The sequence below is a fragment of the Streptomyces amakusaensis genome (genome assembly GCF_039532665.1).
Taxonomy (GTDB): Bacteria; Actinomycetota; Actinomycetes; order Streptomycetales; family Streptomycetaceae; genus Streptomyces; species Streptomyces amakusaensis.
This window is the reverse complement of sequence record NZ_BAAASB010000032.1, coordinates 1-55,995: the sequence shown is the minus strand read 5'-3', so window position 1 is coordinate 55,995 and position 55,995 is coordinate 1. Positions and strand designations below refer to the sequence as shown.

Genomic DNA, 55,995 nt, shown 5'->3' with positions numbered 1-55,995 from the left:
CCGGAGAGCAGGCCGGTGACGTCGTGGGTGGTGAGGGTGTGGCCGGTGCGGGTGGTGAGGGTGTCGGGGGTGAGGTGGCCGGCGGCGAGGTTCATTCCGCGCAGTGCGGCGTGGAGGGTGCCGGGCTGGGGGACGCGGTAGCCGCGGGCGGCGTTCCACAGGGGGCGGAGGTCCTCGGGGTCGGCGTCGCAGGCGGCGGCGAAGCGGCGGGCGGTCTTCCAGGACGGGAGCCGCTGGCCGGATACCAGCCGGGAGATGTAGGAGCGGTGGACTCCGACGGCTCTGCCCAGGGCGGAGAAGGAGAGGCCGCTCTCGCGGTGGAGGCGGGACAGCGCTCGGGCTAAGACCGTGGCGGCGGTACCGGTGGTGGGCGGGCCCTCCGTTGGAGGGCCCGCCGGGTCACTGAGGTTCGGGGCGGGCTCGGGGTGGCGGGGGCTGGGAACCCGGGCCTCGGCGCGCGGCTTGCTGATGCCCGCGGGCAGTGACGTGCGCTTGCCACGGCGGCGGGCGTAGACCTCCTTCCAGCGGCGCAGAGTGTCGGGACTGACGTGGAGCACCGTGCCCAGCTCGGAGGACTTGATCTTGCGGTCGTGCGCCTGCTGCACCATGGCGCCGCGCAGGGTGAGGAAGGCATTGGTCGCCTGCCGAATTTCCCTCAGCGCGTCGACGGGCTGTCCGGACTCGACCAGGGAGACGAGGACGCGTACCCGCTCCTCCAGTTCCTTCGCGGTCTGCAGGGCGTAGGCGTCGTTGATGGTCTTCGGGAGGTCCTGCTGGTACTTGCGGTACCGCGTGCCGCAGTTGTCCGAGCAGTAGAGACGGCGGCGTCCGGTCGGCTTCTGCTCGAGAGGATTCGTGCAGCCGGCTGCCGGGCACTGCACGTCGTCCTGACCTTGCGTGGTCATGGGAATCTGGCCCCTTTCGGGGAGTTGCTGAAGGGAACACGGAGGTTCCCGGCGGAAACGGCATCTTTTCGTCACGGAGCACATGCTCCGGGTCTGCCAGGAGGGAACAGGTCTGCCGTCGGGGCGGGTCCGAGGGGGCACCAGGCGAGTGCGTGGTGCCCCCTCGGCCGGATCCGTCACCCGGCGGGGCCGCAGTGGCAGTACGGACGTGAAGAGGGAGATGCGGTTTCCACGAAACCGAGCGCCGGACGGGTCCGAGCGGGACCCGGCAGCGGCACGAGAGGCCGGTGGTGCCGGATTTCCGGGTAACAGGCCCGGAGAACAGCGTTGTTGACCCGAAAGACACACCCATGACGGGTTCTGACGCCTGTCCGGCACACGGTGGTACGGTCGGTAACCATCCGCAGCGTGCCGACAGGCGGCGGAGTTGGGAAAGGGTCAGGAGGCATACGCCCTCCTTGATCGGACTGGTGAACGTCGGTGAGTCAGCTCGGAGCTACGGCTGCTACCTGTGTGTCCGAGCTGACTCGCCGGACGCTACCCGCTCACCTATACGAAAACCATCGCTACTGTCCGTTAATAGGTCGATCTGCGGTTGACGCTCTCCAGCACTCATTGACCCGGTCGGATTCCATCACTCAAACGATCGAATACCGAACGCAATCGCAAATACTCGGTCACTCGGCAGTCGCCACGCCCCGGCACCGCACCACGCGCACGCCCGCGCACATCACGACACCGCCATCCGCCGCCAGAACCGCAGGACCCCAGCGAGTCGGGTGAGGCGTTCGCCGGTTATCGCCGACTACTGGTCGAGGTGCCGGCGGCTGTGGGGGCGTGCTGCGAGGGATGCGGGTTGGAGTGTGTTGCTGCCGAAGCGGTGGTTGGCGCGGTCGATGACGGGTTCCAGGCGGCGGGCGTGTTCCGTCTTGCGGTCGAGTGTGAGCTGGACCGTGCTGGCGGAGGCGTTGGTCAGGCCGGCGGCCCGGGCGGTGAGGGCCCGGATTCGTGCGCGTTGCAGGCCGAGCGTGGAGAACAGCCGGTACAGCGCCTCTTGGAGACGGGGGCTGTGGTTCGTGGCTTCGGCGAGGGTGTGTGAGCGGATCAGGGAGGTCCGGTCGGCGAAGGTGACCGTGAGCTCGATGCGGGAGGCGCAGCGCTGGGAGTGGCGGAGGCGGGTGCCGAGTTGGATGGCGAGGTTGAGGAGGGTGCGGCGTGCTTCGGCGGGGTCGAGGACGTCGTGGTCGAAGCGGTGGCGGGCGGTGATGGAGGGGGGTGGGCCTGTGGGGGTGATGCGGCGGGGGTCGTTGCCGGACGCGCGGTCGAAGAGAAGGCGGGCGGTGGAGGGGCCGGTGATGCGCTGGAGGGTGGTGGGGGGCAGGGCGGCGAGGTCGCCGACGGTGGTCAGTCCGTATGGGCGGAGGGTGCGTTCGAGGGCGGGGCCGATGCCGGGCAGGGCGCGGAGCGGCTGCTGGTGGAGGAAGGCGAGCGTGGTTGCGGGATCGGGGTCGAGGATTCGTACGGTTCCGGGTGGGGTGGTGTCGGCGGTCATGGTGGCGTGCATGCGGGTGGGGCCGCCGCCGATGGCGGTGGTCAGTCCGTAGCGGGCCATGATCCTTGTCTGGATGAGGTCGGCGAGCTGGGCGGGGGTGCGCTGCCAGTAGCGCAGGGCGCCGGTGATGTCGAGGAGGGCGCTGTCGGGCGGGAGGGCCTGGACGGCGGGGGTGATGTCGCCGAGCACGGTGAAGAGCTCGCGGTAGGTCTCGAAGGAGGGGTGGGTGAAGCGTGCGTGGAGGATCGCGGTGGTGGTCATCCGGCGCTCCCTGGGCTGGCGTGCCACAGGCGTCCGGCTCCGCCGGGCCGGGTTTCGGGCGTCGGGTTGTCCGTGGTCCGGGGTGATGCCGTGGGCGGCTGGGTGGTGGCGAGGAGGCGGCGGATGGCTGTGTGGCCGCCGTCCTGGTGGGCCTGTGCGAGGTCGGTGAGGTTCCAGGCGCGCCGGCCGACGACGGTGACGCTCTTGCCCCGTCGCTGGACCTGGCCGCGCACGAGCAGCAGCCAGTGGTGGAAGACGGTGTGCGCGACGTCGGCGTGGGTGTTGTCGAAGAAGGCGAGGTCGATCACCCCGGCGGCCGAGCCGTCGTCGAGGGAGACGAAGATCGTTCGCCTGCCGGACCGGACGGGCGGGGTCTGGATGGCGACCTTGGCACCGGCCACGAGCACGGTCTCCCCGGTCGGGACTTCGTGGAGCAGGCGGGCGGGGGTGACGCCCAGCTCGGAGAGCAGCGTGCGGTGGGAGGTCATCAGGTGCCGGGAGGTGTCCATGCCGGTGATGTCCAGCTCGGCGTCGAGTTGTTCCTGTTCGCTCATCACGGGCAGCCCGGTGGGCCCGGGGGGTGCTCCCGGGTCGGTGGTGAGGGTGAGCTGGGCGGGCGGCGCTGCCCGGGTGTGGCGGTGGAGTTCGTCGAGCTGGAGGAGGAGTTCGCGGCGGTGGGCGCCGTGGGCGATGGAGTCCAGGGCGCCGATGCGGGCCAGGCGCTGTGCGAGGGGGCGGGAGGGGCGGGCGCGGGTGTGGAAGTCGGGCAGGTCGGTGTAGGGCTTGCCGTCGGCGATGCGCCGGGCCTCGGTGTCGGTGATGCCGTGGACGTCGGCGAGGGAGATCCGCAGGCCGAGCGTGCCGTCGGGCAGCTGCTCGGTGCGGTAGCGGGCGTCGGAGTGCTGGACGTCGGTGTTCAGGATCGGCACGCCGCGGCGCCGGGCGTCGGCCAGGACCAGGCGCTTGGGGTACATGCCGGGGTCGTGCTCCAGCAGTCCGCAGTAGAACGCGGCCGGGTGGTGGGCTTTGAGGAACGCGGACTGGAGCGTGGGCAGCGCGAACGCGACGGCGTGGCTTCTGGCGAAGCCGTAGGCACCCATCGCCTTCAGGGTCTGCCAGACCTGGTCCACCGTCCGCGGCGGGTAGCCGGCCGCGTCCGCCCGCCGGCGGAACCAGGCTTCCAGCGCGGGCAGGCGGCCGGGGTCGGACAGGGCGCGCCGGGCTTCCTCGCCCATGGCGAGGTCGGTGCGCGTCAGGACCGAGAAGACGGCGGTGACCTGTTCGTTGAAGACCACGACGCCGTACGTCGCGCGCAGCGCGGGTTCGAGGTCGGGGTGGGGGCAGGCGGGGCGGCTGTGGCCGTGGCGGGCGAGGAGAAAGGGGCGGATCATGTCGGCCTTGACCGGGCCGGGCCGGAAGAGGCTGATCTGGGTGACGAGGTCCTGGAACGTCTCGGGCTGCAGGCGGCCGATCAGATCGCGCTGTCCTGGGCTTTCGAGCTGGAAGACGCCCAGGCTCTCGCCGGTGCGCAGCAGTTCGAAGGCGCCGGGGTCGTCCAGCGGCACCTGCTCGCGGTCGTCGAGGTCCAGGGTGCGGCCGGTGGTCCGCCGGATCTCCGTCACGGCGTATCCCATCGCGGACTGCAGCCTGACGCCCAGAACGTCGAGTTTGAGGAGGCCCATGCGTTCCACGTCGTCCTTGTCGAACACGCTCATCGGCAGGCCCTCGCCGGCGGTGGGCAGGACGGGGGTGCGGTCCAGCAGGGAGTCGTCGGACAGCAGGAGACCGCAGGGGTGCATGGCGATGCCGCGGGGCAGCGCGTCCAGGCCCTCGACGAGGTCCCACAGCAGGCCGTAGCGCTCCGCGCGCCCGGCCAGGGACCGCAGTTCGGGCAGTTCGCGCATCGCGGAGCGGGCGTCACGGGCCCGGATGTGGGGGAAGGACTTGGCCAGGACTCCGACCTCCGCGGGGTCCAGGCCCAGCGCGAGCCCTGCGTCGCGGATCGCGTGCCTGACCCGGTAGGTCTCCGCCATGGAGACGGCGGCGACCCGCTCGGGGCCGAAACGGTCCAGAACCGCGCGATAGACCTCGAGCCGGCGGGCGCTCTCGACGTCGATGTCGATGTCCGGCAGAGACCGGCGCCTCAGGCTGAGAAACCGTTCCATGATCAGTTCGTGCTCCAGCGGGTTCGCCACGCTGATGCCGAGCAGGTGCACCACCAGGCTGCCCGCCGCGGAGCCCCGGGCCTGAACCCGGATCCCGAGCGCCCGGGTGTCGTCCACGACCTGGGCCACGGTCAGGAAATACGACGGCCACCCGAGCGTGTTGATCACGCGCAGCTCCTCGGCCAGCCGCTCGCCCATGGCGGGCGAGCGGTCGTAGCCACGGGCGGCCAGCACCGCCTCGCAGCGCTCGCGCAGCACCCGCGCCGAGGTCCCCGGCGCTGCTCCCACCAGGCGTTCCTCGGGGAAGAACACCCGCCCCAGCCCCAGGTCGGAGGCCGGGTCCAGGCGGCAGTCCTCGGCGGTGCGGGCCGTGGTGGCCAGCAGATGCGCGGCACCGCCGTGGTCCTGGCCCGCGGCCCGGGCGACTTCCTCGGCCAGGGCGGCCATCGCCGGGGCGTCCTTGAGCCAGCGCTCGCCGTTGTCGGTGCGCCCGGGGCGGATCGGCATCAGCAGCCGGGCGGAGTCCAGGACGTCGGCGACCGGAGCCCGGTCCGCGTCCGCGTAGCGCACGGCGTTCGTCAGCACGCACAGCAGGTCCAGGTCGCGGGCCAGGCCAGCGGTGCGGGCGGCCAGGCGCAAAGAGCCCGGGCCGGTGCCGGTCCGCCGGTGGTGGACGGCCTCCAGCCGCAGGTGGGGGCCGAACAGCTCCCGCCACGGCCGCAGGAGGGCGACGGCCTGGTCGACGCGTCCGGCGGCGAGGGCGCGGAGCGGCTCGGACGCCGGACCCAGGAGGGCGGTGATCCCTTCCGGGTGGGCCCGCAGGGCCTCGAAAGGGACGACGGGCTGTCCGCCGCCCGCCTGTGCCCGGGCAGTGTGGCCGGCGCTGATGATCCGGCTGAGGTTCGCCCAGCCGGTGCGGTCACGGGCGAGCAGGACGATCCGGGGAGCGGACTCGTCGACGAACGCACCACCGAGGGCCGGGACCCTGACACCCCTGGCGGGCGGTGCCGGAGCTGTTCGGGAGACGGCGAGATCGGCCCCGAACAGTGGCCGGACCCCGGCCTTGACACAGGCGTCTGCGTGCCGGACCGCGCCACTGACGGTGTCCCGGTCGGTCAGCGCCATCGCACGGAGACCGCGTTCCGCGGCGCGCTCGGCCAGAGCAGCAGGCATCGAGGCCCCGTACCGGACGCTGTGCCCGGACGCCACATGCAGATGCGTGAACACCGTGCCGCCTCCTCGTTCAAACCCCCTTCAGTCCGGTCCCGGTCCCCTGCTCCGTTCTCCCACCATAACCACATTTCGAACTCTTGTGCGAATATGCGTGACAGCGGAAGGCCGCCCTGGCCCGTGACCTCCCGAAGGCAACCGGCCCCGCACCGGCCAACCGCTCAACGGCCCGGCCGAGTTGCCCCATCAGCGGTCCCCCGCAGGCGCGAGCAAAGCCCGCCCGCCGCTCCCACCTCTGTCGGCGGCACAGGTCGGCGGACCCCGGCGGCACGGGTGCGCCTCCATGAGCCCCTGCCAGTCGCGCAGGGACACCGACGGCCGGGAGCCCGCACTCCCATGCCCGCTATGGCTGGCATCGCTGGAGCGGCATCCGCCTACAGAAGAACCGGCTGAAAATGCCGACGCCTCAGGGAGGGTGTTCTTAGGACACCCCTGAAAGGTTTCTCGCCATAAGGAGTGGCAGCCCTTTTCCCTTTCAAGGGCTGGGATTATTTTGCCATCACAGACAAACTGCGACGAGGGAGTGACCTCATGATGATCTCAGTGGCACGATGGTTGGCGTTTTCGGCCATGATCGCCGTAAGCGTTATCCCCGCAGGGGGCGCAGCTGCGGCGGTGCCCGTTCAGATTACGGATTCATGCGGAACCGTACGAGCGACGACCGATAACTCCCAGGGGCTGCGCGGTGGAACTGTCCAGGCAACCGTTTGCCGAAGGGCTGACGGAAGCGCCTATTTTCACATTGCGTACAACAACTACGTGGAAGATCACCAAGCGGATGGCGTAGCTGCCCGTGCCTGGGTTAACACGCCCGGCGGCATCTACGGTCCGATTGGGGTTGACAGCACATCCACTCCCGGCGGGACTTCCATTTCATGGAATTCCTCCAACAACTTCAACAGCTACGTCAACGTCTGGGTCTGCCTTGGAACGCAATCACCAACCAACGCAAGTCCAACGTGCGCCTACGGCACCTTCTGACGCAGTGATGTCATTCGTGTAACTAGCTGTCAGATCTACTGGAAGGAGTGTGTGAAGCATCATCGACTAAGGCCCTGCGAGCCGTCGTCACCGCTTTAAAGCTTTTACATGATCACTGACGTGGAAAGTACGGCATCCCCTATGAGATCACAACTGGTGGGCAGCAGCTGATTCCCGATCCTCATCGATCAGGTCGGCCGAGCACTTCCGCGGAGAGTGGGTGTCGGCGTCCAGGCCGAGTGCCCTGACACGACTTTTCCCCGCCAGCGGACCCACCGGCCGTTCCCTCCACACCGCAGCCCAGGATCCCGCCTCGTACAGAGCGAACCGACCGCGCAGTCCCTCAGCGCCGAGCACCGCTTCGACCGCGACACCCTCACCCCCGGCGACCACCGCCGCGCCCTCCTCGAACTCGCCGCAGACCTCGGCGGCCGGCTGCGCGACGCCGGCCAGGCCGCCGACGGCCTCACCCTCACCGTCCGCTACGCCGACCGGACCACCACCACCAGGACCCGCACCCTGCCCGAACCCACCCACCACACCCGCCCCCTGGCCGCCACGGCCTACGCCCTCCACGAGAAACTCGGACTCCAGCGCGCCCGCGTCCGGGCCATCACCCTCCGGGCCGAGTCACTGATCCCCGCCGCGGACACGGCCCGGCAACTCACCCTCGACCCCGACGACGACCGGTCCATCACCCTCGAAGCCGTCACCGACCGGGCCAGGGCCCGCTACGGACCCGGCACCATCAAACCCGCCACCCTCTCCACCCCCCGTCCGAACGCCTCCCCCGCCCGGCCGGCCCCACCGACCTCCCCTCGGGGCCCCGCGACACCGGGCCTACCCTTTTGTCGGTGAAGCGGGTTAATGTGCCGGATCGGACGATCACGAACGGAGTCCGGCATGGAGACCGCCGCCCCACCACGCCGCCCCGGCCGCCCGCCGGGCACCCTGACCGGACACAACGGACTGACCGCACGCCAGGAAGCGATCCTCGACGCGATCACGGACTCACTCGAGCGACGGGGGTATCCCCCGTCCATGCGGGAGATCGGGACCCTCACCGGACTCTCCAGCACCTCCTCCGTGGCGCACCAGATATCCATGCTGATGCGCAAGGGCTTCCTCCGCCAGGACCCTCACCGGCCGCGCGCCTACGTCCCGACCCGCCCCCACGGCACCACGGACACCGGGCACCCGGCAGCGGACTTGGGCGTCGAGGTACCGGTCGTCGGCCGGATCGCGGCCGGAACGCCGATCACCGCGGAGCAGTGCGTGGACGACACCTTCACCCTCCCCCGCCAAATCGTCGGGAACGGTGATCTTTTCATCCTGGCCGTCGTGGGCGAGTCCATGATCGGAGCGCACATCGCCGACGGAGACCACGTAGTCGTCCGCGCCCAGCCATCGGCCGAGAACGGCGACATCGTCGCCGCCCTCCTGGACGGCGAAGCCACCGTCAAACGACTGCGCCGCGAGGACGGCCGGATATGGCTGATGCCCCACAACCCCGCCTTCGAGCCGATCCCCGGCGACCACGCCACCATCCTCGGCAAAGTCGTCGCCGTACTGCGCCGCACCACCTGACAGCCTGCCACCAAGCACCGCCGCCGTCGGATACAGGGCAGACGCCCTCCTGCGCCTTCAGGGCCGGCTGCCGGGTCAGCGGTCCTCCAGAGCGCGCCAGGCCCGGTATTCCTGGCGGACGTAGGCTCGGAGTCCGCCGGCTGTCCCCCACTCCGGGGATCCGGGCCCGTGCAGCCCCTCCACATGGAGGCTGCCCGTCTCCAGATCGAGCTGGAGGAGCGCGGCCGCCGTCTCGTCGGCCGTCCCGCCCGCCTGGGCGGCCTCCTCCGCCGGCATCTCCTCGGTGTAGACGGCGAGTTCCCACTCCCGCGCGGCCCGGTCGGCGAAGGCGGCCTGCCGCAGGAGATACAGCCTCAGCCCGCCCCGGTCGACCGGAGCACCGTCACCGGCGCTCGCCGCCTCGGCGCGCGCGATGATCCCCTCCCGCCACATCCCCACGGTGACCTCCTCCTCACCCAGAGGCGGCGCACCGCCGTACGCGTCCCGGTAGTCCGGCCCGGCCGGCACCGGCGTCTCGTACGACATCCAGCGGGCACCGCACAGGACACAGGTGAACGACTCGACCACCCGCTCCCCGCCGGCCGTCTCCACCAGGCGCGGTCGCACCTCCTCGCTCGGGCACTCGGAACAACGGATCGGTGAAACCGGGCGCTTCAGCACCGTGACCTCCTTCCCCGCCGGACGGTGCCTCCACATGGCGCGCCGACGCGTCTTCATACGGGCCTTCGTCTTCCGGGTCACGCCCTCCAGGGGGAACGGACCAGAGAATCGGCGTGGTGTCAGAAGGTTTGACGGCCCTCGGAGCCGGCGGCGTAGGCGCGCAGTGCGTCATATAGCGCCCATCCCTCCTCGCTGGTATTGAGCCAGTGCGGGTGGGCGCGGACCAGGTCGGCGGCGATGCCCCGGGCCTTGGTGCGGATGCGGTCGGCTTCGTCGGTGTCGCCGTATCCGCGGGCGGTGCGCAGGTCGTTGAACACGCCCGCCTCGCCGGGGCTGAGGACGGCGTCCTCCGGGTCGAGGGCCAGGAACGGGGCGAGGACGGTGAGCACCCTGGTTTCCGCTTCCAGCATGTCGAAGCTCGCGCCCGGATGCGGGTGCTTGCCCGGGTCGCTCATCGCCTCCCAGGGCACGCCGGTGCTGGGGATCTGCCGCAGGGCCTGGGCGCGGGCCCGGTCCCGGGCGATCCACTCGGGCGTCTCGCGGGTGGCACCGCCTTCGCGGGTGAGGCGCTCCAGCAGGTCGGCGTGCCGGTCGGCGGCGTCGGCCTGGCGGTGGGGATTGGGCACCAGCTGGTCCCTGAGCAGCCGGGCGGTGTACTTGCCGGTGATCATCAGTGCCGACGTGGTGCTGTGCCGGTTCAGGTGGCGGCTGACGGGCTGGGCGCTGCCGTACCAGGAGTCGGTCTCTGAGGTGTGGTCGAGGAGCCAGTGGTCGAGGTGGGCGGCGCCCTTGTCGGGGTCGCCGGCGGGATACGGGATGCGCTCGTCGTCGGCGGTGCCGTCCAGCCGTACGGTCTCCGGGTCGTCCAGAGGTTCCCGCCACTCCTCGACCTGTTCGGCGAACCGGCGGTGCGCGGACTGCCGGGTGATGGGCCCCAGGGCCTCGCCGATCTCGTCCCAGGACGACCCGCGCTCGCGCTCGTAGACCACGGCCCAGCGCAGGGCGTCCTCGGCGCAGCGGACCAGACGGCGCGCGTTCTCGACGAACTCGCCCGGCTCGGCGTGCTCGTCGGCGCGGGGCGAGATGCCGCCCAGCGCATGCTCGGCGACCTCCTGATGGGCATGAGAGAGCATCAGGCGCGCCAGCCCGAGCTCGGTGAAGGGATGCGGGGTCTCGTGCTGTGAGGTTGCCGGCGTCTGCGGAGGCTTGCTCGTCATGCTGTCAGCGTAGAGCTGACGAATGAAGTTTGTCAGTTCTATGCTGACAGTGTTTGGGTTGGTGGAAGGGCCGCACGGACTACTCGCCGGAACTGGCGCATCCCCACCGAATGCGACCCCTCCGCCCAGGAGGAGTGCGGCCGCCGTCTCGCCCACGCCGACGGCCCCCGTTGGTGCTGGGTGGGCGATGCCCCGTCACTGCGGATCGAAGTTGTCGTCGTTCCATCCCCAGGGCGAGCGTGGCGAGGAGGTTCCGGCGGTGGAACCGGTCCTGATCCGTCTGGGGTGACCGGTCGGTGTGCCCGTACGTCTTCCTCAGGCAAGTGATCCTTGCCGTGCGCGCAGTTCCGCCGCTGGATGGGTGCCGCAGCCGGGACAGAATCGGTTACGGCCGATGGCTGGGTTGTCAGTCTGGTTTTCTGGCGGGTTCCTTGGTGATGACGGGGTCGATCCACCCGGATCTGCCGGAGGAGCCGACGTTGATACCGAGGGTGACGCGGAAGGCGCCACGGAGGTCCACTCGCATGGTTCCGATCCCGTCACCCGGTCCTCTCGTCAGCTCCGCCTTCTGGATGCCGTCCACCTTGATGTAGAAGCTGCCACCGCCGCCGGACTCCGTACTGTCGTCCACACCTACGCGGGCGACCAGTGACGTGTACTTGCGGTCCAGCTGCCAGGTGCTTTCTGTGTACTGATGGGTCAGCGTGTTGCGGTAGATACGGGTGTTCACTCGAAGTGGCTCCGTCAGGTATCCACCGTCCTCGAGCGGGGCGAAGTCCCGCACGAGAGACATGCGTGCCCCGGTGTCTTTCGGGGGCGCGGAAGGCGATGGTGAGCTGTCCGGCGGTGCGGGGCTCGGCGAGGGCGAGCCGGAAGAAGAGCTGACGCTCGGCGTCGGGCTGGACGGTGGGGGCGTTGGGGTTGGGCTGGACGTCACCCCGCCTGCTGCGCTCGTCGGAGGTTCGGGGTTGTTCCGTTGTGTTGCCCAGACGCCCAGAGCGGCCCCCGTTGCCAGGGTGAGAGAGGCGGCGAGCACCGTGATGAGGATCCAGCGGGTGCGTCTGCTTCGGGAGCCCGAAGCCGCGGGGAGCGAGGGCGGCGTACTGGGGATGGGCGGCACCGGCCGGGGATGGACGGAACTGCCCACCGCCGGCACCTGGTCCTGCCTGTCCCCAACGGCCTCCAGCAGGAGCAGATGTGCTCTGCTCCGGTCCAGATCGCCGATCAGGTCGGCCCGGCGCTGGACGAGGCCGGCCCGGTGCCGGACCAGTTCCTCGGCCTCCTTCTCCAGGCGGCTTCTCAGCTCGGAGGCCGCCGGTGGGCCGACGGCCTCCGATTCACGCAGCTCCTCCAGCCGGGCCCGCAGCTGCTCCTCCCGTTCACGGACCTCGGCGAGTTCCTGCCCCACCCGGTGCAGCGCCGTCTCCCCGTCGTACAGGCGCAGCAGCAGGGAGTTCTGGTCGCTGCCCCTGATATGGGCGCCTGTGCGCACCAGCACCAGGCGGTAGGCGTCGAACACACCGGCTGCCCGCTGCTCCCCGGCCGGGTCCTCGGTGCGCCGGGAGACCTCGGTGAGCAGGTCCCGCAGGAAGTCCCAGGGCGGCAGGTTCGCGCCGAGGGTGTACTTGCGGATCGTGGAGTCCTTGTAAGCGGGATACCGCTGGGCGAACTCCCGTGAACTCAGCCCCGTGAGGTCCAGCAGGGCCCGCAGCCGGCGGCCGAACTCTGCCTTGAGCCGGTCCTTCTCCTCTCGCGAGAGATCACCCTCCTCCTCTCGCGCCGGCAGACCATCACCCTCCTGGCCGTGTTGCGCCACCTGTGCTCCCCCTCACCACGATCCGGTGTCCGACAGGCCCAGAATCTGTCACACCGGCGCAGTCGCCCACCACCCGTCAGGCCGTCCAGAGTGAAGCCAACTCACCGCCTCTGCAAGGCGGTTGCAACCCTCACACGTCGGTTGCGGCCCCGGGACCTCAGCGCAACACGGGGATCTGACGGCGGTCAACCATCACCCTTCGGGAGCCTCACCATGTCCAGCCACACCCTCATTGTTCTGGCCCTTCTCACCGTTGCCGGCCTGGGCATCGGACACGCCGCCTACAAGAACCCCGCGGCAGGCACCGCCATGGTCACCGCCACCACCGTCCTCGCCCTCCTCTACACCATCCTGCAGAGTTGACCTCCGGCCAGCCCTTCAACGGGGAGCGGTGAGCCGACCGGGGGCTCTACCCCGCGTGGGGCTGCTGTCGCTCGACAGCTTCCCGGAGCAGGGCGACGGTGGCGTCCACGGTGGCTTTCGATATCGGGTCGTCGGTGGTCTGGCTCTTCTCCTCAAGGAGATGGATCGCGGCCTGGAGGACGCCGACGTGGACCGGGACGGTGCGGATCGCCGCGAGCGCGGCCGCCGCATGTTCCGCCGGCGAGAGAACGGCGGACTGCGGGATCAGAGTGGAGACGCCCCGCCCGAGAGCGGAGCGGTCACGGGGAGGCTGGGCCGAAGTTGTGGTCACCCCGGGATTCTCCCTCCACACTGCGGCGAGGTAGCTGGACACAGCGCCAACGCACGGAGGCCTTGTGTCGGGTGCGGCGCTCCGGCGCGAGCGGTTCACCGCCAGGGCCCCATCCCGCCAAGCCGTCAAACTCCTCACCACTCCCAATTGAGTACTCCTGAGTACTCTTTGCTAGAGTTATTTGGAGTGGTGATGCCGTACTGCCGGGAGGACCTGCCGATGCCCACCGTGAGCCTGCACTTCGACAACTCCGTGATCGCGAGGCTGGTCGCAGCCGGCCCGGGCGAGACCGTTCATCTCACGCTGTCCGTGGACGTCTCCTCCGGTGCTGCGCCTTCGGCCGACGCCCGGCCCGCGGGCGTGGTCGCCCCGCAGGGGCCGCTGGCCGGTCTGCTGCTGGAGGGGCTCCTTGCGGCCGGGGACGTGTTGTCGTTCCGGCAGCAGCGCGCGGGCAGGGAGGCGGTGGCGACGGTGTCGTCCGACGGGCGTCTCGTCGTCGAGGGTCATGCCGTGCCGTACGCGTCGCCGTCGAAGGCGGCCTCCGCCGTCACGGGGAGCCCGGCGAACGGGTGGCTCATGTGGCGTACCGCGGACGGCCGTGCCCTGGACGATCTGCGGAATCAGCTCCGGCAGGACTGACCGGTCCCGGCTTCCCGTGCTCGACCGGCCCGGCTTCGCCGGGCCGCACCGTGAACCGTTTCCTGGAGGAGTACGTGAGCTCGCCGCCCCCGCCCCCGCCCGCGCACCCGTCGGCTCCGGCCGCGCCGGTTCTCGCGGGCGCCCTGTTACGCGCCGTGCCGCAGCCCTGCCCGGTGGTGGTGTTCGTCCTGGGCCAGCCCGGGAGCGGCAAGACCGCCGTGATGGATCTGGCGCACGCGGCACTGGACCGGCGCGGCGGCGCGGTGCGGGTGGACCGCGACATGTACAAGGACCACCACCCGGGCTACGCCGATTTCCTGGCGGAGGACGTGCGGACGGCCGGCGTGCGCGTGCGGGAGGAGACGTACCGGTGGCGGGCCGAGGTCGAGGCCCGCGCCCGCGCCGGCCGGTTCGACGTGGTGGTGGAGGAGGCGCTGGCCGACCCGGCCGGCTGGACAGCGTCGCCGGCCCGGTGGCGGCGGGCGGGGTACCGGGTCGAGGTGGTGGCCCTGGCGGTGCCGGAAGCCGTTTCCCAGCTCGGTGTCCTGGACCGGTACCTGCGTCTGGCCGAGGAGGGCCGGGCCCGGTACGTGGGATGGGGCAACCACGACGCGTGCGCGGCCGCGCTGCCCGCCGTCCTCGCGGACATCGAGGCCGGGCACCTGGCCGACCTGGTCACCGTGGTCCGGCGCACCGGCGACGTCCTCTACACCAACAGCCTTGCCCGAGCGGGCCGGTGGAGCCGCACGCCGGGTGCCCGCGAGGCGCTGCTCGCCGAACGCTCACGGCCGTGGAGCCCGGCGGAGACCGGAGTCTTCCGCCGGGCTCTCGCGGATGCCGACCGGCGTGCGCACGACCCGCGGCTGCCCGGGGACTGGGCGCTGGCCGTGCGGCGCGACGCCGAGCGGGCCGCCGCGCTCGCCGAGCCCGTACGCCGTACCGCCCAGCCGAGGCTCGATGCGCCCGGTTCCGACTACCACCGGCTCTCCGCCGAGGAACACCGGTGGACGTTCGACAACCTGATCGTTCCGGATCTGCTGGAGGACATCACGCCCCAGGAGAAGCCGATCGCCGTGTTCGTCATGGGGCAGCCCGGTGCGGGCAAGACCGCGATGACCCACATGATCCGGCGGACGCTGAGGGGGCGGCCGGTGCTGATCCGCGGCGGCGATTTCAAAACCGCCCACCCCGACTACCTCCAACTGCTGAGAGAGGAGCCGCGTACGGCCGGGGAGCGGATCCGTGCCGACTACCGGGCCTGGCAGGCGATGGCCGAGGAGCTGGTACGCGAGCGGCACGCGGATGCAGTCGTGGAGATCGCCCCGTCGAGCGCGGCTTCCTTCGTGAACACGGCGATGCTCTACCGGGAGGCGGGCTACCGGGTGGAGCTGGTGGTCCTGGCCGTACGCGCGGCCGACTCGCTTCAGGGCACCGCCGATCGCTGTGCCCGGATGATCCGGCTGGGTGTTCCCGCCCGGTTCACCACGGTGCACGGGCATGATGCCCACTTCGCGGTGCTGGCCGAGGCGGTGGCGGCCGCCGAGCAGGTGCCGGTGACCGACTCGGTGATGGTGCTGCGGCGGGACGGTACGGTCCTCTATCGCAACGAACACGTCTCCGAAGGCGGCTGGAGCAGCCCGCTGGGGGCTGCGCGGGCTCTGCTCACCGAGCAGAATCGCCCCTACGCCGATCAGGAAGCGGCCCGGTTCTGGGCACTTCACCGCTGTCTGCGGGCCGACCTGCCGCAGTACCGCGCCGATCTGACACGCATCGCCCGGCTGGCGCGGCCGCTGATGCCGTTGCGTCTGCAGCCGCACGGGCTGTGCGGCCCGGCGGCCGTGGCCGGCCTGCCTCTGCCATGCCCCCGGCTACCGCACGCTTACGACAGCTGCCCCGATTCATCGAGTTCCCTCAGACGGGCCGCGTAGAGGGTGCCCAGCCGTGCCAGTTCCTCGGGGCCGGCCTCCCCGAGCCGCTTCTTGTCCTCCACACAGGCCCGCCGCTGAGCCATCAGATCCTCAAGGCGCTCAGGATCGGGGGTGGCCGAGCGCTGCTCGGCCTGGATACGCGAGTTGTAGTAGGTGATCACCAGGTCCATCGTTCCAAGGACCGGCCCAAAGCCGGGAGCGCCGGGGCCGACCAGCTCGGAGGAGCCGGATGAGGGTGCCGGATCATCCACGAGGAACCTCCTTCATCAAGGGGAAACAACGGCAAAAGGCCCATTCTCGATGGTGACCGGATCCCGGTCCACCACCAGCGGACCGGCCGCGCCTCGCAGGATGCTGCCGCCGGACCCCGTACGGCATAGGTTGGTCCCCCGAGGCGATCACCTGTGGGGGGACCATGGCCGACCTTCGTGCGCTGTTCAGCTCCAACAACCCGCCGGTCGCCGACGAGGCGTTCACCAACCGGGAGCGCCAGTGGGACGTGGTGGCCGCCGCGCTGGAGCAGCACCTGCGGCACATTGGCGGGCCAGGCTTCGACGTGGAGGACCTCGAAGCGCCCCGCACCAACGTTCTCGTCTTCCACGGGGTCGGAGGGATCGGCAAGACGACCCTGTCGCGCAAGATCGAGGCCGCGCTCACGCCGTCCGGGGACCGGCCCGCTCAGTGGGGTGCACCGTCGTGGACGGAGCGGCTGCTGCCGATCCGGATCGACCTGGCCCGCTCCGCGTCGGCCGGCTCCGACTTCGAGCGCGTCATCCTCACGATCCGGCTCGCACTCGCCGGAACCCCCGGCCGTCCGCTGCCCGCCTTCGACGTCGCGCTGCGCCAGTACTGGGAGCACACCCACCCCGGCGAACCCCTCGATGAGTACATGCGGCGCACCGGGCTGATGGGCCGGTTCGCGACCGCACTGCCGCAGCAGCTGCAGACTGCGGTGGGCGAAGCCGCCGCTCTCTTGCAGCTGCCCGGCGGGGCGGCGGCCGGTCAGGTCGCCGGGGCCCTGGTGCAGGGACTGCGGGAGCGCCGCGAACGCGCGCGGGCACTTGCGGGGTGTTCCCACGCGGCCGGCCTGCTGGAGGCCACCCCGGATCTGGAGGCCCTGTCCTACTACCCGCACCTGCTGGCGTGGGAGCTGAGCCGGCTGCCCGCGAAGCACCAGGTGACTCCGGTGGTGCTGCTGGACACCTTCGAGGACACCGCCGACCGCCACCGCGACGCCGAGCGCCTGCTGCAGCGCCTGGTCTACCTCATGCCCAACGTGCTGTTCGTGATCAGCGGGCGCAGCCGTCTCGGGTGGGCGGACCCGGCGTTGCACGGTCAGCTCGACTGGACCGGCCCGGCCGCCTGGCCCGGCCTCTCCCCGGCTGCCGCGTCGGGTGGCCGTCAGCATCTGATCGGTGACCTCTCCCCCGAGGACTGCGACGACCACCTCGCCCGCCGCCTGGTCCAGGACGGCGAGCCACTCATCGGCCCGGGCATCCGCGCCCAGATCACCGCCCGCTCCCACGGTCTCCCCCTCCACCTCGACCTCGCGGTCGCCCGGTTCCTGGAAATCCGCCGCACCCGAACCCCCGAGCTCGCGGACTTCGACTGCTCCTTCCCCGCCCTCGTCGCCCGCACCCTGTCCGACCTCACCCCGCAGGAGCGGCATGTCCTGCGCTCGGTGAGCCTGCTCGACGCCTTCGACCTCAACCTGGCCACCCGCGCCGCCGGGCTCGACCAGCAGGCCCCTGCCCGCCGGCTCACAGAGCGACCGCTGGTGACCGAGAACCCGTACGCCCTGTGGCCGTACCACCTGCACGGCGCGATCCGTACGGCCCTCCGCGACGACCGGACCGAGGACCACTGGACCCCGGGCGACTGGCACCGGGCCGCCGGACGCGCCCTGGCCGCCCTCGGCGAACAGTGGACCGCCGCCACCGGCTCCGCGCCGAGCCGGATGCTCCTGGTGGCGTGCCTGCGCCAGGGCCTGCGCCTGGCCCGCGACCACCGCCTCACCGATCTCGGCTGGCTCACCGACGCCGCCCACGCCTACACCGACGACTCCGTCTGGGAGCCCCTCGCCCCGGCCGCCGGCGGCCCGGGTACTGGCGGCGGAGGCCAGGACGCCACCGTCGGCGCGGGCGGCGACGGAACCGGGCTGCAGACGGCCGCCGACGCCCTGGCCGAGCTGCTCACCGCGATCGCCCGCCGCCAGCACGAAAACCGGGCGCGCACCGCCGAACGCCTCACCGCAGTCCTGGACACCGGCCTCCTCGACGCCGAGCTCACCACCCTGGCCCTCTACTACCGGGCCAAGGCCCACAAAGACCTCGGCCGCACCCCCGAGTCCCGCACCGGGATGCAGCAGGTCGCCGACGCGGGCGGCCGGCTCGCCCCCAAGGCCCACCGGGGGCTCGCGAACCTGGACCGGATCTCCGGAGACTTCCCCGCCGCCCTCGCCGCCGTCCCCACCCTCGGCTGGAAAGGCCGCCACCACCGCGTCGCCGGCGACATCCACTGGCCACACGCCGACCTCGACCGGGCCATCACCTCCTTCGAGGCCGCGCGCGCCGAAGCCGAACACCACGACGCCCCCGGCGAACGGGCCATCGCCCAGGTCCGCCTCGCCCTCGTCGTCTCATTCGCCGACCCCGCCCGCGCCAGCGACGAGCTCGACCTCGCCCACCAGTACCTTGCCCCCCTCGACCAGCGCGCTACCCTCCTCCTCGCCCACATCGCCGCCCTCGCCAAAGACGCCGGACACCCCGACGTCCCCGGCCGCGCCCACACGCTGCGCCGGGAGATCACCGATGCGGGGCTGCCGTGGCTGATCCGGGTCCTGGAGATCGGCCTCGCGTTCCACCACGCCGTCCGCGACGAGCACCAGGATCTCAACGAGACCGTCGACCGGCTCCACAGCCTCACGGGCAACGGTGACTTCGCGTACTTCACCGACATCGCCGCCGCCATGGGCGGCCTCCCCCACCTGCCCCGGCCCACCGTCCGCTGGCTCGACGGCCACGAACGCGTACGGGAGCGCTGGCACGCGCTCGTCACCACCCGCCGCGCCCGCTTGGACGCTTGGTCCTGACTGCCGGAACACCTCTCGCGCGGCCGCGGCCGCGCGAGGAGGGGGTCGCTCGTGCCGGGCCCGGCCGGGTGGCCCGGCCGGGTGGCCCGGCCGGGGCATCGCGTAGTACCCGTACGGCTCCCCGGGCCATACTGGGGGCATGACCGTGCAGCCCTTCCCGTTTCCCGTGCCGGATGCGTTCGACCTGTTGTGTACGCAGTACGCACAGCGGATGCCGGCGCGTCTGGAGGATCTGGCCGGTCCCACCCGTGGGTCGGTCGACCTGCCGCTGCACGTGGTCTGGTCGGGCCGCCGCTCCTACGGACTGGAACAGCCGCGCTCCCGGATGGGCCTCTACCGCACCGTCCTGGCCGAAGGACAGCGCCAGGACCTGATCGAGTTCCTGAACCGGGACCTGCTCATCGCGCAGTGGCCGGTGCTGCGGACGCTGATCAGCCGCCCGATCAGGGACGTGTGGGAAGCCGCTTTCCCCGAGCTCACCACCGCGACGGCCACGACCGCCGCGTGAACCTCACACACCTGCACCGCCGGCTCCTGGCCGACGTCCTCGCCATCGGAACGCCCTACCCGCTCGTGATCACCGGCGGGTACGCCGTACAGGCCCACGGCCTGGTCGACCGGCTCTCGCAGGACCTCGATGTCGCCACCGAGAACCCGGCCCCTCTCGACGAGATCATCCGCACGGTCGGCGACGGTCTCGCCGAGCGCGGCTGGGGCGTCCGGCACATCGAGTCCGGCCCGCTGTCGGGCCGGCTCATCGCCACCGACCGCGCCACCGGCGAGGAGTGCGAGGTCGACGTTCTCAAGGAAGCCTTCTGGGCCCCGCCGACGATCACCGAATACGGTCCCGTCCTCGCTCTGGACGACGTGATCGGCACCAAGGTCCGCGCCCTCGCCGACCGCGGCGCGGTCCGCGACCTCATCGACGTCCACGCCGCGATGCGGCACCGCTCCACCGCGGAGCTGGAGAACCTCGGCCGCCGCCACGCCCGCTTCGAGTTCAGCCTCCACGACCTGCGCGACCGGCTCCAGGGAGCCGAGTGGTGGGACGACCAGGACTTCGCCGACTACGGCCTGAACCCCGGGCACGTGGCGGACCTCCGCGCATGGGCACTGGACTGGGCCACCGACCTCGACAACCGCCTCCACCACAACGACCACAGCGACGACGGGTAACCATCTCCCCGACGCCGACGCCGACGCCGACGCCGACGCCGACGCCGACGCCGAGCCGGAGACCGGGCGGGCAGCGGAGCGCCGGATTTCGGTGCCAGTCCGGTAAAGGCGGGCGGCCTTCCCCCGCACCCCGAAAACATGATCCCCTGCACCAGTCCGATCAAAGGGGGTGGGAAGCGGTGGACAAGGCACGCCTGTTCCAGAACGGCACGGCCGAGCTGATGGTCTTCGCGCGCGAGATCGGCGACGAGCCCTGGTGGCGCAGCCAGAAGACCCCGCTGGTCTGCGCGTTCTGCCCGACCCCGGTGGTTGTCGGTGCGCGCCTCGGTGGGCCGTGGCGCTTCCAGGGGCGCGCTGTTCCGGCTGGTGCTGTGACCGGGATGGTTCACCGTGGGCGGGAGGCGGCGCACGAGACGAGCGCGGTCCGCGAGGCGAGTGGTATTACTGGTGGATGCAGGAAGAGACCGCGCGGTCCGCGATCGACACGTTCATCTCCGCGTTCAATGCCTCGGACGACGGCTATGTGACTGCGCTGCTCTCTCAGGCCCTGACCTCGGACGTGGTCTTCTGGGGACCGTTGGGCCGCAGCGAGGGAATCGAGGCGGTCGAGCGGTTCGTGCTGGACATCCGGCGCCACCCCGCGGGGACCGGCACGATGGTGCGCTGTTCGGCGGTGGACATGCCGGACGAGTGGGCCCGGTACCAGTGGGTCTTCACGACGCCGGATGGAGGCCCCCGCCTGGCGGGAACGGACGTCGTCCACCTGCGGCGGAGCCTCATCGACCAGGTCATCGTCTTCGCGGGGGAGATCGAGCCGTCCGCCTCCTGAGTCATTCTCCTCTGGCGCCGTCCTTCTCCTGAACCGGCCCCGTTCGGGGCTCCGGGTCTGCTCAGCCGGGATCATCTTCAGCCCCGGTATGAGGCGTCGTGGACGGTCGGCGCATGATGGCCGTCATGGAGAACGCGGTCGAGAGGGTCAAGATCTGGTTCCGGTTCACCCCTCGCGAGGGGTGGTTCCCGCAGGACACCGAGGGCCTGTGGGCGGCGAAGGTCGGCGATGACACGGCCTGCGTGCGGAACGTCGCGTTCCTTCAGAACGGGGTCGCCGAGGGTGATGTCGTGCGGTACCGGACCGATTCCGACGGGCTCCACTGGGCCGTCGGGCGGGTCAGTTCCGCCGGTAACTGCACGATCCGTGTGGTGCCCGTTCCCACCGGGCCCCTGGGACGCAGCCCGCAGGCGGTGCATCAGCGCCTTTCGGCGTTCGGGCTCGGGGGCGAGGTCTTCAGCGACGACTTCCCCATGGTGGCCTTCAACGTCCCGGCAGGCGCGGACTTCACCGGGATCAAGACCCTCCTGAACCGAGGCCAGGACGAAGAATGGTGGCACTACGAGGTCGGCTGCGGCACAGACGCATGGTGGAACGCCTGACCTCTGCCGGACACTTCACAGCCGGCCATGTGCCACGCCGCCTCGAACCAGGTTGCTCGCCCGAGTGTTCGCCGGACGCGGTGGCGCGCTCGACGCCGACGCGGTGATCGGTCGGCCGCGCCTCGAGACCGCGCCCCACCGGCCGTGATCGGCATGGACGGCCTCCGCCTGCTGACGTTGGCCGCAACCGCATGGCAGTCCACTGGAGGGCACTTATTGCGAGTCCTCAGCCGTACCGGCTGAAGAGTGCTTGGAGGTAGTCCTCCAGGCACTGGGCCAGCGCCGACGATGTCAGGTCTTTCCTGCCGAGTTCGCGCCAGGGCTCGGCGACCTTCTCCGCGTCCGGTGCGAAGGCCAGCGCATCCAGCACGCGCCAGTACAGGTGGTCACCCGGGTCGTCGCTGAGCGTTCCACCGGCTGCGACGTAGTGATCCGCCAACTGCATGCCGGCGGGCGCTCCGTGCAGCAGGGCTAGTGCGGTGGAGCAGTGGGCCACGTCCAGGTCGGCGGGCCCCCAGGATGTCTCCACCCAGTCCACGACACCGGTGATCGTCAGACCGGATCCTTCTCCGGTGAAGAGCACGTTCCCGGGGTGGAAGTCACGGTGGAGGAAGCATGGCCGGTAAGCCGGGGGCGGACGGCGGATCACGTCCACGGCGCGCTGCCACACCTTGGGTCGTTTCGAGGCCTCGGGAAGCCGCACCCGCTCTGGACTGGTCCAGGCCTGATAGGTGCGCGGCCGGGATTCTTCCGGAACGAGCAGCTTGTGAATCATCACGAGTTGCCGGGCAAGAAGCTCGGTCTTTCGCTCGATGTCCTCTCCGTCCAGCCTGAGGTTCCCTGGCAGCAACGACATCAGCAGAGACGGATGATCGCAGTGCTCAGCTGCCGCATCGACACTGTGCAGACGAGCGGCCGGCACGGCCGTGTCCGCGAGCAGCCGGAGGACGTCCGCTTCCCGCGTGAGCAGCCCCGGCGAGTGCTTTACGAAGAACGGTTTTACGAACGATCGGAGCACGAGGGAGTACTGCTTGCCCTCCCCCTCGACATCGAGGCGGCGCATCTGTGACGTCCATCCCCCACGCAGCTTTTCCACAGCACGAATCCGGTCCCCGGGGCGGAAGCTCTGCTCCACCCATGCACGAGTGTTGGACCAGCCCAGGTCATCGGCATCAGTTTCAACAACCGCCGCGCTCTCGCCCTCAGCCATGACAACAGCCTAGTGATCGCGAAGGAGCGTTCCGAGGCGAACCTTCAGAAACGGGCAGCGGCACTCCACCGAGGCGGCCCGGTAGCAGTCGCCTGCTGGGGCGGCGCTCGCTGGCGGGTCGTCTGGCGAGCGTGTTGCGAGCGGGTGTGTGCAGTGCCTGAGGGCGGGTGTCCTTCCACGGGGGCTATTCCCAGTCGACGAGGATTCCCCGGTGTCGTACGCATCCGCCGTCGGCGAGGAGCGTCGGTTTCCCCGAGTAGGAGCTGGGGCGCAGTGACAGTTCGATGCCGTGGTCGTCGGTGGTGCGGATCCCGGGGAGTCCTGCTCCCGGTTCGTCCGGTTCGGGAGCGGGCAGGTCTTGCGCGGTCAGGCCTTGTTGGGTCCATGCTTCGCGCAGTGCGGCGATCGCTGCGTTGTAGGCGGCGGGGGTCGCGAGCTGTGGGGCCCAGGTGACGGTGGGCTGGTCGCGTGTGGTCCCGTCGGGATCGGTGCCGAAGTCGTCCTTGCAGGAGGCGTTCGCCATCTCCCGCCCGGCGATTACCGACGAGGGGGTCTCTCCCAGCGAGCGCACCGCGTCCTCGCCCGCCTTCTGCGTGAGCGTCAGGTGTTCGCGGAACTCCGCTTCGGACATCACTCGACGGTTCTCCGTCCAGTCGCAGCCCCCGGTGAGTGCTGCGAGAAGCAGCGCCGTCGCCGCACCGGTGGTGCGGCGCAGTCTGCGTCGTCGCTGCGGTCCCGGGATCGTGGTGTGCCGGGCGGGAAGGGAGGCCGTCGTCATCGGCCCATCCCAGCAGGCGCGCGCACCCGGCGGAACCCGCTCTCGTACTCAGACGCTCCATGAGCCCTTCGGCCCGCCCCGGGAACCGCCCGTGTCTGTAGCGGGACCGCCTTGCCTGTCACGGTGACGTTTCCGCCGGGCGGCCAGGCCGTGCTCGGTCATCATCCGGCTGATCGCGCTGCCGGGTCGCAACGACTTGTGGCCGTCGTGCTGCCGCTGGGCCGGGTGGCGCAGGCGAGCAGCACCCGGGTCTGGGCCGACATGTTCTCGCCGCACTCCAGGTAGTCCGCCAGGGCCCGTTCCCAGCGGCCCCGGCCCGCGTGGGTGCGGGCTCGGGCCACAGGACCTCGTCCAGCCCGAGAGGCCGTCCGGGGCCCGAGGGCGTCCAGCGGATTCCGGGCCCTGCCGCCGTCGGCGCGCTCGTAGTGGGCGAGGGCGAGCAGGGCGTGGGTAGGTGAGCCGGATGCCGTGTTCCCCGGCGGATCGCACCAGAGGGGTGGCCCGCTCGACGGTGATCTCCTGCCGGGTCCCAGGCCCAGCGCCCGGAGGCCGCCATCACCCTGATGACCGGGCACCTCACCCACAAGAGCCCTCGCACCACTTGGGCGAAGACCCCCCAACCCCCGGATGAACACCCCGGCTCCCCAGAACAGAATTGAACGGCCAGAGACGCTGAGGAAACCCATGTGGTCGACATCGCAGTCATCTATGGCCTGGCCTGCGGCATCAGTCCAGTGTCTGGATCAACTCGCTTCGAGTTGAGGTGTGTACGACCCGGCCGCGCGCTCCGTTGACGATGGGTAGGTACGGCGGGACGTGCCCGCATTCAACATCAGCGATGATCGGAACGTTCAAGGGGCCGAGTGCGTCGAGCACTGCTTGGTGCTGGGTGAGCGAGTCGGTGCCGGGTGCCGACGTCCGGGCGACGAGGACCGCGTTCGCCGTGTCGAAGAAGCCGGCCAGCCTCATCCCGTGCAAGTTCCTGCAGATGGCGAAGGCGTCGTCGCCTCCTGCTTCGACATACACGAGGAGACCTTCCGGAGACTCGGCCTGTGCAAAGGCTGACACATCGAGGTAGGCCGTTCCCGTGAGGTTGCACAGCATCTCAATGCAGCCCCCGATCAGACGCCCCTCGACTTCGACATCCCTCTCGCTGTCCAACCGGGTCCACCTGCCGGGCGTGTCGAGCGTGTACTCGCGCACCTCCGGGTGGGCACGGTAATCGTCCCAGCCGGTGGCTCGATAGCGGTTCGGCGAGGCCTGCGTGAACCGATGCCCCCGCGGGGCAGCGGCAATATCGAGCCATGACAACAGTCCTTCCGGCACCCGGTAAGGCGTGTCCATCAGGTTGTTGCCGTGCACGGTCGCCGTCCCGGCGAGAAGGGTCAGTGGCGTGATAATGGTCGACATGTCAGAGAACCCGACAAGCCAAGTCGGCTCGGCATCACGCAGCCGGTCCCAGTCCAGCAGTGGCAGCAGGTCGATCGCTGTCTCCCCACCCCACGGCGGCACCACGGCTCTGATGTCGGGATCCGTCAGCATCGACATCAGCTCTCTCGCGCGATCGGCCGCAGGGGCGCTGACATGGCCGGAACCGTCCATGCAACGACCAACAACTACCTCGTATCCCCGGTCCTCTACATCGTGAATCGCCACGTCAAGGCGCTTGCGGAGCTCGTTCGGGACCCCGCTCGAAGGGGAGGTGACGCCGATGCGGTCACCAGGACGCAGGGGGCGCGGATATCGAACTGACATGCGTGGGAGTCTGACACGACACCACGGCAGCGCGATATCGACTTCGCAGGCCACGAAGAGCAGATCCGGGAGGTCAGAGTTCGGAAACACGTAACTGAGCTTGTTCTTTGACCTCTGGTCTCGAAACCTCTAGCCGCAGCGCACCCTGCCCCGACGGGTGCGAGTCGGTCTGTGCGGTCCCAAGCTGATCTGGCTGAGCGGGCTTTGGTTCTAGGCCAAACATTGGCCTAGATGACCTCTAGGTTGCTGGCAGCAGACGCCTTCGAAGGGACCGCTATGCCTGAGCCGACCACCACCAACGCCGCCCCGCAGGGCTACACGATCATTGCGCCCTGGGTGGTCACCGATGACACAGGAGGGTTCCTCGACTTCGTCACCCAGGTGTTCGGCGGGGAGGAACTGTCGCGGGTGGCGACCGAGGACGGCTTGATCGGGCACGCCGAGATCCGGGTCGGCGACACCGTGCTGATGGCATTCGACCGACACACCGACTGGCCCGCCATGCCAAGTCTGCTGAACGTGTTCGTGGCCGACGTGGACAAAACGCTCGCGCAGGCCCTCGAAGCCGGAGGCCAGCTCGTCACTTCCCCGGCCGATGACGCGTTCGGGCAGCGAGGCGGACGCGTCAAGGACCTCTTCGGCAACATCTGGTGGATCACCAGCCACGTGGAAAACCTCTCGGAAAGTGAGATGTGGGAGCGGTTGCAGAATCCCGTGTACGCCGAGGCCATGCGCGCCGCACAACAGACGCTGGACGCCGAGCTCAGCGGCCGGCGCCGTGGACGCAGCAGCACCCCGGTGAAAGACGCTCGCTGACTTCCGCACTCTCCCACAGGGCTCCGCCTGTTCTTTGGGCCTGAGGTCGAATTGAGCCTCGAACTGATCAGCTCACGCGGGCGTTCGCCGGACGTGGGGGCGGCCTTCGTCTGATCACGTGCTCCGACCAAGGTGCACCGATCAAGACGAAGGCCATGAGGGTGAGCCTGCTGTCTGATGCCGGTTCCGGGGAAGTGTTCGCGAAGGCGTGCCCCTCCCCCGCTGTCGCCCTGGTCATCCTGGAGGATCGAGCCGCTGTGGTCGCCGACCTTCAGCCGGGCAATCACCTCGTCCTCCTCGGCCAGCGCCTCCGCAGGGAGCGCCCAGTCCGCGAGGACCTGCGGCAGCTTGGAAGCGTGGGTGCGGGCGACCACCCGGTCGAACTCGGCGGCCCGCTCCGGCGGGAGCGTCGCCCGGATCCCCTCTATCGTCGCCGGGACCTCCAACAGCTCCCCGCCGATGACGGTGGTCCACGTCCCGGCCTCATCCACCGACTGGCTCATGACCTGGCCCCTCTCCCCCGACGCCGCTGTCTCCTGCACCCAGCACGGTACGTCGACCGGAGCACGGCCCGGCAGGGCGCGAAGAGCGAAGCGCCGGATTTCGGTTCCAGTCCGGCAAGGCGGGCGGTCTTCCCCCGCACCCCAAAAACATGATCCCCTGCACCAGTCCGACCAAAGGGGGCAGGAAGCGGTGGACAAGGCACGCCTGTTCCAGAACGGCACGGCAGGACCCGTGGTCTTCGCGCGCGAGATCGGCGACGAGCCCTGGTGGCGCAGCCTGAGGCGCGGGCCGCGCGGGCGCTGCTGCTGGGCTGGACTCACCGGGCGATGCTACCGAGGACCCGCCGCTCGGCCGCCCGGGACGAATTGGTCCGCTCGCCTGAATCCGGGCGGGCTCTCGAACGCCTGGTCCCCGCACGGCTGCTCACCGTCGACAACGACACCGTCGACTTCGCCCACGAGGCCCTGATCCGTGGCTGGCCCCGGCTGCCTCACTGGGCCGACACCGACCGCGAGCGGCTGCGTTCTGCTGCGGCGCCTCGCCGACGCGGCCACGGCCTGGGATGCGCTGGGGCGGGACCCGGGTGCGCTCTACCGAGGTGCGCAACTGGAGGCGGTGCGGGTGGCGTTCACGGGGCCGGAGGGGGAGCGCGCCGCGGGGCTCCGGCACGGTCGGACCAGAGGTGGTGGCGCTCCGCCGGAAGCGGGACCGCCGGGTCCGGACGGCGGGTGCAGGGAACGGCCCCGCACGGCCCCGGTCATGATGGTGCTCCTTGGCGCCCCGGGCGGTGGACCCGCTACGAGAGCGATGCTGCGCGAGGACTGCTGACCGGGGGGAGCGGGAGTTCCTGGGCTCGTCGCTGCGGGCGTACGAGGACTATCTGCGGGCCGCTGCCCGCACCACCCGCAGGCTGCGCGTGCTGATCGCCAGCCTCTGCGCACTGCTCGTCCTCACCTCTGTCCCCGGTTCAGCGGTGAGGGGTCGCCGGGAGAGCCACCGGCGAGGTTTCCGATGATGTCCCAGCCCGGCGACCTGGCTCTGCCCGTCGACGGTAAGGAGGGGCTGCCCGTCGGTTGTCGCCCCGGGCGCGGCACCTGGTCCGTGGTCATGGCGGTGGCTCTGCACCCGGTGGACGTGTGCAGAGCCACCGTGGCTTGAGGGCCTGGTGGAGTGCTACTTGGGCATGAGGACGGAGTCGATGATGTAGACGTTGGCGTTGGCGGTCCTGACGTTGCCGCAGACCACGTTGGCGGTCTCGGTGACCTTGTAGGAGTCGCCGGATCCGGTGGTGGTGACCGTGCCCTTCTGCAGGGTCTCGAAGCTGCCGTTCTCCAGCTGCTTCGGGGTCAGCCTCTGGCCGACGACGTGGTACGTGAGGATCTTGGTGAGCATGTCCTTGTCGGCGAGGACCTTGGCGAGGTCGGCCTTCGGGATCTTCGCGAAGGCGTCGTTGGTCGGGGCGAAGACCGTAATGTCCTTGGCGTTGTTCAACGTGTCCACCAGGCCGGCCTCCTTGACCGCGGTCACCAGGGTGGACAGGGCGGGATTGTTGGAGGCGGCGGTGGCGACGGGGTCCTTGGCCATCCCGTCGAAGGAGCCCGCGCCCTCCTCGGGCACGCCCGCACAGGCAGAGCCGAAGGGCTGGTCGCCGGTCATGGAGTCGCCCGCGGGGGTGCTCTCGCCCGTCTTGGCGGCGTCCTCGGCCGCCGCGGTGGGTGCGGCCTTGCTGTCGCTGCCGGAGTCGGAGCACGCGGCCAGGGACAGGGGCAGCAGCGCTGCGGCTGCGACGGCGACGGCGGTACGGCGGATCTTCACGCTGTTCATGATCGGTGGCTCCTTGAAGGGCTTCTCAAGAGAAATTTGAGGCGGTTTGTTGTTTTTGCACCGAGGGTGTGGCTTGTGGACCCGGGTGGTCTAGGGGACGGTGACGAAGACGCTGTGCCAGCCGCTGGCTCCGTCGGGGACGGTGCGGGTGCGTTGTTCGGTCTGGATCTGTCCGGTGCCGTCGGTGGCGCGGACGGTGATGTTGTGTCCGCCCGGGGTGGCGTTCCAGCGGTAGGACCACTGGCGCCAGGTGTCGACGCCCGCCGGGGCGGCAAGGTCGGCGTCCTGCCATGGTCCGTCGTCGACGCGGATCTGGACGCGGGTGATGCCGCGGCGCTGGGCCCAGGCGACGCCGGCGACGATGACGGTGCCGGCGGCGGGGCGGGCGAACGGTTTGGGGGTGTCGATGCGGGCCTGGCTCTTGATGGGGGCGCGACGTGCCCACTTGCGCTTCACCCAGTAGGGGTCGTAGGCGTCGAAGGTGGTGAGTTCGATGTCCTCGATCCACTTGCAGGCCGAGACGTAGCCGTAGAGGCCGGGGACGAGCATGCGGACGGGGAAGCCGTGGTCGAAGGGCAGCGGCTCGCCGTTCATGCCGACCGCCAGCATCGCGTCCCGGCCATCCATGACGTCCTCGACAGGCGAGCCGAGCGTCATGCCGTCCACGGAGCGGGCGACCAGCTGATCCGCCCGGCCGCCCTTTGACGGCGGCCGGACGCCGGCTTCCTCCAAAAGGCCGGCGAGGGGAATGCCGAGCCAGCGGGCGTTGCCGATGTAGGGGCCGCCGACTTCGTTCGAGACGCAGGTGAGTGTGATGTCGCGCTCGATGAGCGGGCGGGCGAGGAGCTGGTCGAGGGTGTAGGTGCGGGGGCGGGTGACTCCGCGGCCGTGGAGGCGCAGCCTCCAGGTTCCGGCGTCGACCTTGGGCACGGTCAGGGCGGTGTCGACGCGGTAGAAGTCGCGGTTGGGAGTGGTGAAGGCCGTGATACCGGGGACTTTCAGGTGGACGCCGGCGGGGACGGCTGGGGCCGGGGAGACTGGCTTGGGAAGGATCAGGCTCTTGCGGCTGGCGACGGCTCCCTGGCTCTGACGGGTGGTGAAGAACCGGCCGAGCGCTCCGGCCGCGGCGGCCGCGGCCGCGGTCACACCGGCGGCGGCGAGGAACCCGCGCCTGTTCCACCCGGCGCCGTCATCGCCTTCCGCGCCGGCCTGGGCAGGAGAGGAGGTCGCCTTGGAGGTCAGAACGGACAGGGCGAAGGCTCCCGAGACCGCTCCTGCGACCGAGGGCAGCGCGTCGCCGATGCCGGTGGAGTCGGGGCGGCCGAGGGCGGCTGCGGCGCCGACGATCCCGAACAGCACAACACCAGCAGTGCCGATGGGGCGGTAGGAGAGGCCGAGCATGCCCAGGGCGGCGGCGAAGAGACCGAGAATGACGAGAATCCCCAGCTGCAGGACCGCCTTGTCGTTCTCCCCGAACGTGCGGATCGCGAAGTCCTTCACCGCGGCAGGTGTCCGGTCGATCACCGCCCCACCCACCACCGTCACGGGCCCGGCCGCCGGCCGCAGCAGCCCGGCGACCAGCTCGGCCACGGCCAGTGCCGTGAACGCGGCCAGAAGCCCGGCCAGCGCGCCCCGCGAGGCGCGAAAGAGGGTGCTGCGGAAGCTGCTCACACTCGGCATTCGGCAGCCTGCGCCCGGCGGATTGGTCCGGCCCTAAAAAAAGTGAACGGCCTTCCCGTATTGCCCTCCAGGGCACGGCCGCAGGAGCGGCGGGGCGGCCCGGGTCGCCTGCGTGGTCCGTCGAGCAGGGCCGCTGCGGGGGCGGCTGCAGTCGCCCCCGCAGTTTTGTCCACGGGCCGCTCGTTCCTGGCGGAGGCTACGGGAGGCTGGCCCACGTTTCGCTGCTGTTTCTCTCCAAAGGGATAATCCCTGGTGGTGCGGCTGACGAAGTGGCCTCCCATCCGCAGGCCCACCCGCTACGAACAACAGGCGAAACACGCAGAGGTTTCCAGGCCGGACCGTCCCCGGGGCGGCCCGGCCCCCGCGGCAGCGACGACACGAGGAACGACATGCGATGGACGCCCCCTCCCCCGACGGCCCGCCCAGGCCGTCCCTTCGCCCTCTCGGCACGTCCGGAGCGGCACACGTGAACCACCCCATCCCCTTCGCCGCCGGCCGCCCCGGCGATCACGTCGGCAGCGACCTCGGCGAGGTCATGCAGAAGGTGTCCCGCGGCGACAAACAGGCCTTCTCCGTCCTCTACGACGCCCTCGCCCCTTTGGTGTTCGGGATCGTGCTCAAGGTCGTGCGCGACCGGGCGCAGTCCGAGGAGGTGGCCCAGGAGGTCATGATCGACGTGTGGCGGCAGGCCGCCCGCTTTCGCCCCGAGGCCGGGTCCGTGCGGACCTGGGCGGCCACGATCGCGCACCGCAGGGCAGTGGACCGGGTCCGCTCCGCTCAGGCCGCGGCCGACCGCGAACAGGCACAGGCCGCCCGCGAGTACGCCACGGCCTTCGACGAGGTCGCGGAACAGGTCGAAACCCGCCTGGAGTCCGAACAGGTACGCCGCTGTCTGCGCGGCCTCACCGGTCTGCAACGGCAGGCGGTGACCCTGGCCTACTACCAGGGGCTGACCTACCGTGAAGTCGCCGAAGCTCTGAGTGCTCCTCTTCCCACGATCAAGACACGCATGCGCGATGGGCTCATCCGGCTCCGCGACTGCATGGGGGTGACCACATGAAACACCACGCCACCGACGCTCACACCCTCGCGGCCGCCTATGCCCTCGGTGCGCTCGACGACGCCGAACGCGGCGAATTCGAAGCCCACTTGCAGGTGTGCGAGGCCTGCCGGCAGGAGGCCGCCGAGTTCGCGGCGACCGCGGCCCGTCTGGCGGCCGCCGTCTCCCACACGCCGCCTGCCGCGGCCAAGGCCCAGGCCATGGCGGCCATCGAGGGTGTGCGTCAGATGCCGCCGCGTATCCCCGCTTCGAGCACGGCGCCCGCCCTCGGGGGCTTCCTGCGCCGCCGCGCCGCTTCCCTGGCGCTGGCCGCCAGCGTGGCAGCCGTCGCGCTGGGCGGCGTCGCTGTTTGGCAGACGCTGCACGGACAGGACCTCGAGCAGCAGGCCCGCCAGAGCCGGCAGCAGCTCGACGCGGTCACCGGCATCCTGGCGGCCCCCGATGCCCGCACCGTCCACGGCAAAGCAAGCAATGGTGCCCTGACCACCGTGGTCACTTCCGAACGCCAGAACAAGGCCGTCTTCGCCACCACCGCCCTGCCCGCCCCCGGCGCCGGGAAGACCTACCAGCTCTGGCTCGACCACGACGGCACCATGCGCCCCGCTGGCCTCATTGACCACGACGGCACCGTGATCCTTACCGGCAACCCCGCCGACGCGGGAGCCGTCGGCCTCTCTCTCGAACCCGCCGGAGGCTCCCCCCATCCCACCACCGAACCCCTGCTCTTGATGACCCTTCCCGCCTGAACCGGCGCTCCACATCGGTCAGCGAACGAGCTGTGCGAGCGGCGCGGCAAGCCCCTCGCCCTCGCTTTCTGCCCCCGGGGACGACACCCCGGTGTGCAGCGCACAGCTCTGCTCGTATCTCTGGCGGGCTCGCCGATCCCCAGCCGACCGAAACCGCCGTGTGGGACAGCAGCCCCCAAGGGCTCGACAGCCACGAGCGGTTCGCCCGCAGCCGAAACCTCCGCATGCCCTCGCTGTCCGACCAGGCCGCGCGGCGGCGAAGGCCTTCGGGATCACCACCCCCTGACCGGCCTGCGTCGGCCGGTGTTCGTCCTCACCGCCACCGGCCGGCTGCACGGGAAGCCGTCAGCGCTGCCCAGCCGCCCGTCGGCGCCCTGACCGCACAACTCGCCCGTCTGACAGCCTGAATACACCCGACTCCCGCGGCAAGGCACCGCCGCCGCGGATCTCCTCCAATCCGACCGCCCGGCCGCTGCGAAGTACGAGTGAACGCAACAGCCCGGCGGCGTGTCGAGTGGCAGGAGAGGTTATGGAGCAACACCGCAAAGCGGCCGTCGTGGGAAGCGGGGTGGCGGGCCTGACCGCCGCCTCCATCCTTGCGGCCTCGTACGAGGTCACCCTGTACGAGGCCGACGATCGGCTCGGCGGCCACGCCCACACCCGCGAACTGCCGGCTCCCGGCGGGCGCGCGGTGGCGGTGGATTCGGGGTTCATCGTCCACAACGAGCGCACCTACCCCACCCTGCTCCGGCTCTTCCGCGAGCTGGGGATCGGCACGCAGGACGCCGAGATGAGCATGTCCGTCCGCTGCGACGGCTGCGGCCTTGAGTACGCGGGTGCCCGCGGCCCGGGCGCTCTGTTCGCTTCCCGGGCCTCACTACGAGGCCGCTACCTGCGCTTGCTGACCGAAGTTCCGGCCTTCCACCGAGGTGCCCGGCGTCTCCTGGCCCGACAGACCAATACAAGCCTCACCTTTGGGGACTTTCTTCGGCAAGGCGGGTTCTCCCCCTACTTCGTCAGCCACTTCGCCCTCCCGCTGGTCGCCGCGGTGTGGTCCTGCCCCGCGCGGACAGCCCTGTCCTACCCGGCCGCCTATCTGTTCACGTTCCTGCACCACCACGGGCTGCTCTCCGTCACCGGATCCCCGCAGTGGAAGACCGTCACCGGCGGCTCCGCCGCGTACGTCGCCGCCGCCGCCAAACACATCCAGCGCATCCGCATCTCCAGCCCGGTCGCCGCCATCCGGCGCACCAGCAGGGAAGCGCTGGTCACCACCGGCGACGGTGCCACCGAGGGTTACGACGCCGTGGTCGTCGCCACCCACCCAGACCAGGCGTTGCGGATGCTCGCGGACCCCACCGCCGACGAAAAGCGACTCCTGGGCACCTTCAGATACTCGCGCAACCCTACGGTGCTGCACACCGACACCGACGTCCTGCCACGCTCGCCGCGTGCCCGCGCCTCCTGGAACTACCGGATGGCCGGCTGCGAGCCTTCCACCGCTCCCGTCCGCGTCAGCTACGACATGGAGCGCCTCCAGCGTCTGCCCGCAGGCTCCGGGTACGTCGTCACCCTCGGCGGTGACGACGGCATCGCGGCCGACCGGGTCGTGGAGCGGATGGTCTACGAGCATCCGGTGTACACCACCGCCTCGGTCGCGGCGCAGAGGGAACTGCCGCGCCTCAACACGGGCGTGACCGCGTATGCCGGTGCCTGGCACGGGTGGGGGTTCCATGAGGACGGCTGCCGTTCCGGAGTCGAGGCCGCCTGCTCCCTGGGAGTGGACTGGTGACCCGTGCCAGAAGCGGCGCCGTATCCGCGGCCCCCGCCAGCCGCGAGCCGGCGATGCTGTACGAGTGCGTGATCACGCACGTACGCCGGACGCCCCTGCGCCACGCGCTGCGCCACCGCACCTACCTGTGGTGCGTGGACGTCGACGGGCTGCCGGTGCTGCCCCGGCCGCTGCGTCCGCTCGCCCGTTTCGACGCCCGCGACCACTTCGCCGGCACACCCGGGGCCCTACGGGCCGGGCTCGACGCCTACCTCGCCGCGCACGGCGTCGACCTGGACGGCGGGCGGGTGGTGATGCTGGCGCACGCCCGGGTGTTCGGGTTCGTCTTCAACCCGCTGAGCGTGTTCTGGTGCCACGACTCCTCGGGGGCACTGGTGTGTGTCGTCGCCGAGGTCCACAACACCTACGGGCAGCGTCACTGCTATTTGCTGCGGGCGGACGAGGCGGGCGGGACGGGGCCGGCGGACGAGGTGGTGGTGGACAAGTCGTTCCACGTCTCGCCGTTCTTCGCGGTTGAGGGCCGCTACCGGATGCGGCTGCCGCTCCCCGGCGAACGCCTCGGCCTGACCGTTCATCTGGAGCACGACGGGGGCCGCGCGTTCACCGCCGTCGTCCGAGGTGTCCGCCGCCCCGCGAGCGTGCCCGCCCTGCTGTCCGCCGCCGTGCGCAGGCCCTGGTCCACCGCCGCCGTCTGGGCGGGGATCCGCCGCCACGGCATCCATCTGCTGCTGCGCGGACTGCCCGTGCAGCCCCGTCCTGGTCCCACTCCGCAGAAAGGCATGCTGCCGTGACCCGCCCCGCCCTCACCTCCGAGCCCCGACCCCAGCCGGCCGACAGCCCGGTCGGGGCCTGTCCCCGGGGCCCGGCCGGCGCACCCGCGGCCGCCGTGTCCGCCGTCCGCCGCGCGGACGTCGACGCGGAGCGCTGGCCGGACGTGGCCCGGCTCCCCTCGCCCGGCCCGGTCCGCACGGCCGTCGCCCGGCATCTGGTGGGCCGGGCCCTGGACCGGCTGGCGCTGACCAGGCCCTCCCCCTGTGCCGACGTGACGGCCGCAGGTCCGCGGCTGACGCTCCACGACGCCGACGCTTTCTACCGGCGCGTTGGCCGGGACGGGCTCATCGGCTTCGGCGAGTCGTACATGGCCGGCGAATGGGGCAGCGACGATCTGGCGGGCGCCCTGACCGTCCTCGCCGGCCACGTCGACGAACTGGTCCCCGCTCCGCTGCGCCGGCTCCGCGACCTGTGGGTGACCGCCCGCCCCGCTGGAGACCGGAACACCCGGGACGGGGCCCGGAGCAACATCCGGCACCACTACGATCTCTCCAACGACCTGTTCGCCACCTTCCTCGACCCCACCCTCACCTACTCCTCCGCGGTCTTTACCGCCTTCCCCGCCCGCTTCGAGTCCCTCGCCTCCGCCCAGCACCGCAAGATCGACCGGCTCCTGGACCTCGTCGGCGTCGGCGAGGGCACCCGGCTGCTGGAGATCGGCACGGGCTGGGGCGAACTCGCCCTGCGGGCCGCCGCACGAGGCGCCCGCGTCACCACCCTGACCCTCTCCGCCGAGCAGGCCACCCTCGCCCGCGAGCGGATCGCCGCAGCCAAACTCACCGACCGGGTGGACGTCCAACTACGCGACTACCGTGACGCCGAGGGGCGGTACGACGCCGCCGTCAGCGTGGAGATGATCGAAGCAGTCGGCGCCGACTACTGGCCCGCCTACTTCACGGCCCTGCGCCGCACGCTCGCCCCCGGAGGCCGGATCGCCCTGCAGGCCATCACCATGGGCCACCAGCAGATGCTCCACACCGCTGCCACCCACACCTTCATCAGCAAATACGTCTTCCCCGGCGGCCTGATCCCCTCCCGCGAGGCCATCGCCGAGCACTGCGCCGCCGCCGGCCTGCGCACGCTCGCAGACAACGGCTTCGGCGAGCACTACGCCGAGACGCTGCGCCTGTGGCGCGAACGGTTCACCGCCCACCGCCCCGCCGCCACGGAGCTGGGCTTCGACCCGGTCTTCCAGCGCATGTGGGAGTTCTACCTCGCCTACTCCGAAGCCGGATTCCGCTCCCGCTACCTCGACGTCCGCCAGCTCCTCCTCACCGAAGGAACCCACCGATGAGGCCTGTCGCCGACCGGCTCGCCCAGCTCCTCGGCCACTTCGTTCCCGGCCCCCTTCCCGTACGCATCCGCGCCTGGGACGGAAGTGACACAGGCCCGACGGACGCGCCCCTGGTCATCCTCCGCTCCCCTCAAGCTCTGCGCCGCCTGCTGTGGCAGCCCGGCGAGCTCGGACTCGCGGAGGCGTACATCGCCGGAGACCTCGACGTCGAGGGCGACCTGGCCGACGCCCTCTCCCAAGCGGGCCGGAGCGTCCGCGGCCGGCCGGGCGCCCGACCCGGTCCCACGGGCAGGGCTGCGGCCACCGCCCTGGCGGTAGGCCTGGGGGTCATCGGCCCGCCCCCGAAGCGCCCGGACGGGCGGGCCCGCCTGACCGGCAGCCCGCACAGCGTCGCCCGGGACCGCGCGGGCATCAGCCACCACTACGACCTCTCCAACGACTTCTACGCCCTCCTCCTCGACGAAACGATGACGTACTCCTGCGCCTACTGGACCCGGCCCGCCGACCCGACCCGCACCCTGGCCGACGCGCAACGCGACAAGCTCGACCTGATCTGCCGCAAGCTGAACCTGGGCCCCGGGGACCGCCTGCTCGACGCCGGCTGCGGCTGGGGTTCCCTCACCGTCCACGCGGCGCGCGAACACAAAGCCCGCGTCACCGCAGTCACCCTCTCCCGCGCGCAGCACGAGTTCGTCACCGCGCGGGCCGTTCGCGAGGGGGTGACCGACCTCGTGGACGTCCAGCTGCGGCACTGGCGCGACATCGACGGCGGCGGCTACGACGCGGCCGCCGCCGTCGAGATGGGCGAGCACGTCGGCGACGCCGAGTACCCCGCCTTCGCCACCAAGCTGCACGACGCGCTGCGCCCCGAAGGCCGCCTCCTGATCCAGCAGATGTCCCGCGGCGCCCACGCGCCCGGCGGAGGCGCCTTCATCGCGGCGTACATCGCCCCGGACATGCACATGCGCCCCCTCAGCCGCACCATCGACCTGCTGGAGGGCTCCGGCCTCGAGGCCCGCTCCACCGAGTCCCTGCGCGAGCACTACACGATCACCATCGACGCCTGGCGCGCCACCCTCGAACAGCGCTGGAGCGACATCGAGGCCCTCGTCGGGGCGACGACCGCCCGCGTCTGGCGCCTGTACCTCGCCGGCGCCTCGCTCGCCTTCTCCGAACACCGCATGGGCGTCGACCAGATCCTCGCCGTACGGCCCACCCGCGAAGGAGCGTCCGGCATGCCGGCCACCCCCGCCGCCTGGTACGCCCCTGCGAGCACGGCGTGAACGGCACCGACTGGAGCGCCCTCGGCGCGAACCTCGCCGCCACCGCGGCCACGGCACTGACGGTGCTCCTTGCCACCTTCGCCATCGGCGCACGCCGCGGACTGCACCGCATCGTCGACATCGCCTGGGGCCTCGCCTTCGCCGCCGTCGCCACCGTCACCTGGCTGCTCTCCGCCGGGCACGGCGACGACGGCCGCCGCCTGCTCGTCGCCGCGGCGACCGTTGTCTGGGGACTGCGGCTGGCGGGCCACATCGCCCGCCGCTCCCGCGGACACGGCGAGGACCCCCGCTACACCGACCTCCTCGGCAAGGCCCCCGGGAACCGGACCCTTTACGCGCTCCGCACCGTCTACCTCACCCAGGCGGTCCTCGTCTGGCTGATCTCCCTCCCCGTCCAGGCCGCCTCCTACAGCTCCGCGCCCCTGGACACCCTGGCGTACTGCGGACTCGCGCTGTGGGCGGCCGGGCTCGCCTTCGAGGCAGTCGGCGACCACCAGCTCGCACGCTTCAAGGCGGACCCGGCCAACAGGGGGCGGATCATGGACCAGGGCCTGTGGGCATGGACCCGGCACCCCAACTACTTCGGGGACAGCCTCGTCTGGTGGGGCCTGTACCTCCTCGCCTGCACCGCCTGGCAGCCGGCCCTCGCCGTCCTGGTCTCCCCGTTCCTGATGACCCTGCTCCTCACCCTCGGCAGCGGGAAACGCCTCCTGGAGAAGCACATGTCCAAGCGTCCCGGCTACGCCGCGTACACGGCCCGCACCAGCGGCTTCGTCCCCCTGCCACCCCGCAGAACCCCACGCCGCGCCCGGGAGGAGACGAAATGAGCGAACCCGGGCGAGGCAGCACCTTCCCTGCTCCGCACCTGCCCGGACCCAGGTTTCCGCCTGCGGCCGGAGCAGCACCGCTGCTGCACGGCGGACGTGTCCCCTCTCCAGAGGCCGCCCACCACCCACAGACCCGGCGGCTCGCGGGCGAGAACCGGCCAAGACCTCCCTTCGAACCCACCAGGCCAGAACTCCACAGAGCACCCCCGCGCCCGGCCATCACCGCCTCGATTCGAAAAAGACTCATACGATCACATTCAATGACAAACCATGACCAATCGGATTCCGAAGTCCCCGAGCGGGCCGGGCCGCTGCACCCAGACGGCCTTGCCCTGCCTGCAGCGGCTACCCCCACCGCGCCAGCGCCCACGCCTGTGCCAGCGGCGTGCCGATGCGGGACTGCGAGGCGGGCGGGACCCAGCCATCCGGGCGGCCGTCGCCACCCTCCGGCCCCCTCGGTGTCGTTTCGGATCAGGCCCGGCACGACCGCAGCGCCCGGGTATAGCGGTCGAGAGGGATGCCGCCCCCACCGGGGCGTGATGGGTCGGCACACTGGCCCGGTGACTTCCTGGATGCACCGCCGCTGGCTGCGCCGGGAGATCACCGATGCCGGGCTGCCGTGGCTGACCCGGGTCCTGGAGATCGCCCTCGCCTTCCACCACGCCGTCCGCGACGAGCACCAAGACCTCAACGAGACCCTCGACCGGCTCCACGCCCTCACCGGCAACGGCGACTTCGCCTACTTCACCGACATCGCCGCCGCCATGGGCAACCTCCCCCACCCGCCCCGGCCCACCGTCCACTGGCTCGACGGCCACGAACCCGTACGGGACCGCTGGCACGCACTCGTCACCACCCGCCGCGCCCGCCTGAACGCGTTATTCTGACCGCCGGAACACCTCTCCCGCAGCCGCGGCCGAGGGAGGAGGGGATCGCTCGCCTGCTGCCGACGGCATGATCAAGTGGAGCGACCGCGGCCACATCGCCACCTACCCCGGCGCACGAACGCCCGTCCCTGACTCCGGTACACCAATACCAAGGGCCAGTTCCGGACCTTCGGTCAGAAACAGGTCCCACCACGGGACACGGCTGCGGTCCCAGACCCTGAAACCTCGGGTCTGGGACCGCAGCCGTCGCGTCCGCAGCGTCAGCCGGCGTCGGGATTCCGGCCCACCAGCTGGGACAGCAGCTCGATGATCTGCACCTGGTTGCGGTCCACCTTGGCGGTCAGGTCCCGGACCTCCCCGGCGAGGCCGTCGATCTTCTCGTCGAGGTTGCCGACCTTCTGGTCGAGGTTGCCCACCTGGAGCCGCAGAGCGGTCAGGTCGGACTTGACGATCCCGAACTCTCTGTCGGCCTTCTCCTGGGCCTGCTCGTAGCGCCGGGTGAGAGCGGCGATCTCACCCTGGGCCATGGGCTCCTCAGGCACGCGGGGCCCTCCTGCCAGACTATGAAAAGACGGGGTCATCAGGGCCCCACGGTATCGCGGCCGAAGGACGGCGTACCGCCCCCGGACGGATTCCGCCGCCCCCTCCATCTCAGGGTGCCCCGGTCACGGACTGAGGTCCAGAACACGCACCGGCTCGCCTTCCCACCGCTTCGGTGCGGTGGTGGCGATGACCGCCCCCTCGGGCCGGTCGGCGGTGGGCTGCGCGGCGTGCCGGCTGTGGGCCGCGGCCCAGGTCTCCTGCTGGGCGACGGCCAGGGCGGCGGCCAGGTCGAGGTCGAGGACGGTGATGCCGGGCAGCGCGGCCAGGTGCTCCGCCGTGCCCGGGCGGGCGCGGTCGGCCTCGACCAGCGCGCACGCGGGGGCGTAGAGGAACCAGCCCGGCTCGGCGTGCGCGCGGTGGATCAGCCGGGAGGCGAGGACGTTGCCCTGCCCGGCCGCCGCCATCGCCGTCTCGTCCAGAACGATGTGCACGCTGCTCACAGACCGCCCGCCAGCCCGAGACGCCGGTTCAGCTCACTGTCCAGCTCCCGCTCCTCGGATGCCGTGGGCGCGTAGCCGTTCCACGCCGCGAGAGCTGACTTCGCCTGCTCCGCGCGCTCGGCGCGCTCGGCGGGAGTGAGCAGGGTGTCGGCGAGGCGGGCGAGGTAGGCGCGCAGGGACAGGCCCTCGGCCGCGGCGATCGCGGCGAGGCGGTCCTTGGCTTCCTCGGGGATACGGACATTGGCATCGGACATCAGAGTGCTCCTTCCCATCCCTCTAGGGTACGGGTACGTACCCGTACCCACATGTCGCTGGGGATTCTTCGGGTCACGACTCTGTCGCATGGCTGAAAGCAGTGCCATGCTGGGGCCGCGGTGCTCCTCCAGCCCCAGACGGAGGCCCCTCCCGCGTGCTTGCCGCACGGCGGCGCTGTCCCTCCCGGCCTCCCCGCGGGAGAGCCGCTGCTTGCCCCGGGCACTGGCCCGGCGCACCGGGGCGGGGTTGGCACCGTGTTCATCGTTCGTTCAGTGGAGGGGTGTTGGACAGCTTCAGGGTTGCCCGGGAGAACGAGCTGCCGCCGTGCTCGCGCTGCGGCGGCAGGATCACCATCGGCGCGGACGGGCCCGTCGGCCGGCACGGTGTCCCGGTGAGGCTGGAGCTGTGCCCGGTCTGCGACACGGACACCCCCGCCGGCGGACCGCTGCTCGCCTTCCTCGGCACCGGCGGCGGGCGGGACGCGTCCCGGGCGGAGGAGGCTGCGCGGCTGATGTGGGCGTGGCAGCGGGAGGCGATGGCAGGCCACGGATTCCACTGGGTCCCCGGCAACGGCTCCGGAGCAGGGACCGCCCCGCCGTACACCGGCCCCATGCCCCATGGTCATGGCTGACCGGAACAGCCGGTGCCGGCGACAAGGCCGATACCCCCGGATCGGGTCCTCCGAAGCCCTTGGAGACCCTCTCGGAGGGGTGGCCGAATCGCGTCAGGTTATCCCTGACGCTCCGGAGCGTCAGGGATAACCTGACGCCATGACCGACACTGCGGACACCACCCTCTCTCCCGCCGAGACGCCCGCGCGGCTCTCCCCGCGTGACGAGTCCCGCCTCGCCCTCGCCACCTCGCTGCGGAACCTGAGCGACCAGGTGGACGAAGCCGTCCCCGTGCTCCCCGACCCGGCCCCCGGCCAGCTGCTGCGCACCGCCCTGGACCTGCTGCGGCAGGCCGAGCAGATCGTCGGGACCGCCGTCATCGCGGAACGCGAACGCGGAGCCACCTGGGAACAGATCGGCGCGGCGGCCGGCATCACCCGCCAGTCCGCGCACGAGCGATGGCACGCCGACGTCCGGGCCTGGGCCTCCACCGGCCGGTCCGCCCTTTCCCCCAACAGCCCCAGGGACTCCCTCGACTACGCCGCCCAGGCCGACCGCTTGTACGCCCTGCGGCATCCTGACCGGCCGCACGCGATCAGCGCGGGCCTCGACGCGACCCGGTTCCCCGGCTCCCGGGAGTACGAGCAGTCCCTGCGCGCCCCTGGAGCACGCCTCCACGCGCAGATCGCCGAACTTCAGCAGCAGATGAGGGCGGTGTACCAGGCCGACGACAAGGTGAAGGACTCCGGTGCCTTCCGGGTCCGTGCCATCAACCGCGAGAAGAACGCCGCCCTCAACACCACCCTCGCGGACCTCTACGAGCGCCTGGCCACCGCCGAGCCCTCTCTCGCCGAGGAACACCGTGCCGAAGCGGAGTGTCGCAGGCAGTTCGCCGCCAACAACCGGGAGCACGCGGAGCTCCTGCGTCAGGATGCTGCACGGCGGGACGGGCCCGGTGCCGAGCAGCCGTAACACGGGGCAGAACCCCGCCCCGGCACCGGCTGAACCCACCTACGGGGTGGTTCAGCCGCCGATGATGTGCAGGGCGGTGATGACGAGGACGCTGCGGCTCACGTAGTAGACGACGACGAACCCGGCGACGGTGGCCGACCGCCGGTCCTTCTCACGGCCGCTCTTCGCCGGGGTGGAGCCGTGTCCGTCCGGGTTCCCCGCGAGCTGGGCCATCCCCGCCTCGAAGCGGGCCCGGGCGGCAGAGGTCATCCGGTTGAGCGAGTCCTGGGCCTGGTCGGTGTACTGGACGGTGAATCGGCGGCTCACGCCACCTCCGGGGAGACGTACCGCTCGTCCTGGGGGTGGAAGCCGCTGTGGTCGCCCGCCTTGAGGCGGGCGATGTCTGCCTCGATCTGCTCCCACGCTGGCGCGGGGAGCGCCCAGGTGGCGAGGACCTGGGCGAGCTGCGGGCCCGGGGTGGACTCGATCTGGGCGGTGAACTCTGCCCGCTCCTCCTCGGGAAGCGCGGCCCGCACGCTCTCGATCGTCATGGGGAGTCCCACCGGCTCACCGCCGATACGGGTCGTCCACGCCTCGGTCACCACTGCCTCCCTCGTCTCTGCGGACCACGGTACGCCCGCCGGACCGGCGGGCGGTGGTCGTTCATCCGTCCGGGCGATCCAGTTCCGGACAGCCCGCGGCCGCCGCCTCCCGCCTCCTACGGTCGCGGTGGCCTGATGTTGGCAGAGGTGACTTTCACCGGTGCCCGGGGTGGGGCTGGGTGACGAGCAGCGTTCCGTCAACCGGGAACGAGCAGTTCACCCCGTGCGCGCCGTAACGGCCCCGGCTGCCTGCGCCGTGCTGCGAACCCTCAGGCTCCCGCTCAGCTCCTGGCGGCCGTCGTCATGATGCGGCGGCAACGCGCGCCTGCCCGATCGGGACCAGCACATCGTCCGGGGCGACGTCGGGTTCGGGGAACGCCCGCCGTGACAGCTCCCGCATCGCCTTCGTCTGCCGCTCCACCGCTGCTGCGATGCCCGGATCCACCCGGGACGGTCGGGCGGCCTGGCGGTGCGCCTCGACCGCACGGCGGTAGCCCTCCGGCGGCGGGCGGCGCTCCACCGGCACGACGGGCACGGCCGGCTGTGGGGCCGGGGCGGCGTCGGCCGTGGTGGTGGGGCCGGTCTTCAGGGGCGCGGGTGTCAGGACGTGCAGGGCGCGGACGTTCACTTCCGGCACCTGCTCGTTGACGGCGGTGATCAGCTTCGGTGCGCTCCAGCGGAGTTTCGTGCCGGCGGCCGGGGTGTCGGGGGTGAGGTCCAGGCGGCCGGTGTCCGCGTCGAACGCGACGGCCTCCACTCGCCCGGTGAGCTCGGGTACGGCTGCGGCGAGGATGGCGTCGAACTGGGCGAGGACCGTGCCGCCGGCGGCGGGGTGACCAGGCCGCGTTCGGTCATCATCCGGCTGATCGCCGCGCCGAGTCCGAGCGGCTCGCGCCCGTCGCGCCGCACGACGGTGCCGGTGCGCCGCTTCGGCTTCTGGTGGCGGCACCGTTCTTCTTCGCCGCCTCCCGGGCCGCGAGCAGGGCCTGGCGGGCGAGATCGATCCCGGACACTGCGGCGGTCATGCGATCACCGCCCCGGTGACGCTCGTGTTGTCGTGCAGGGGACGGGCGGCGAGCTCGGGCAGCCGGTCCGCCCACGGCACGTCCGCGTGCTCGGTGCGGGCGGTGGTTTCCTCGCGCAGCTGCTCCAGGCGCGTGGTGAGCAGGTGCTGCGCGGTGCGGGTCCGGGCGGTGTCGGCGGCCTTCGTCGCCGCCGTGACGGCGTCCGTACCCGGTGGGTTGTGTTGGTACCAGCGCCTTCCCTGCTCGGTGGCGTATGCCCGGCGGGCCTCCGTCTCAGCCTCCTCGGTCTGGCCCAGCCGGCCCAGGGCGCTGGCGCGGTACTCCGGCAACGCGGCCTCGACGGCCTGGAGGGCGGCGTGGGCGATCGCGGACCTTGCTGCGGCCGGGTTGGCGTCCGGGTCGGCCGGGTCCATCAGTGCCAGGAACTCGCGCTGGTTGCGTGCGATGTCGGCTTCCAGCGAGGCCCGGGCATCGGCGGCGACAGCCGCGATGTCGGCCGGGTCGTTCAGGTCTGCGGCCCAGGTCGCGGCGACCAGCCTGGCCTCCACGATCAGCGCCTCGGTCCGACACCGGTAGTCGCGCGCCTCGCGCAACCCGGCTGCCCGCAGTGCTCGCATGCCGTCGGCGAGCGGGGTCAGCCGGTCCTCACAGTGTGGGCAGTTCCGGCCTGTGTCGAGCAGCATCCGCTCGTCACATCGCACGTCCCAAAGGGAGGTTGAGAGGTCCGCGAGATGGCGGAAGAGCGACTTCACAGAGGGCGTCCTACAGTGCATTGTTAGCATGTAATCATAACAATGATAGGTGGAGGCAATACACATGCCCTCAGAGACTGAGGATCCTCGTCCGGCCTGGTCCGCTACCGCCCAGATGGCTCTGGGAGCGGGCCCATGGGTGGTTGTTGCCCTGGCGCAGCTCGTCGTCTACGCCGTGGTTCACCATCGTCTTCCTGAGCAGGTGGTCTCCCATGTCGGGTCTTCCGGGCCGGACGGGTTCATGGCGCCCTTGGCGCTGGTCGCCATCACGGTCGGTGTGTTCCTGGCTGAGGCCCTGCTGTTTGGCTACCTGTTGGTACGGCGGCGGCAGACAGTTGGCCAGTATCGGCTGGTGGCTGGTCTCGGGTGGGGTGTCGCCGCGGGTGAGGGCTATCTGTTGATCGGGTCCTTCGCCGCGAACGCGGGGCTGTCAGATCCTCGGGACCTTCATTTCCCGATGTCTTTGCACCTGCCGATCGCCATCGGGTTGTGTGCGGTGGTCGGCGCCGTCGGTGTCGCCCTGGCGAGGAAGGCGGACCGCCGGTGACTTCCGAAGTTCGCCGGGTGGCGTGGAGCCGTCCGGCCGGGCCTTCCTGGTGCACTCCTGTTGGACTGCTTCTCACTACCGCCGGCATTGCCCTCACGGGCTTCACGGGGGTGGGGTGGTGGCTTTTCCCTGCTGTTCCCATTGGCGTGCTGCTTGTCCTGTTCGCCCGCACTCGCGTCGCCGTTGACAGCAGGAGAGGCCTCACGGTCTCGGTCGCGCGCCTGCCCATACGCCGCATCAGTCTGGATCGCATCGTTGCCGTGCGCTCGGGCTATGCGCGTCTGGCTGATCTGGGCGGATTCGGCTATCGGGTGATGCCGGGGAGGCAGGCACTCTCGCTGCGGGCCGGTGATGCACTATGGCTTGAACTTACGAGCGGTCGTGAATTCGTCGTCACGGTCGACGACGCCGAGACTGCAGCCAGGCTGCTCACAGAACTCTCCGAGAGGCGCTGAGATCATGCTGGTGGAGATCGACACGAGCTCCGCTCAGCCGCTGGGCGAGCAGATCGCCGCGGCTGTCCGGCGGGCTATGGCGGCCGGTTCCTTGCGCGTCGGGGAACGTCTCCCGTCCGCGCGGGACCTGGGACTTTCTCTCGGCGTGAGCCTTCACACGGTGCTGCGCGGCTATCAGATTCTCCAGGCCGAGGGGCTCATCGAGCTGAGACGTGGCAGGGGAGCGGTGGTCGTCGCTCCTGCTCCACAGGACCGTGCCTCAGTTGTGGAGCAGACCCGCCGGCTGGTGTTTGCCGCTCGGCGGATCGGAATGCCGGACGACGAGACGCTTGCGCTGGTGTCGGCATGCATGGGCCGAGGTGAGGGGCCGGGAGAATCCCGCAAGTGATTCTCCCGGCGGTGGTCAGAGGCTGGTGACTTCCCTGGGTCGAACCGCTGTGGACGGCGTGGCAGCCGATGTCCGCGGCCGGGTGATGCGGGCCCCGGAGGGCAGGCACAGCACGAGAAGGCCGCCCGCCATTGCCAGGGCGAAGGTCCACAGGCCCATCACCAGCCCGATCGAGAAGTGGAACAGCAGCCCCGCCCACAATGCCGTATAGCGGAACCGCTGCGGCAGTAGCAGTGCGGCGGCGAGCGCGATCTCGATGAACAGAGGCAGCCAGGTCATCAGAGCCGCGCCCAAGGCAGTCGAGACGACAGGGCGCAGGATCGTGTCGAGCCATGGGGCCGCTCCGAAGCTGGAGTTGGTGCTCCAGTACCACATGGCTGTCCCGTCGTACCACTCCGGATGAGGCAGCTTGGCAACGCAGGCGTTGAAATAGACGAAGGACATCTGGAGGCGGATCATGATCAGACCCGAGGTTCCGATGAGTGCCCGGACACGCAGGGCTTTGCCGCCGGCTTCGTCCGGAGGCGGCAGCCAGTGCCAGCGGCGTGGATCGCCGAGTGCGGGCAGGACGAACAGCATCGAGAGAATGAGTCCGATCTGGTCACCGCCGTCGGTGATGGAGATGCCCGCGAAGACGCTGTAGTTGATGTAGGCATGCGGGAGCGCTGTCAGGCGTGGACGCCAGCCTGAGGCGACAATCAGCAGAGCGAGAACACAAAGCCACTTGAGCCAGGTGAGACCGGTACGGTCGTCTCCGGCGAGGCAGAACACCGCTGCGGAGGTCGCTCCGTTGCAGGTGGGGAAGTCGCCTATGGTGGCGACGGGCCGGAACAGGGTGCTGGTGCTGGAGAAGGCGAGCGTCGCTGCGGTGCCAAGTGCGACGAGGGTTCGCGCCAGGCCGTAGGCGTTGGACCACGGTGTGGTGATAAGACGGTCGGTGGCCATCAGCACTCCACGTCCCAGACCGCGGCACGGACCGGCGTGTGTGTACCGGGCAGCAAGTCGCGCCAGGCCCAGGGGACGGGCTTCATTTCCACCATCGCGGAGCGGCCGCAGATGCTCGGTGAGGGGGAGCGGTTCTTCAGTTGTGAGGTGACGGGGGTCTTCTTCAGGCATTCGGCAGCAGAGGTGGCATTGCCGCAGGGCTGCCACACAAGGCCCTTCTCATGGAGAAGAAGTGCGTTCTCGATTCCCTGGGAGCGTGAAGCGCGGTCGAGCCCGAAGGCGTTGGAAGCACGGGCGTGTGGTGCGAGCCGGAGGTCGTTCCAGGCCCCGTTGCTGAAGCCGAAGGGGACGTACTCCGAGCTCCTGGCCGACCTCGTGAAGAATGCCCAGCCCTGTGGTGCGACCACCAGGGCGGCGTCGTGCACCGCGTCCTGGGCCGGGAGCCGGACGATGTTCTTCGGCAGGAATGCTTGAGCCAGATAAAAGGCGACCAGCACCCAGATTGCGGCGGTGACGAAGACCCAATTGCGCGGAACACTGGTTCGGGCGACGGGAGCAGTGACCTGCAGGGAAATTTTTTCGATGAATCTCATGGAAGGCTTTCACTCAGGAGTAGATCCGTTGGCCGGCGGGAGCGGAGCGCGGGCATGGCGGGCCGCACCCTGTGGGTTCAGGGTGCGGCCCGCCACTCAGCGGGTGGCTGCCGTTTACGCGGCCGCGAGTCGCGTGATGTCGGCGACCTGCTGCTCCTTGGTGACGTCGGTCTCGCCGCTGGCCGGGGCGACCGAGGCATTCACAATGTTCTTCCATGCCTGCAGGTTGACTGCCACGGAGACGTTGACCGCACCGCCAATGTTCACGGCCACGAGAACGTTGAGGACCACGACGACGCAGAATCCGGTTCCGGTTCCCATGTCCTTGACGGCGCTTTGGGCAGAGCTCTCTTTGCTGGCCGTTACCTCGGTCAGTATGGCCACCGCACCGTTCATGGCCGCCTCTACCCGGCGGGGATCGCCGGAGCGGATCTCGACAGAAAAGTCACCGAAGAAGCCGGGATTCTTCGCTGCAATCGAGTCAAGCGCACCGGCGACAGCCTGCAGAGCCTCCGGGGTGCTGTTCTTCTGGTACACCGCCTTCGCTCTGGTGTAGGTGGGGAGTTCAGCGAACTTCCTGCCCATCTCGCCCTGCAGGAAGAAGATGCCCGAGGCCAGATCCCGGCCGTCCTGCGCTGTGCCCACGGGAGCACGCCGCTCACTTGTGACGCTTGTGACTGCCGAACCCTGGGCGGGTGCGGCAGCGAAGGCGTTCGATGCCGTGACTCCGCTCACTCCGACGGCAGTGGCAGTGACCACCGCGACCAGAGCACGCTTCGCTCCTGTGATCTTCGGTAACACGATACTCCTCAATCAGCGAATGCTTTCAGCCGAGTGGCGCATGCACACACCTCTCGGTGAATGACTCGGCAAGCCTCCGTGAAGAGAGGGATTAATTCAAGAGGTTTAAAACCTGCGAAAAATTAAATCAGCCCTCGCAATGAAGAGCGGAATTTGTAATTCCGGAGGGGGGTCAGGCCGCCTGCCGCGTCCGGTCTAGACGGTCGTGCGCCAAATTGGATACGTCCGAACCGTCAGGTTCAGCAGCGTGACCGGCTGAAAATCTCCACAGCACTGTAAGTTTAGATATCCCCCTCCATCGCCTATCCGATGGCTCATAGTGAGGTGGTTATTGTGGCGCATCTTGGCGTGTCAGCAGCGCATAGTGCATGGGTTCACGCTCTCGCGATTTATTCCCGCTGGCGAGATACCGTCTTGGGAAACGCTCTGGAGGGGGCATCCGCGAGTGGCTGGCGATGTACCAGTGGAGGAGCACCCCTTGGCAGGAAGAGCCGGGACCGGCTTAGGGGAATTCCGGGAGCGTCGCTGGCTGAATACTGCAGGACTGAGACACCGTGAACCGAGTTCGGACGCTCTGATCGCAACGTGATAGGTCGGCTGCTTCCCTGTGCGGGTGTCCACGCTGCTCTCAAGTGACCTGCTGTCCTGGCTGCCCCGACCTGCGAGCAGGCCGGCTCTCACCCAGTTCTAGGTATTGCGAGGGGACCTGACGGCCAAGACATGGGCGGTCTTGGTCTCGGCGACCCCGAGGTCTGGCGCACTGTTCTGCCCGCGCAGCCGCTCCAGCCGCGCCGGCAGCAGATACTCGGCTACGCGCTCCCGGTCCGTGTCGGCGGCCTTCGTCACTGCCACGACGGCGTCCGTACCGTTCAGGTTGCACCGGCACCAGAGCCGGTTCTGCCCGGTCCGGTACGCCCGATGATTCTCTGTCTCGGCTTCTTCGGCGCGGCTCAGTCGGCCGAGGGCGCTGAGGCGGTGCTCCGGCAGCGCCTGCTCGACGGCCTGCAGCGCGGCACGGACGCTGCCGCGGCCGGGTCCGCGTCCAGCTCGACCGGCTCCATCAGCACCAGGAACTTCCGCCGGGTGCGCTCGATGCTGGCTCCCAGCGACGTCCGGACCTCGGCGGCGACGGTGGCCAGGTCGCGGCACCGGCCCGGCTTCCACGATGGCCACCTCGGTCTGGGGGGTGCCACAGGCTTCGTACTGCCCCGCTGGCCGAGCTGTCGAGCGACCCCCGCGCGGGGGTCGTTTCGGACCCACCGCCTCACGTGAGGTGGTGGGTTCCGAGACGACCCGCGCGCGGGCGGGGCAGAGGCCGTATCACCGCCTCGCGTGAGTGGGTGGTTAGTGAACAACCTCTGCGGGGGTGGGGGTGATGCTCAGGTGGGGATCAGGGCGGTGGTGTCCAGGTTGAGGTCGAAGGGGGCTGGGATGTGCAGGGTGGTTCCGAAGGGGTGTGGGCCGTCTGCGCGGGTGTAGCCGAGGTGGCCGGGTTCGGAGAAGAGGGTGATGCTGCCTTCGATCCGTTCGACCAGGAGGTAGAGCGGGGCGCGGTATTCGGCGTACCGGCGGCGTTTGACGACGCGGTCGGTCTCGCCAGCACATCGGACGACCCGCGCGGGCGGGGACGACTTTCGGGAGCACCACCTCACGTGAGGTGGTGCCGAACGTTCCCCGCGGGCGGGGCGAACTTCCTGGCCCGGTCCGGGGCCCCGTTGAGCGACCCCCGCGCGGGCGGGGCGGACGCGTACTCGTCGAGGTCGACCACCACTGGAGCGGGACGACCCCCGCGCGGGCGGGGCGGACTGAGCGGTGGGTGGGCCCGGGGCGGCCGGTGTCGGACGACCCCCGCGCGGGCGGGGCGGACACTTCGTGACCTGGGGTGTTGTCACGTGATCATGCTGTTTTCCTTTACATGCTTCACGATCGTTCCCAGATTCTGCTGGTGTGCCAGCGTCACGTGTTGCCGGGCTCTGGACAGCACCGTATCCGTCGGAATGAAGGTTGTGCTGGCAGATGTCTGTTCTCACCGGGTGGTGCGTTCCCTCGCCGTGTCGGCCGGCCTTGCTCACGGCGTCGGTGGCGTCCGAGCGGTTCGGGTTGTGCTGGTACCAGAGTTGGCTCAGCCCCGTCCGATACGCCCGGCGGACCTCTGCCTCGACTTCCTCGGTACGCCCCAGCGTGCTGCTGCGGCACTTCGGTAGTGCGGCGTCCACGGCTTGGAGCGCGGCGTGGGCGAGCACGGACACTGCCGTGGCCGGATCCGTGTCCAGCTCGCCCAGATCCACCGAGTCGAGGAAGCCGTGCCGGGTGCGCTCGGTGCCGGCCGTCGGCGACGTCCGGACCTCTGCGGTGACGGTGGTCGGCCCGGCCTCCACGGTGGCCGCCTCGGTCCGGCACCGGCCACACACCGCGCACATCTTCGGCCGCCCGTGTTGTGCGAGCGACCCCGCGCGGGCGGGGACGACGTCAGCTCCCGTTCGGTCAGAGCGGTGCGGAACGAACGACCCCCGCGCGGGCGGGGAGGACTCGGCGAGGCCCTGTTTCCAGTGGCCGGCCTTCGAACGACCCCCGCGCGGGCGGGGCGGACCTCAAGTTCCTTTCGGACCAGGTCGTGTACCGGGAACGACCCCCGCGCGGGCGGGGCGGACGCGGGGACAACCTCGTCGACTGAGGCGGTGGCGCCAGAGGGCGACGTTGATGGTGCCAGCCCGGCTACCGCCTGCCCCGCGCCGTGGCACCGCTGCGGCAAACTGGGAAGAGGCCGGCAGAACGGCGGTGTCCCGCGCCTGGCGCGACGCCCGGATGCATTGTGAGCCCGCCCTGCAGGACGAGCTCAGCCCCGACGGGCTTCGTGACAGAGCTGAGGGAGAGCACCGGCCCACTGCGGCACGTTACTTCTTGCTCGCGGTTTTGAAGCGGAAGCCGAAGAGTCCGCCGGTTTCATGTTCGTCGGTTAGGCGGGGGCTCCGGATGTAGGGCTCAGGGTTGAACCCGCGGTGGGAGGCCATACTCAGGCTGTCGGTGTTGATGGTAACGATGTACTGCAGGTTCTCCTCCTCGGTGACTTCCGCAGCGAGCTTCAAGGCGGAGGCGACCTGCCGGTCGTCGACGCCGTCGTAGAGGTGGCTGTCGTGGACGAGGAAGTCCGGGCCGCGACCGTGTCGGTGCGCCAGGACGGCGAGGGTCAGGTCGAAGCAGAAGATGACCATGTTGCCAATCCCCCGGCTGCCGTCGCTGTCGATACGCGGGGTGATCGTCAGGCTGTTACGGCCAGCCTCAATGGCGAGGTACGCCTCGCGACCTTGCCCGTACAGGCGCTGGGCGTAGTGGGAGAACAGCAGGATCGCCTCGTCTGTCTGCTGGCGACGTTCCTGGAGATCGGTGTCGACTGCCTGCTGCAGTTCCACACTCTTCGCAGTGATCTGCCGTGCGCTCGCTTCGAGCGTCTGTGCCGCTTCGAAACGGTGGCGCAGTGCTTGGAGCGCAGCTTCCTCACGTCCGAGAGCCGTCTGCAATGCCGTGAGGGCCTCCAGGGCCCCACCCTCAGCAAGGTCTCGAAGGAGCCGCGCCTGATCTTCGCCCAGGCGCGCCCGCTCGGCACGGCGTGCATGGAGCCGTTCAGCAAGTTCGGTGATCTCCTCTTCCAGGAAGCGCTGACGGTTGCGGACGACCGAGTGGTGGAAGGTCTTCACGTCCTCGAACCGGCGGCGGACCTGATCGCTAAGAACCACGCCGAGCTCATGGTAGACAGGCTCCAGGTAGTCGACCTCGACGTCGGATGTCTCGGTAACAGCTGCCTGGAGTTCTTCGAGGTTGTGCTGGTCGATCACATCTTCCTGCGCCAACTGCTTGATACGCCGACTGACCTCATCCGCCCTGTCCTTGAGGCGCTCGTACTCAGGCACGACCTGGAACGCCGTTACCTGACCGCGCAGCCGCTCCACCTGGGCCTTGGCCAGCGTGATCTGGCCTCGCAGATCTGCGGTGGAACCGACGATGCGCCCCCACACGGGGTCATCGACAGCTTTCTTCAGCTGCGCGCGCGTGGCCTTCCGGGCGGCAAGCTGCCGGTACTCGTCGACGAGCTGCCAGTCCAGACCGAGTAGATAGGCCAGGTTGGAGGCGGCCTCCGGAGCGGACTGGCGGGAGAAAGTACGAGTCGGCTCGTTGAAGCCGTGCGAGGAGATACGGCGTGCGAGGAACGAAAGCAGCACCCTTCCGCTCACACCCGAGTGGTCGCCGCGGAGACCGAAAAGATCCCTTTCAATCAGCTGAGTCCACCGCTCCACTGGCAGCTCGTGATCACCCGTGCTCGGGAACAGAGCACCATCGTGAGCACCGGCCACATCCTGGTCAAGCCTCACGAACCCGGAGCGCTGTCCGCTACGGCGTATACGAAGTGGAGTCTCCAGACCCGGCCAGTCCATCTCAAGGCTGAACGTAATGTGACGCAGTGCCTTGTTCATCGCGAGCGTGGTGGCTGAGGCCCGCGCTCCCAGCAGGAAATGGATCAGCTCGATCAGGCTGGACTTCCCAGCACTGTTGCGGCTGTCGGTGTCCGCCGATGACGCAGTTGTCTCCGCGACCAGAAGGTTCAGTCCTGCAGTGAAGGACACCCCTTTGAAGCGCTCATCGTCAGCGCTCAAGCGGCGCAGCATGCGTACTCCTTGCAACGAGGACGTCCTGGTCCAGCTCTATGGCACCCATGCTGTAAAGAACATCCAGCGCCAGCACGAACCAGCCGAACGATACGGGCGAGGTATGTGCGTGCTCACTCCGCCAGGCCTTGAGCCGGGACCATGCCTGGCTGACAGACCGCGGCTCTTCCAACTGCAGCAGGATCTGAGCGCCGATCGCAAGCAGGCACCGGTCAGGTGCGATGCCCTTCGTAGGAGTGATCACGCGGATATCCTGAGCCCAGGCTGCCAGCCAGCCGGAGGAGCTTCGAAGATGTCGCATCGCTCGAAGAAATGGGCGAGCACGACGAAGGCAGCCCGCAGGACCTTCCTGCGCGGCTGGGCGTTCCCTAGCACGTACATCTGGAGTTGCCATAGGACGTCTTCAGGGTCAGCCCAGTCCCTGCGTACCTGCTCGTAGTACACCCGAAAGCCCTGCGCGACTTCGTCGTGTTCCAGCTCCCGCATCGTGCCTTCGTAGAAAGCGTCCACCAGGTGGCTCTGGCGCATCCCGCGGAGCAGATCCTCGCGTGCCTCGCCTTCGAGCCGGTTGAAGTCCAGCTTCTCGATCCGCACGTCTGGCAGAGGCATCAAAGGATCGGGAGTGGTGCGCAGGTCCTGGAGCTGCTTCAGCAGGGGCTTAAGATCATCCATGCCGATCCCGAAGGTCATCTCCTTGATCGGGATCTCGCACCGGAGGACGTCTTCGGCTGTCACCTGGTCCAGTTGCATGCATTCCTGCCACAAGCGCCGGCCACCCATCTGTTCGAAGCGCAGGGCGGGCTTGTCGGCAGCTGCCTGGGACAGCATGGTCGTCACTTCCGGGTGCACGCCGCGCCGGTCGTTGTGCACGAAGACGAATGTGTCGAACTGCCCACTGCGTTTGGCGAGCGCACCGGCCAAGTCGCCGTCGAACTTCTCGCGGATCTTGCTTGGCTTCACTGTCTGTGGGGCGTAGCAGGCGTACAGCCTGCGGGAATGCAGTGTGAGGCCGTCGGCTGACATGTCGCCCAGACTGCCTGCGGTCCGTACGTCCAGGAAGTCCGGGTACCTGGAGCACATGAGCCGGTGAAAGAAGTCCTCGAAGTCGTTTTCGTACGTCTCTGCCATGAGCTCAAGGAACTTAACCCGCGCATAGGCACGCTGCTCATACTGCATACATCCCCCCCTCACGGACAAGAAGCAAGACTAGCCCTACGTGATCAACCCTAAAAGTCCTGTAGTCATATCAGAGAACTTCGTTGCTGAGGATCAACCAGGCGAGCACGCGCTCCAGCTGGCCGGGCTTGCAGTGATGGTCAGAGAGCCAGCACCGAGCCGAGCTGGCCACCGGATCGACGCCGAATACCACGCCGCGCAGCGGCGAGCGCTGCTCCGCCGACCCCGCACGGGCGGGGACGACCTGCTCCTCGGCCTGTTGCTGATCATGTTCCTGGAGCGACCCCCGCGCGGGCGGGGAGGACGTCAACAGGTGTAGACGGATCTACACAACTCCCGAGCGACCCCCGCGCGGGCGGGGAGGACGGGCGGGGGAGGGGCGTCGGGGGTGCCGGCGCGGAGCGACCCCCGCGCGGGCGGGGAGGACCCCCCGGACCCCGACCCCTTTTCCTGCCGTGGGGAGCGACCCCCGCGCGGGCGGGGAGGACCCGGCGGGGTCGATGTAGTGCCGCCAGCCCGTGGAGCGACCCCCGCGCGGGCGGGGAGGACGAAATTACGGCGCGATCAGCGCCCGCCCCGATCGAGCGACCCCCGCGCGGGCGGGGAGGACGACGGCAACCCCTCGCTGAACAAGGACGGGAGCGAGCGACCCCCGCGCGGGCGGGGAGGACACTTCCTGACCTGGGGTGTTGTCACGTGATCATGCTGTTTTCCTTTACATGCTTCACGACCGTTCCCAGATGGTGTTGGTGTGTCAGCGCCAAGTGGCACTGGGCTTCTGGTAGCACGGTATCCGTCGGTATGAAGCTTGTGCTGGCAGACGTCTGTACTCACCGTGCGGTGCGTTCCCTCGTTGTGTCGGGGGCCTTGTCCACGGCGGGCTGGCGTCCGTGCGGTTCGGGTTGTGCTGGTACTGGAGTCGGTTCTGCCCGGTTCGATACGCCCGTGCAGGCCGAGGGCGCTGGTGCGGTGTTCCAGCAGCGCGGTCTCCACGGCCTGGTCGGACGGCGAAGGCGGCCGCCGCCGCGGCGGGGTCCGTGTCCAGTTCGCCCAGGTCCACCGAGCTCCGAGGTTCTCGTGCCGGGGTGCGTACGATGCCGGCCGCCAGCGACGCCCGGAAACCGGCGGCGACGGCGGCCCGGTCGTCCAGCACCGCCGTCCAGGCGCCGCGATCAGCCCGGCCTCCACCATCAGTGCCTCGGTCCGGCACTGGAAGCCGCATGCCTCGCACAGCCCAGCCGCACGTGCCTGTCCGCAGTCCTCGCACGGCAGCGCCCGGCGTACCGTGTCGGCGGCCGCCGCGGCCTGGCGCTCGCGCTCCTGCTGCTCAGCGGCTCCCGCCCGGCGCATCACGCCGGGCCTGCTCCTCGCGGGCCTGCTCGCGGCACCACATGTAGTCCTCGGCGTCCAGCATGGCGATCTCGTGGAGGCGGGCCTCGACGGCGCGGGAGCGGACGGTGTTGTCGAGGCGGGGCTGCTCCTGGTCTACGTCGGCGGCGGCCCGGGTGCGCCAGCCGCGGCGGAGGTGGATGACGTTGCCGCAGTTCTGGCAGCCGGCTTCGGTATCGAGGCGGCCCCCGTCGTCGCAGCGGTGGTCAGAGCAGGACGGCCGCTGGGGGAAGCCCCGGCGGATCAGCCACCCGTCCCCCGCGCGGGCGGGGAAGACCCGGCCAAGCCCCGCCACCGCTGATCGCGCAGCGAGCGACCCCTGCGCGGGCGGGGAGGACACCCGCCCCCTCATCTGGACCGCCATCACGGGCGAGCGACCCCTGCGCGGGCGGGGAGGACCCGCCCCTCGTTCCCCGTGGTCGGGGTCGACTGAAGCGACCCCTGCGCGGGCGGGGAGGACGTCGGGAGGCGACGACGTCATCGGCCGCGACCCGGAGCGACCCCTGCGCGGGCGGGGAGGACAGCTTCTCGTACCCCTGTTCCGGACCCGGGATCGAGCGACCCCTGCGCGGGCGGGGAGGACGTGTGGGCGGCGCGGCGTACCTCCACGCCTGCGGAGCGACCCCTGCGCGGGCGGGGCGGACGCGCGCGCGTCGTTGCCCGCGTCGCGGGCCTCCGAGCGACCCCTGCGCGGGCGGGGCGGACAACAGCCACCGCACCGGACCTGGCCCCGCCAGCGAGCGACCCCTGCGCGGGCGGGGCGGACTCGAAGATGAGCGCATATCGCAGGTCTGCCGGCGAGCGACCCCTGCGCGGGCGGGGCGGACCTATATCCTGGATAGTCAAGGAAGCGCCCTGGCGAGCGACCCCTGCGCGGGCGGGGCGGACCGTGTGCTCCCCGCCGAGGAGTCGAACCTCGTCGAGCGACCCCTGCGCGGGCGGGGCGGACACTTCGTGACCTGGGACGTTGTCACGTGATCATGGTGTTTTGCTTTACATGCTTCACGGTGGTTCCCGGGTGGTGTGGTGGTGTCGGTGTGTCGGGCGGGTCTTGGCGGCACGGTATCTGTCGGCGGGCCGGGCTGGTCGCAGGTTTGAGCGACCGGTGTGGGCGGTGGGTGAGTCTGTGGTCGAACAGCCCCTGGGGGGCAGGGTTGGTGGCACTCTGGTCCAGAGTCGTT

Annotated in this window: 57 protein-coding genes, 1 pseudogene and 2 CRISPR repeat arrays (1 of these 60 only partly in view); of the genes and pseudogenes, 26 read left to right on the top strand and 32 right to left on the bottom strand. The window is 70.2% G+C overall.

The window, feature by feature from the left end; all coding sequences use genetic code 11:
- From ABD371_RS34040 to dnaE, 3 genes are all read right to left on the bottom strand, one after another.
- Positions 1-905: the 5' portion of a helix-turn-helix domain-containing protein gene (locus tag ABD371_RS34040; RefSeq protein ID WP_344486008.1), read on the bottom strand. Its footprint begins 187 nt before the window's first position; 905 of the gene's 1,092 nt are visible here — the first part of the coding sequence; its start codon is at positions 903-905; the stop codon falls past the left edge of the window.
- A gap of 805 nt (positions 906-1,710) precedes the next feature.
- Entirely contained in the window at positions 1,711-2,718 is a 1,008-nt protein-coding gene (locus tag ABD371_RS34035; RefSeq protein WP_344486005.1) for a DNA polymerase Y family protein, read from the bottom strand.
- Positions 2,715-6,056 carry a DNA polymerase III subunit alpha gene (gene dnaE / locus ABD371_RS34030; RefSeq protein ID WP_344486037.1) on the bottom strand — a complete coding sequence of 1,114 codons (3,342 nt, stop codon included), beginning with the start codon at positions 6,054-6,056 and terminating at the stop codon, positions 2,715-2,717. The genes ABD371_RS34035 and dnaE overlap by 4 nt, the downstream gene beginning before the upstream one ends.
- Before the next feature lie 588 nt (positions 6,057-6,644).
- Here dnaE and ABD371_RS34025 point away from each other — a divergent pair.
- From ABD371_RS34025 to lexA, 3 genes are all read left to right on the top strand, one after another.
- On the top strand, positions 6,645-7,094 hold the full coding sequence (locus ABD371_RS34025; protein ID WP_344486002.1) for a hypothetical protein: 450 nt from the start codon (positions 6,645-6,647) through the stop codon (positions 7,092-7,094).
- 216 nt (positions 7,095-7,310) lie between these two features.
- Complete coding sequence (locus ABD371_RS34020; RefSeq protein ID WP_344485999.1) at positions 7,311-7,952, top strand: DinB/UmuC family translesion DNA polymerase; 642 nt, start codon at positions 7,311-7,313, stop codon at positions 7,950-7,952.
- A gap of 45 nt (positions 7,953-7,997) precedes the next feature.
- Positions 7,998-8,681, top strand: a complete 684-nt coding sequence (gene lexA, locus ABD371_RS34015; protein WP_344485996.1) for a transcriptional repressor LexA — start codon at positions 7,998-8,000, stop codon at positions 8,679-8,681.
- 75 nt (positions 8,682-8,756) lie between these two features.
- On the opposite strand, the gene ABD371_RS34010 is transcribed toward lexA, so the two are convergent.
- The 3 genes from ABD371_RS34010 to ABD371_RS34000 all read right to left on the bottom strand — a co-directional run bounded on the left by ABD371_RS34010 (position 8,757) and on the right by ABD371_RS34000 (position 12,374).
- Positions 8,757-9,287: a hypothetical protein gene (locus ABD371_RS34010; RefSeq protein WP_344485993.1), complete on the bottom strand. Its 531-nt coding sequence runs from the start codon at positions 9,285-9,287 to the stop codon at positions 8,757-8,759.
- Between the two features lie 173 nt (positions 9,288-9,460).
- The gene (locus ABD371_RS34005) at positions 9,461-10,558 is read right to left on the bottom strand and encodes a hypothetical protein (protein ID WP_344485990.1); all 1,098 of its coding nucleotides are present in this window, start codon (positions 10,556-10,558) and stop codon (positions 9,461-9,463) included.
- 406 nt (positions 10,559-10,964) lie between these two features.
- Entirely contained in the window at positions 10,965-12,374 is a 1,410-nt protein-coding gene (locus ABD371_RS34000) for an NPCBM/NEW2 domain-containing protein (protein WP_344485987.1), read from the bottom strand.
- A gap of 213 nt (positions 12,375-12,587) precedes the next feature.
- Here ABD371_RS34000 and ABD371_RS33995 point away from each other — a divergent pair, with 213 nt between their 5' ends.
- Entirely contained in the window at positions 12,588-12,737 is a 150-nt protein-coding gene (locus ABD371_RS33995; RefSeq protein ID WP_344485984.1) for a hypothetical protein, read from the top strand.
- Between the two features lie 46 nt (positions 12,738-12,783).
- Here ABD371_RS33995 and ABD371_RS33990 read toward each other — a convergent pair whose 3' ends face one another.
- Positions 12,784-13,068, bottom strand: a complete 285-nt coding sequence (locus ABD371_RS33990) for a hypothetical protein (RefSeq protein WP_344485981.1) — start codon at positions 13,066-13,068, stop codon at positions 12,784-12,786.
- A 219-nt stretch (positions 13,069-13,287) separates the two neighbouring features.
- Between ABD371_RS33990 and ABD371_RS33985 the strand changes: the two genes are divergently transcribed.
- Together ABD371_RS33985 and ABD371_RS33980 are read left to right on the top strand one after the other, a co-directional pair.
- Positions 13,288-13,707 carry a DUF4357 domain-containing protein gene (locus tag ABD371_RS33985; protein WP_344485978.1) on the top strand — a complete coding sequence of 140 codons (420 nt, stop codon included), beginning with the start codon at positions 13,288-13,290 and terminating at the stop codon, positions 13,705-13,707.
- Between the two features lie 74 nt (positions 13,708-13,781).
- Positions 13,782-15,635, top strand: coding sequence for a zeta toxin family protein (locus tag ABD371_RS33980; protein WP_344485975.1), 1,854 nt, complete (start codon positions 13,782-13,784; stop codon positions 15,633-15,635).
- On the opposite strand, the gene ABD371_RS33975 is transcribed toward ABD371_RS33980, so the two are convergent.
- The gene (locus ABD371_RS33975) at positions 15,587-15,886 is read right to left on the bottom strand and encodes a hypothetical protein (RefSeq protein ID WP_344485972.1); all 300 of its coding nucleotides are present in this window, start codon (positions 15,884-15,886) and stop codon (positions 15,587-15,589) included. The two genes, ABD371_RS33980 and ABD371_RS33975, sit on opposite strands and share 49 nt — an antisense overlap.
- A gap of 164 nt (positions 15,887-16,050) precedes the next feature.
- On the opposite strand from ABD371_RS33975, the gene ABD371_RS33970 reads away from it, so the two are divergent.
- From ABD371_RS33970 to ABD371_RS33950, 5 genes are all read left to right on the top strand, one after another.
- Positions 16,051-18,726 carry an ATP/GTP-binding protein gene (locus ABD371_RS33970; RefSeq protein WP_344485969.1) on the top strand — a complete coding sequence of 892 codons (2,676 nt, stop codon included), beginning with the start codon at positions 16,051-16,053 and terminating at the stop codon, positions 18,724-18,726.
- 139 nt (positions 18,727-18,865) lie between these two features.
- Positions 18,866-19,234, top strand: coding sequence for a hypothetical protein (locus ABD371_RS33965; RefSeq protein WP_344485967.1), 369 nt, complete (start codon positions 18,866-18,868; stop codon positions 19,232-19,234).
- Positions 19,231-19,902: a nucleotidyl transferase AbiEii/AbiGii toxin family protein gene (locus tag ABD371_RS33960; RefSeq protein ID WP_344485965.1), complete on the top strand. Its 672-nt coding sequence runs from the start codon at positions 19,231-19,233 to the stop codon at positions 19,900-19,902. The genes ABD371_RS33965 and ABD371_RS33960 overlap by 4 nt, the downstream gene beginning before the upstream one ends.
- A 451-nt stretch (positions 19,903-20,353) precedes the next feature.
- Positions 20,354-20,731 carry a nuclear transport factor 2 family protein gene (locus tag ABD371_RS33955; protein WP_190124183.1) on the top strand — a complete coding sequence of 126 codons (378 nt, stop codon included), beginning with the start codon at positions 20,354-20,356 and terminating at the stop codon, positions 20,729-20,731.
- A gap of 125 nt (positions 20,732-20,856) precedes the next feature.
- Positions 20,857-21,333 (top strand): DUF4265 domain-containing protein, encoded by a 477-nt coding sequence (locus ABD371_RS33950; RefSeq protein WP_344485959.1) that lies wholly within the window; start codon positions 20,857-20,859, stop codon positions 21,331-21,333.
- 226 nt (positions 21,334-21,559) lie between these two features.
- Here ABD371_RS33950 and ABD371_RS33945 read toward each other — a convergent pair whose 3' ends face one another.
- The 4 genes from ABD371_RS33945 to ABD371_RS33930 all read right to left on the bottom strand — a co-directional run bounded on the left by ABD371_RS33945 (position 21,560) and on the right by ABD371_RS33930 (position 25,076).
- Positions 21,560-22,543 (bottom strand): phosphotransferase family protein, encoded by a 984-nt coding sequence (locus ABD371_RS33945; protein WP_344485956.1) that lies wholly within the window; start codon positions 22,541-22,543, stop codon positions 21,560-21,562.
- 184 nt (positions 22,544-22,727) lie between these two features.
- Entirely contained in the window at positions 22,728-23,321 is a 594-nt protein-coding gene (locus tag ABD371_RS33940; protein ID WP_344485953.1) for a hypothetical protein, read from the bottom strand.
- Between the two features lie 161 nt (positions 23,322-23,482).
- Positions 23,483-23,662: a hypothetical protein gene (locus tag ABD371_RS33935; RefSeq protein ID WP_344485950.1), complete on the bottom strand. Its 180-nt coding sequence runs from the start codon at positions 23,660-23,662 to the stop codon at positions 23,483-23,485.
- A gap of 385 nt (positions 23,663-24,047) precedes the next feature.
- Entirely contained in the window at positions 24,048-25,076 is a 1,029-nt protein-coding gene (locus ABD371_RS33930) for a S66 family peptidase (protein ID WP_344485947.1), read from the bottom strand.
- 276 nt (positions 25,077-25,352) lie between these two features.
- Here ABD371_RS33930 and ABD371_RS33925 point away from each other — a divergent pair, with 276 nt between their 5' ends.
- Together ABD371_RS33925 and ABD371_RS35920 are read left to right on the top strand one after the other, a co-directional pair.
- A complete protein-coding gene (locus tag ABD371_RS33925) occupies positions 25,353-25,892 on the top strand; it encodes a VOC family protein (protein ID WP_344485944.1) in 540 nt (179 codons plus the stop codon).
- A gap of 830 nt (positions 25,893-26,722) precedes the next feature.
- Positions 26,723-27,319, top strand: a complete 597-nt coding sequence (locus ABD371_RS35920; protein WP_381735476.1) for an nSTAND1 domain-containing NTPase — start codon at positions 26,723-26,725, stop codon at positions 27,317-27,319.
- A gap of 250 nt (positions 27,320-27,569) precedes the next feature.
- Here ABD371_RS35920 and ABD371_RS33915 read toward each other — a convergent pair whose 3' ends face one another.
- A complete protein-coding gene (locus ABD371_RS33915) occupies positions 27,570-28,220 on the bottom strand; it encodes a fasciclin domain-containing protein (protein WP_344485941.1) in 651 nt (216 codons plus the stop codon).
- A 90-nt stretch (positions 28,221-28,310) separates the two neighbouring features.
- Positions 28,311-29,900, bottom strand: coding sequence for a molybdopterin-dependent oxidoreductase (locus tag ABD371_RS33910; RefSeq protein ID WP_344485938.1), 1,590 nt, complete (start codon positions 29,898-29,900; stop codon positions 28,311-28,313).
- A 466-nt stretch (positions 29,901-30,366) separates the two neighbouring features.
- Between ABD371_RS33910 and sigK the strand changes: the two genes are divergently transcribed.
- From sigK to ABD371_RS33870, 8 genes are all read left to right on the top strand, one after another.
- Positions 30,367-30,960: an ECF RNA polymerase sigma factor SigK gene (gene sigK / locus ABD371_RS33905; RefSeq protein WP_381735479.1), complete on the top strand. Its 594-nt coding sequence runs from the start codon at positions 30,367-30,369 to the stop codon at positions 30,958-30,960.
- Positions 30,957-31,706, top strand: coding sequence for an anti-sigma factor (locus tag ABD371_RS33900; RefSeq protein ID WP_344485932.1), 750 nt, complete (start codon positions 30,957-30,959; stop codon positions 31,704-31,706). The genes sigK and ABD371_RS33900 overlap by 4 nt, the downstream gene beginning before the upstream one ends.
- 529 nt (positions 31,707-32,235) lie before the next feature.
- The gene (locus tag ABD371_RS33895) at positions 32,236-33,498 is read left to right on the top strand and encodes an NAD(P)/FAD-dependent oxidoreductase (protein WP_344485929.1); all 1,263 of its coding nucleotides are present in this window, start codon (positions 32,236-32,238) and stop codon (positions 33,496-33,498) included.
- A 53-nt stretch (positions 33,499-33,551) separates the two neighbouring features.
- Positions 33,552-34,289 (top strand): DUF1365 domain-containing protein, encoded by a 738-nt coding sequence (locus tag ABD371_RS33890; protein WP_344486034.1) that lies wholly within the window; start codon positions 33,552-33,554, stop codon positions 34,287-34,289.
- Positions 34,286-35,623: a class I SAM-dependent methyltransferase gene (locus ABD371_RS33885; RefSeq protein ID WP_381735481.1), complete on the top strand. Its 1,338-nt coding sequence runs from the start codon at positions 34,286-34,288 to the stop codon at positions 35,621-35,623. Before ABD371_RS33890 ends, ABD371_RS33885 begins: the two co-directional genes overlap by 4 nt.
- Positions 35,620-36,906 (top strand): class I SAM-dependent methyltransferase, encoded by a 1,287-nt coding sequence (locus ABD371_RS33880; RefSeq protein ID WP_344485926.1) that lies wholly within the window; start codon positions 35,620-35,622, stop codon positions 36,904-36,906. Before ABD371_RS33885 ends, ABD371_RS33880 begins: the two co-directional genes overlap by 4 nt.
- Positions 36,903-37,733, top strand: a complete 831-nt coding sequence (locus tag ABD371_RS33875) for a DUF1295 domain-containing protein (RefSeq protein ID WP_344485923.1) — start codon at positions 36,903-36,905, stop codon at positions 37,731-37,733. Before ABD371_RS33880 ends, ABD371_RS33875 begins: the two co-directional genes overlap by 4 nt.
- A gap of 560 nt (positions 37,734-38,293) precedes the next feature.
- The gene (locus ABD371_RS33870) at positions 38,294-38,620 is read left to right on the top strand and encodes a hypothetical protein (RefSeq protein WP_344485920.1); all 327 of its coding nucleotides are present in this window, start codon (positions 38,294-38,296) and stop codon (positions 38,618-38,620) included.
- Positions 38,621-38,880: 260 nt separating this feature from the next.
- Here ABD371_RS33870 and ABD371_RS33865 read toward each other — a convergent pair whose 3' ends face one another.
- The 3 genes from ABD371_RS33865 to ABD371_RS33855 form a co-directional block, all read right to left on the bottom strand.
- Positions 38,881-39,162: a hypothetical protein gene (locus ABD371_RS33865; protein WP_344485917.1), complete on the bottom strand. Its 282-nt coding sequence runs from the start codon at positions 39,160-39,162 to the stop codon at positions 38,881-38,883.
- Between the two features lie 123 nt (positions 39,163-39,285).
- A complete protein-coding gene (locus ABD371_RS33860; RefSeq protein ID WP_344486028.1) occupies positions 39,286-39,654 on the bottom strand; it encodes a PIN domain-containing protein in 369 nt (122 codons plus the stop codon).
- A 5-nt stretch (positions 39,655-39,659) separates the two neighbouring features.
- Positions 39,660-39,917 (bottom strand): hypothetical protein, encoded by a 258-nt coding sequence (locus ABD371_RS33855; protein WP_344485914.1) that lies wholly within the window; start codon positions 39,915-39,917, stop codon positions 39,660-39,662.
- A gap of 284 nt (positions 39,918-40,201) precedes the next feature.
- Here ABD371_RS33855 and ABD371_RS33850 point away from each other — a divergent pair, with 284 nt between their 5' ends.
- Both ABD371_RS33850 and ABD371_RS33845 read left to right on the top strand, forming a co-directional pair.
- Positions 40,202-40,549 (top strand): DUF6300 family protein, encoded by a 348-nt coding sequence (locus ABD371_RS33850; protein WP_344485911.1) that lies wholly within the window; start codon positions 40,202-40,204, stop codon positions 40,547-40,549.
- Positions 40,550-40,688: 139 nt separating this feature from the next.
- Entirely contained in the window at positions 40,689-41,501 is an 813-nt protein-coding gene (locus ABD371_RS33845; RefSeq protein ID WP_344485908.1) for a hypothetical protein, read from the top strand.
- Positions 41,502-41,552: 51 nt separating this feature from the next.
- On the opposite strand, the gene ABD371_RS33840 is transcribed toward ABD371_RS33845, so the two are convergent.
- The 5 genes from ABD371_RS33840 to ABD371_RS33820 form a co-directional block, all read right to left on the bottom strand.
- Positions 41,553-41,807: a hypothetical protein gene (locus tag ABD371_RS33840; protein WP_344485905.1), complete on the bottom strand. Its 255-nt coding sequence runs from the start codon at positions 41,805-41,807 to the stop codon at positions 41,553-41,555.
- The gene (locus ABD371_RS33835) at positions 41,804-42,082 is read right to left on the bottom strand and encodes a hypothetical protein (protein ID WP_344485902.1); all 279 of its coding nucleotides are present in this window, start codon (positions 42,080-42,082) and stop codon (positions 41,804-41,806) included. Before ABD371_RS33835 ends, ABD371_RS33840 begins: the two co-directional genes overlap by 4 nt.
- 301 nt (positions 42,083-42,383) lie before the next feature.
- Positions 42,384-42,839 (bottom strand): hypothetical protein, encoded by a 456-nt coding sequence (locus tag ABD371_RS33830; RefSeq protein ID WP_344485899.1) that lies wholly within the window; start codon positions 42,837-42,839, stop codon positions 42,384-42,386.
- Positions 42,840-42,936: 97 nt separating this feature from the next.
- Positions 42,937-43,107, bottom strand: coding sequence for a hypothetical protein (locus ABD371_RS33825; protein ID WP_344485896.1), 171 nt, complete (start codon positions 43,105-43,107; stop codon positions 42,937-42,939).
- Positions 43,104-43,790: a hypothetical protein gene (locus tag ABD371_RS33820; protein WP_344485893.1), complete on the bottom strand. Its 687-nt coding sequence runs from the start codon at positions 43,788-43,790 to the stop codon at positions 43,104-43,106. The genes ABD371_RS33825 and ABD371_RS33820 overlap by 4 nt, the downstream gene beginning before the upstream one ends.
- Positions 43,791-43,998: 208 nt before the next feature.
- Here ABD371_RS33820 and ABD371_RS33815 point away from each other — a divergent pair, with 208 nt between their 5' ends.
- The 3 genes from ABD371_RS33815 (at position 43,999) to ABD371_RS33805 (ending at position 45,249) form a co-directional block, all read left to right on the top strand.
- On the top strand, positions 43,999-44,406 hold the full coding sequence (locus ABD371_RS33815; RefSeq protein WP_344485890.1) for a hypothetical protein: 408 nt from the start codon (positions 43,999-44,001) through the stop codon (positions 44,404-44,406).
- 146 nt (positions 44,407-44,552) lie between these two features.
- A complete protein-coding gene (locus ABD371_RS33810) occupies positions 44,553-44,861 on the top strand; it encodes a hypothetical protein (RefSeq protein WP_344485887.1) in 309 nt (102 codons plus the stop codon).
- 4 nt (positions 44,862-44,865) lie between these two features.
- On the top strand, positions 44,866-45,249 hold the full coding sequence (locus tag ABD371_RS33805; protein WP_344485884.1) for a GntR family transcriptional regulator: 384 nt from the start codon (positions 44,866-44,868) through the stop codon (positions 45,247-45,249).
- 15 nt (positions 45,250-45,264) lie between these two features.
- On the opposite strand, the gene ABD371_RS33800 is transcribed toward ABD371_RS33805, so the two are convergent.
- The 10 genes and pseudogenes from ABD371_RS33800 to ABD371_RS35915 form a co-directional block, all read right to left on the bottom strand.
- Positions 45,265-46,194, bottom strand: a complete 930-nt coding sequence (locus ABD371_RS33800) for a sporulation-delaying protein SdpB family protein (protein WP_344485881.1) — start codon at positions 46,192-46,194, stop codon at positions 45,265-45,267.
- On the bottom strand, positions 46,194-46,787 hold the full coding sequence (locus ABD371_RS33795; RefSeq protein WP_344485878.1) for an SdpA family antimicrobial peptide system protein: 594 nt from the start codon (positions 46,785-46,787) through the stop codon (positions 46,194-46,196). The genes ABD371_RS33800 and ABD371_RS33795 overlap by 1 nt, the downstream gene beginning before the upstream one ends.
- 114 nt (positions 46,788-46,901) lie before the next feature.
- Positions 46,902-47,432 (bottom strand): sporulation delaying protein family toxin, encoded by a 531-nt coding sequence (locus tag ABD371_RS33790; protein ID WP_344485875.1) that lies wholly within the window; start codon positions 47,430-47,432, stop codon positions 46,902-46,904.
- 843 nt (positions 47,433-48,275) lie between these two features.
- Positions 48,276-48,440: a hypothetical protein gene (locus ABD371_RS33785; protein WP_344485872.1), complete on the bottom strand. Its 165-nt coding sequence runs from the start codon at positions 48,438-48,440 to the stop codon at positions 48,276-48,278.
- 98 nt (positions 48,441-48,538) lie between these two features.
- Positions 48,539-48,781, bottom strand: coding sequence for a hypothetical protein (locus ABD371_RS33780; protein WP_344485869.1), 243 nt, complete (start codon positions 48,779-48,781; stop codon positions 48,539-48,541).
- A gap of 186 nt (positions 48,782-48,967) precedes the next feature.
- Positions 48,968-49,183 (bottom strand): annotated as a pseudogene (locus ABD371_RS33775) (Uma2 family endonuclease); the annotation flags it as partial.
- 1,299 nt (positions 49,184-50,482) lie between these two features.
- Positions 50,483-52,249 carry an ABC-three component system protein gene (locus tag ABD371_RS33770; protein WP_344485866.1) on the bottom strand — a complete coding sequence of 589 codons (1,767 nt, stop codon included), beginning with the start codon at positions 52,247-52,249 and terminating at the stop codon, positions 50,483-50,485.
- On the bottom strand, positions 52,227-52,493 hold the full coding sequence (locus tag ABD371_RS33765) for an ABC-three component system middle component 6 (RefSeq protein ID WP_344485863.1): 267 nt from the start codon (positions 52,491-52,493) through the stop codon (positions 52,227-52,229). The genes ABD371_RS33770 and ABD371_RS33765 overlap by 23 nt, the downstream gene beginning before the upstream one ends.
- Entirely contained in the window at positions 52,490-53,425 is a 936-nt protein-coding gene (locus ABD371_RS33760) for an ABC-three component system protein (RefSeq protein WP_344485860.1), read from the bottom strand. Before ABD371_RS33760 ends, ABD371_RS33765 begins: the two co-directional genes overlap by 4 nt.
- A gap of 276 nt (positions 53,426-53,701) precedes the next feature.
- A CRISPR array of direct repeats spans positions 53,702-54,096; the repeat unit is 29 nt.
- 656 nt (positions 54,097-54,752) lie between these two features.
- Positions 54,753-55,109, bottom strand: a complete 357-nt coding sequence (locus tag ABD371_RS35915) for a hypothetical protein (RefSeq protein WP_417801421.1) — start codon at positions 55,107-55,109, stop codon at positions 54,753-54,755.
- Positions 55,110-55,122: 13 nt separating this feature from the next.
- Positions 55,123-55,763: direct repeats of the CRISPR family, unit length 29 nt; unit sequence CGAGCGACCCCTGCGCGGGCGGGGCGGAC.
- Positions 55,764-55,995: the final 232 nt, after the last annotated feature.

Bases quoted from the DNA above. Each gene is read 5' to 3' on its own strand.
- dnaE (WP_344486037.1), bottom strand. From the start codon at position 6,056: ATGCCTGCTGCTCTGGCCGAGCGCGCCGCGGAACGCGGTCTCCGTGCG.
- ABD371_RS35920 (WP_381735476.1), top strand. From the start codon at position 26,723: ATGCTACCGAGGACCCGCCGCTCGGCCGCCCGGGACGAATTGGTCCGC.
- ABD371_RS33890 (WP_344486034.1), top strand. From the start codon at position 33,552: ATGCTGTACGAGTGCGTGATCACGCACGTACGCCGGACGCCCCTGCGC.
- ABD371_RS33825 (WP_344485896.1), bottom strand. From the start codon at position 43,107: ATGACCGCCGCAGTGTCCGGGATCGATCTCGCCCGCCAGGCCCTGCTC.
- ABD371_RS33880 (WP_344485926.1), top strand. From the start codon at position 35,620: ATGAGGCCTGTCGCCGACCGGCTCGCCCAGCTCCTCGGCCACTTCGTT.
- ABD371_RS33845 (WP_344485908.1), top strand. From the start codon at position 40,689: ATGACCGACACTGCGGACACCACCCTCTCTCCCGCCGAGACGCCCGCG.
- ABD371_RS33820 (WP_344485893.1), bottom strand. From the start codon at position 43,790: ATGCTGCTCGACACAGGCCGGAACTGCCCACACTGTGAGGACCGGCTG.
- ABD371_RS33760 (WP_344485860.1), bottom strand. From the start codon at position 53,425: ATGCAGTATGAGCAGCGTGCCTATGCGCGGGTTAAGTTCCTTGAGCTC.
- lexA (WP_344485996.1), top strand. From the start codon at position 7,998: ATGGAGACCGCCGCCCCACCACGCCGCCCCGGCCGCCCGCCGGGCACC.
- ABD371_RS33805 (WP_344485884.1), top strand. From the start codon at position 44,866: ATGCTGGTGGAGATCGACACGAGCTCCGCTCAGCCGCTGGGCGAGCAG.
- ABD371_RS33970 (WP_344485969.1), top strand. From the start codon at position 16,051: ATGGCCGACCTTCGTGCGCTGTTCAGCTCCAACAACCCGCCGGTCGCC.
- ABD371_RS33945 (WP_344485956.1), bottom strand. From the start codon at position 22,543: ATGGCTGAGGGCGAGAGCGCGGCGGTTGTTGAAACTGATGCCGATGAC.
- ABD371_RS33995 (WP_344485984.1), top strand. From the start codon at position 12,588: ATGTCCAGCCACACCCTCATTGTTCTGGCCCTTCTCACCGTTGCCGGC.
- ABD371_RS33950 (WP_344485959.1), top strand. From the start codon at position 20,857: ATGGAGAACGCGGTCGAGAGGGTCAAGATCTGGTTCCGGTTCACCCCT.
- ABD371_RS33910 (WP_344485938.1), bottom strand. From the start codon at position 29,900: ATGCCGAGTGTGAGCAGCTTCCGCAGCACCCTCTTTCGCGCCTCGCGG.
- ABD371_RS33925 (WP_344485944.1), top strand. From the start codon at position 25,353: ATGCCTGAGCCGACCACCACCAACGCCGCCCCGCAGGGCTACACGATC.
- ABD371_RS33955 (WP_190124183.1), top strand. From the start codon at position 20,354: ATGCAGGAAGAGACCGCGCGGTCCGCGATCGACACGTTCATCTCCGCG.
- ABD371_RS33795 (WP_344485878.1), bottom strand. From the start codon at position 46,787: ATGAGATTCATCGAAAAAATTTCCCTGCAGGTCACTGCTCCCGTCGCC.
- ABD371_RS33965 (WP_344485967.1), top strand. From the start codon at position 18,866: ATGACCGTGCAGCCCTTCCCGTTTCCCGTGCCGGATGCGTTCGACCTG.
- ABD371_RS34025 (WP_344486002.1), top strand. From the start codon at position 6,645: ATGATGATCTCAGTGGCACGATGGTTGGCGTTTTCGGCCATGATCGCC.
- ABD371_RS34005 (WP_344485990.1), bottom strand. From the start codon at position 10,558: ATGACGAGCAAGCCTCCGCAGACGCCGGCAACCTCACAGCACGAGACC.
- ABD371_RS33915 (WP_344485941.1), bottom strand. From the start codon at position 28,220: ATGAACAGCGTGAAGATCCGCCGTACCGCCGTCGCCGTCGCAGCCGCA.
- ABD371_RS33800 (WP_344485881.1), bottom strand. From the start codon at position 46,194: ATGGCCACCGACCGTCTTATCACCACACCGTGGTCCAACGCCTACGGC.
- ABD371_RS33895 (WP_344485929.1), top strand. From the start codon at position 32,236: ATGGAGCAACACCGCAAAGCGGCCGTCGTGGGAAGCGGGGTGGCGGGC.
- ABD371_RS33900 (WP_344485932.1), top strand. From the start codon at position 30,957: ATGAAACACCACGCCACCGACGCTCACACCCTCGCGGCCGCCTATGCC.
- ABD371_RS33985 (WP_344485978.1), top strand. From the start codon at position 13,288: ATGCCCACCGTGAGCCTGCACTTCGACAACTCCGTGATCGCGAGGCTG.
- ABD371_RS33940 (WP_344485953.1), bottom strand. From the start codon at position 23,321: ATGACGACGGCCTCCCTTCCCGCCCGGCACACCACGATCCCGGGACCG.
- ABD371_RS34035 (WP_344486005.1), bottom strand. From the start codon at position 2,718: ATGACCACCACCGCGATCCTCCACGCACGCTTCACCCACCCCTCCTTC.
- ABD371_RS33770 (WP_344485866.1), bottom strand. From the start codon at position 52,249: ATGCTGCGCCGCTTGAGCGCTGACGATGAGCGCTTCAAAGGGGTGTCC.
- ABD371_RS33930 (WP_344485947.1), bottom strand. From the start codon at position 25,076: ATGTCAGTTCGATATCCGCGCCCCCTGCGTCCTGGTGACCGCATCGGC.
- ABD371_RS33855 (WP_344485914.1), bottom strand. From the start codon at position 39,917: ATGTCCGATGCCAATGTCCGTATCCCCGAGGAAGCCAAGGACCGCCTC.